This window comes from Leclercia sp. J807, from assembly GCF_009734465.1.
Taxonomy (GTDB): Bacteria; Pseudomonadota; Gammaproteobacteria; order Enterobacterales; family Enterobacteriaceae; genus Enterobacter.
In genome coordinates, this window is the sequence record NZ_CP046446.1 from 1 (window position 1) to 56,545 (window position 56,545).

General features: G+C 56.7%; 57 protein-coding genes (1 of these 57 cut by a window edge). 36 read left to right on the forward strand and 21 right to left on the reverse strand.

Going from position 1 to position 56,545, the window contains the following annotated elements:
* Window positions 1-265 precede the first annotated feature (265 nt).
* From dnaA to GNG26_RS00055, 11 genes are all read left to right on the forward strand, one after another.
* Window positions 266-1,666, forward strand: coding sequence for a chromosomal replication initiator protein DnaA (gene dnaA / locus GNG26_RS00005; RefSeq protein ID WP_103177629.1), 1,401 nt, complete (start codon window positions 266-268; stop codon window positions 1,664-1,666).
* 4 nt (window positions 1,667-1,670) lie between these two features.
* On the forward strand, window positions 1,671-2,774 hold the full coding sequence (gene dnaN, locus GNG26_RS00010) for a DNA polymerase III subunit beta (RefSeq protein WP_103177630.1): 1,104 nt from the start codon (window positions 1,671-1,673) through the stop codon (window positions 2,772-2,774).
* Complete coding sequence (gene recF, locus GNG26_RS00015; protein ID WP_114316318.1) at window positions 2,774-3,847, forward strand: DNA replication/repair protein RecF; 1,074 nt, start codon at window positions 2,774-2,776, stop codon at window positions 3,845-3,847. Before dnaN ends, recF begins: the two co-directional genes overlap by 1 nt.
* Window positions 3,848-3,875: 28 nt before the next feature.
* Window positions 3,876-6,287: a DNA topoisomerase (ATP-hydrolyzing) subunit B gene (gene gyrB / locus GNG26_RS00020; RefSeq protein ID WP_156237398.1), complete on the forward strand. Its 2,412-nt coding sequence runs from the start codon at window positions 3,876-3,878 to the stop codon at window positions 6,285-6,287.
* A 194-nt stretch (window positions 6,288-6,481) separates the two neighbouring features.
* Window positions 6,482-7,294 (forward strand): sugar-phosphatase, encoded by an 813-nt coding sequence (gene yidA, locus GNG26_RS00025; RefSeq protein WP_103824251.1) that lies wholly within the window; start codon window positions 6,482-6,484, stop codon window positions 7,292-7,294.
* Window positions 7,295-7,544: 250 nt separating this feature from the next.
* Complete coding sequence (dgoR, locus tag GNG26_RS00030; RefSeq protein WP_156237399.1) at window positions 7,545-8,234, forward strand: D-galactonate utilization transcriptional regulator DgoR; 690 nt, start codon at window positions 7,545-7,547, stop codon at window positions 8,232-8,234.
* Entirely contained in the window at window positions 8,231-9,109 is an 879-nt protein-coding gene (locus GNG26_RS00035) for a 2-dehydro-3-deoxygalactonokinase (protein ID WP_156237400.1), read from the forward strand. Before dgoR ends, GNG26_RS00035 begins: the two co-directional genes overlap by 4 nt.
* Complete coding sequence (locus GNG26_RS00040) at window positions 9,093-9,710, forward strand: 2-dehydro-3-deoxy-6-phosphogalactonate aldolase (protein WP_156237401.1); 618 nt, start codon at window positions 9,093-9,095, stop codon at window positions 9,708-9,710. The genes GNG26_RS00035 and GNG26_RS00040 overlap by 17 nt, the downstream gene beginning before the upstream one ends.
* Window positions 9,707-10,855, forward strand: a complete 1,149-nt coding sequence (dgoD, locus tag GNG26_RS00045) for a galactonate dehydratase (RefSeq protein WP_103177637.1) — start codon at window positions 9,707-9,709, stop codon at window positions 10,853-10,855. Before GNG26_RS00040 ends, dgoD begins: the two co-directional genes overlap by 4 nt.
* Window positions 10,856-11,035: 180 nt before the next feature.
* Window positions 11,036-12,373: an MFS transporter gene (locus GNG26_RS00050; protein WP_156237402.1), complete on the forward strand. Its 1,338-nt coding sequence runs from the start codon at window positions 11,036-11,038 to the stop codon at window positions 12,371-12,373.
* 51 nt (window positions 12,374-12,424) lie between these two features.
* Window positions 12,425-13,651, forward strand: a complete 1,227-nt coding sequence (locus GNG26_RS00055) for a DUF3748 domain-containing protein (protein WP_197080122.1) — start codon at window positions 12,425-12,427, stop codon at window positions 13,649-13,651.
* Here GNG26_RS00055 and GNG26_RS00060 read toward each other — a convergent pair whose 3' ends face one another.
* On the reverse strand, window positions 13,652-13,984 hold the full coding sequence (locus tag GNG26_RS00060) for a YceK/YidQ family lipoprotein (protein WP_114316313.1): 333 nt from the start codon (window positions 13,982-13,984) through the stop codon (window positions 13,652-13,654). It lies immediately after the preceding gene.
* 311 nt (window positions 13,985-14,295) lie between these two features.
* Between GNG26_RS00060 and ibpA the strand changes: the two genes are divergently transcribed.
* The 3 genes from ibpA to GNG26_RS00075 all read left to right on the forward strand — a co-directional run bounded on the left by ibpA (window position 14,296) and on the right by GNG26_RS00075 (window position 17,123).
* Window positions 14,296-14,706, forward strand: a complete 411-nt coding sequence (ibpA, locus tag GNG26_RS00065; protein ID WP_039032247.1) for a small heat shock chaperone IbpA — start codon at window positions 14,296-14,298, stop codon at window positions 14,704-14,706.
* A gap of 137 nt (window positions 14,707-14,843) precedes the next feature.
* Window positions 14,844-15,272: a small heat shock chaperone IbpB gene (gene ibpB, locus GNG26_RS00070; RefSeq protein WP_103824254.1), complete on the forward strand. Its 429-nt coding sequence runs from the start codon at window positions 14,844-14,846 to the stop codon at window positions 15,270-15,272.
* A gap of 189 nt (window positions 15,273-15,461) precedes the next feature.
* Window positions 15,462-17,123 (forward strand): putative transporter, encoded by a 1,662-nt coding sequence (locus GNG26_RS00075; RefSeq protein WP_156237404.1) that lies wholly within the window; start codon window positions 15,462-15,464, stop codon window positions 17,121-17,123.
* Here GNG26_RS00075 and GNG26_RS00080 read toward each other — a convergent pair.
* The 3 genes from GNG26_RS00080 to GNG26_RS00090 are packed head-to-tail and all read right to left on the reverse strand — an operon-like array spanning window position 17,120 to window position 20,291.
* Window positions 17,120-18,604 carry a sulfatase gene (locus GNG26_RS00080; protein ID WP_156237405.1) on the reverse strand — a complete coding sequence of 495 codons (1,485 nt, stop codon included), beginning with the start codon at window positions 18,602-18,604 and terminating at the stop codon, window positions 17,120-17,122. The genes GNG26_RS00075 and GNG26_RS00080 overlap by 4 nt on opposite strands.
* Before the next feature lie 9 nt (window positions 18,605-18,613).
* Window positions 18,614-18,937, reverse strand: a complete 324-nt coding sequence (locus tag GNG26_RS00085; protein WP_103824257.1) for a PTS sugar transporter subunit IIB — start codon at window positions 18,935-18,937, stop codon at window positions 18,614-18,616.
* Between the two features lie 28 nt (window positions 18,938-18,965).
* The gene (locus GNG26_RS00090; protein ID WP_156237406.1) at window positions 18,966-20,291 is read right to left on the reverse strand and encodes a PTS sugar transporter subunit IIC; all 1,326 of its coding nucleotides are present in this window, start codon (window positions 20,289-20,291) and stop codon (window positions 18,966-18,968) included.
* A gap of 477 nt (window positions 20,292-20,768) precedes the next feature.
* Between GNG26_RS00090 and GNG26_RS00095 the strand changes: the two genes are divergently transcribed.
* The 4 genes from GNG26_RS00095 (at window position 20,769) to GNG26_RS00110 (ending at window position 24,165) form a co-directional block, all read left to right on the forward strand.
* Complete coding sequence (locus GNG26_RS00095; protein WP_156237407.1) at window positions 20,769-22,184, forward strand: aryl-sulfate sulfotransferase; 1,416 nt, start codon at window positions 20,769-20,771, stop codon at window positions 22,182-22,184.
* Window positions 22,185-22,365: 181 nt separating this feature from the next.
* Window positions 22,366-22,713 (forward strand): YidH family protein, encoded by a 348-nt coding sequence (locus GNG26_RS00100; RefSeq protein WP_103177645.1) that lies wholly within the window; start codon window positions 22,366-22,368, stop codon window positions 22,711-22,713.
* Window positions 22,703-23,065 (forward strand): DUF202 domain-containing protein, encoded by a 363-nt coding sequence (locus GNG26_RS00105; protein WP_103824259.1) that lies wholly within the window; start codon window positions 22,703-22,705, stop codon window positions 23,063-23,065. Before GNG26_RS00100 ends, GNG26_RS00105 begins: the two co-directional genes overlap by 11 nt.
* Window positions 23,062-24,165, forward strand: a complete 1,104-nt coding sequence (locus GNG26_RS00110; RefSeq protein ID WP_197080123.1) for an anaerobic sulfatase maturase — start codon at window positions 23,062-23,064, stop codon at window positions 24,163-24,165. The genes GNG26_RS00105 and GNG26_RS00110 overlap by 4 nt, the downstream gene beginning before the upstream one ends.
* Window position 24,166: 1 nt before the next feature.
* On the opposite strand, the gene dsdA is transcribed toward GNG26_RS00110, so the two are convergent.
* The 4 genes from dsdA to tisB all read right to left on the reverse strand — a co-directional run bounded on the left by dsdA (window position 24,167) and on the right by tisB (window position 27,508).
* A complete protein-coding gene (dsdA, locus tag GNG26_RS00115; protein ID WP_156237409.1) occupies window positions 24,167-25,465 on the reverse strand; it encodes a D-serine ammonia-lyase in 1,299 nt (432 codons plus the stop codon).
* Between the two features lie 62 nt (window positions 25,466-25,527).
* Entirely contained in the window at window positions 25,528-26,712 is a 1,185-nt protein-coding gene (gene emrD, locus GNG26_RS00120) for a multidrug efflux MFS transporter EmrD (protein ID WP_156237410.1), read from the reverse strand.
* A gap of 186 nt (window positions 26,713-26,898) precedes the next feature.
* Window positions 26,899-27,345: a GNAT family N-acetyltransferase gene (locus GNG26_RS00125; RefSeq protein WP_103824262.1), complete on the reverse strand. Its 447-nt coding sequence runs from the start codon at window positions 27,343-27,345 to the stop codon at window positions 26,899-26,901.
* Between the two features lie 73 nt (window positions 27,346-27,418).
* Window positions 27,419-27,508: a type I toxin-antitoxin system toxin TisB gene (tisB, locus tag GNG26_RS00130; RefSeq protein ID WP_039032257.1), complete on the reverse strand. Its 90-nt coding sequence runs from the start codon at window positions 27,506-27,508 to the stop codon at window positions 27,419-27,421.
* Window positions 27,509-28,032: 524 nt separating this feature from the next.
* Here tisB and ivbL point away from each other — a divergent pair.
* The 10 genes from ivbL to nepI all read left to right on the forward strand — a co-directional run bounded on the left by ivbL (window position 28,033) and on the right by nepI (window position 38,448).
* On the forward strand, window positions 28,033-28,131 hold the full coding sequence (gene ivbL / locus GNG26_RS00135; protein WP_103824263.1) for an ilvB operon leader peptide IvbL: 99 nt from the start codon (window positions 28,033-28,035) through the stop codon (window positions 28,129-28,131).
* A 102-nt stretch (window positions 28,132-28,233) separates the two neighbouring features.
* Window positions 28,234-29,922 carry an acetolactate synthase large subunit gene (gene ilvB, locus GNG26_RS00140; RefSeq protein ID WP_156237411.1) on the forward strand — a complete coding sequence of 563 codons (1,689 nt, stop codon included), beginning with the start codon at window positions 28,234-28,236 and terminating at the stop codon, window positions 29,920-29,922.
* A gap of 3 nt (window positions 29,923-29,925) precedes the next feature.
* Window positions 29,926-30,213, forward strand: coding sequence for an acetolactate synthase small subunit (ilvN, locus tag GNG26_RS00145; RefSeq protein ID WP_039032259.1), 288 nt, complete (start codon window positions 29,926-29,928; stop codon window positions 30,211-30,213).
* Window positions 30,214-30,290: 77 nt separating this feature from the next.
* Window positions 30,291-30,881: a transcriptional regulator UhpA gene (gene uhpA / locus GNG26_RS00150; RefSeq protein ID WP_114316305.1), complete on the forward strand. Its 591-nt coding sequence runs from the start codon at window positions 30,291-30,293 to the stop codon at window positions 30,879-30,881.
* On the forward strand, window positions 30,881-32,386 hold the full coding sequence (gene uhpB / locus GNG26_RS00155) for a signal transduction histidine-protein kinase/phosphatase UhpB (RefSeq protein WP_156237412.1): 1,506 nt from the start codon (window positions 30,881-30,883) through the stop codon (window positions 32,384-32,386). The genes uhpA and uhpB overlap by 1 nt, the downstream gene beginning before the upstream one ends.
* Window positions 32,379-33,698 carry an MFS transporter gene (locus tag GNG26_RS00160; RefSeq protein WP_156237413.1) on the forward strand — a complete coding sequence of 440 codons (1,320 nt, stop codon included), beginning with the start codon at window positions 32,379-32,381 and terminating at the stop codon, window positions 33,696-33,698. Before uhpB ends, GNG26_RS00160 begins: the two co-directional genes overlap by 8 nt.
* A 132-nt stretch (window positions 33,699-33,830) precedes the next feature.
* Window positions 33,831-35,222 (forward strand): hexose-6-phosphate:phosphate antiporter, encoded by a 1,392-nt coding sequence (gene uhpT / locus GNG26_RS00165; protein WP_103177659.1) that lies wholly within the window; start codon window positions 33,831-33,833, stop codon window positions 35,220-35,222.
* Window positions 35,223-35,384: 162 nt separating this feature from the next.
* Window positions 35,385-36,389: an alpha/beta fold hydrolase gene (locus tag GNG26_RS00170; RefSeq protein ID WP_156237414.1), complete on the forward strand. Its 1,005-nt coding sequence runs from the start codon at window positions 35,385-35,387 to the stop codon at window positions 36,387-36,389.
* 129 nt (window positions 36,390-36,518) lie between these two features.
* The gene (locus GNG26_RS00175; RefSeq protein ID WP_156237415.1) at window positions 36,519-36,971 is read left to right on the forward strand and encodes a DUF1198 domain-containing protein; all 453 of its coding nucleotides are present in this window, start codon (window positions 36,519-36,521) and stop codon (window positions 36,969-36,971) included.
* A gap of 286 nt (window positions 36,972-37,257) precedes the next feature.
* Complete coding sequence (gene nepI, locus GNG26_RS00180) at window positions 37,258-38,448, forward strand: purine ribonucleoside efflux pump NepI (protein ID WP_156237416.1); 1,191 nt, start codon at window positions 37,258-37,260, stop codon at window positions 38,446-38,448.
* A 37-nt stretch (window positions 38,449-38,485) separates the two neighbouring features.
* Here the strand turns inward: nepI and GNG26_RS00185 are convergent, their stop codons facing one another.
* The 6 genes from GNG26_RS00185 to GNG26_RS00210 all read right to left on the reverse strand — a co-directional run bounded on the left by GNG26_RS00185 (window position 38,486) and on the right by GNG26_RS00210 (window position 44,433).
* The gene (locus GNG26_RS00185) at window positions 38,486-39,391 is read right to left on the reverse strand and encodes an EamA family transporter (RefSeq protein ID WP_156237417.1); all 906 of its coding nucleotides are present in this window, start codon (window positions 39,389-39,391) and stop codon (window positions 38,486-38,488) included.
* Between the two features lie 131 nt (window positions 39,392-39,522).
* Complete coding sequence (locus GNG26_RS00190) at window positions 39,523-40,902, reverse strand: carbohydrate porin (RefSeq protein WP_156237418.1); 1,380 nt, start codon at window positions 40,900-40,902, stop codon at window positions 39,523-39,525.
* Between the two features lie 161 nt (window positions 40,903-41,063).
* Entirely contained in the window at window positions 41,064-41,366 is a 303-nt protein-coding gene (locus tag GNG26_RS00195; RefSeq protein WP_072250852.1) for a PTS lactose/cellobiose transporter subunit IIA, read from the reverse strand.
* A gap of 11 nt (window positions 41,367-41,377) precedes the next feature.
* Window positions 41,378-42,763 carry a glycoside hydrolase family 1 protein gene (locus GNG26_RS00200; protein WP_114316298.1) on the reverse strand — a complete coding sequence of 462 codons (1,386 nt, stop codon included), beginning with the start codon at window positions 42,761-42,763 and terminating at the stop codon, window positions 41,378-41,380.
* A gap of 17 nt (window positions 42,764-42,780) precedes the next feature.
* Window positions 42,781-44,106: a PTS sugar transporter subunit IIC gene (locus GNG26_RS00205; protein WP_156237419.1), complete on the reverse strand. Its 1,326-nt coding sequence runs from the start codon at window positions 44,104-44,106 to the stop codon at window positions 42,781-42,783.
* 12 nt (window positions 44,107-44,118) lie between these two features.
* Window positions 44,119-44,433 (reverse strand): PTS sugar transporter subunit IIB, encoded by a 315-nt coding sequence (locus GNG26_RS00210; protein ID WP_103824276.1) that lies wholly within the window; start codon window positions 44,431-44,433, stop codon window positions 44,119-44,121.
* A gap of 294 nt (window positions 44,434-44,727) precedes the next feature.
* Between GNG26_RS00210 and GNG26_RS00215 the strand changes: the two genes are divergently transcribed.
* Window positions 44,728-45,675, forward strand: coding sequence for a LacI family DNA-binding transcriptional regulator (locus GNG26_RS00215; RefSeq protein WP_156237420.1), 948 nt, complete (start codon window positions 44,728-44,730; stop codon window positions 45,673-45,675).
* 36 nt (window positions 45,676-45,711) lie between these two features.
* Here GNG26_RS00215 and GNG26_RS00220 read toward each other — a convergent pair whose 3' ends face one another.
* Window positions 45,712-46,008: a YicS family protein gene (locus GNG26_RS00220; RefSeq protein ID WP_156237421.1), complete on the reverse strand. Its 297-nt coding sequence runs from the start codon at window positions 46,006-46,008 to the stop codon at window positions 45,712-45,714.
* Window positions 46,009-46,328: 320 nt separating this feature from the next.
* Between GNG26_RS00220 and GNG26_RS00225 the strand changes: the two genes are divergently transcribed.
* Window positions 46,329-46,748 (forward strand): GNAT family N-acetyltransferase, encoded by a 420-nt coding sequence (locus GNG26_RS00225; protein WP_103824278.1) that lies wholly within the window; start codon window positions 46,329-46,331, stop codon window positions 46,746-46,748.
* Here GNG26_RS00225 and GNG26_RS00230 read toward each other — a convergent pair.
* Window positions 46,745-47,404 (reverse strand): TetR/AcrR family transcriptional regulator, encoded by a 660-nt coding sequence (locus GNG26_RS00230; protein ID WP_103824279.1) that lies wholly within the window; start codon window positions 47,402-47,404, stop codon window positions 46,745-46,747. The genes GNG26_RS00225 and GNG26_RS00230 overlap by 4 nt on opposite strands.
* 77 nt (window positions 47,405-47,481) lie before the next feature.
* On the opposite strand from GNG26_RS00230, the gene GNG26_RS00235 reads away from it, so the two are divergent.
* The 3 genes from GNG26_RS00235 to GNG26_RS00245 all read left to right on the forward strand — a co-directional run bounded on the left by GNG26_RS00235 (window position 47,482) and on the right by GNG26_RS00245 (window position 49,760).
* A complete protein-coding gene (locus tag GNG26_RS00235) occupies window positions 47,482-48,981 on the forward strand; it encodes an MDR family MFS transporter (protein ID WP_156237422.1) in 1,500 nt (499 codons plus the stop codon).
* A 117-nt stretch (window positions 48,982-49,098) separates the two neighbouring features.
* Window positions 49,099-49,365, forward strand: coding sequence for an antitoxin (locus GNG26_RS00240; protein ID WP_156237423.1), 267 nt, complete (start codon window positions 49,099-49,101; stop codon window positions 49,363-49,365).
* Window positions 49,362-49,760, forward strand: a complete 399-nt coding sequence (locus GNG26_RS00245; protein ID WP_156237424.1) for a type II toxin-antitoxin system VapC family toxin — start codon at window positions 49,362-49,364, stop codon at window positions 49,758-49,760. Before GNG26_RS00240 ends, GNG26_RS00245 begins: the two co-directional genes overlap by 4 nt.
* A gap of 260 nt (window positions 49,761-50,020) precedes the next feature.
* Here the strand turns inward: GNG26_RS00245 and GNG26_RS00250 are convergent, their stop codons facing one another.
* Window positions 50,021-50,527 carry a hypothetical protein gene (locus GNG26_RS00250; protein ID WP_156237425.1) on the reverse strand — a complete coding sequence of 169 codons (507 nt, stop codon included), beginning with the start codon at window positions 50,525-50,527 and terminating at the stop codon, window positions 50,021-50,023.
* A 324-nt stretch (window positions 50,528-50,851) separates the two neighbouring features.
* Here GNG26_RS00250 and nlpA point away from each other — a divergent pair, with 324 nt between their 5' ends.
* The 3 genes from nlpA (at window position 50,852) to GNG26_RS00265 (ending at window position 53,550) form a co-directional block, all read left to right on the forward strand.
* Entirely contained in the window at window positions 50,852-51,655 is an 804-nt protein-coding gene (nlpA, locus tag GNG26_RS00255) for a lipoprotein NlpA (protein WP_103824283.1), read from the forward strand.
* A 127-nt stretch (window positions 51,656-51,782) separates the two neighbouring features.
* Window positions 51,783-52,562 (forward strand): MBL fold metallo-hydrolase, encoded by a 780-nt coding sequence (locus GNG26_RS00260; RefSeq protein WP_156237426.1) that lies wholly within the window; start codon window positions 51,783-51,785, stop codon window positions 52,560-52,562.
* A 25-nt stretch (window positions 52,563-52,587) separates the two neighbouring features.
* A complete protein-coding gene (locus GNG26_RS00265; protein ID WP_156237427.1) occupies window positions 52,588-53,550 on the forward strand; it encodes a GlxA family transcriptional regulator in 963 nt (320 codons plus the stop codon).
* A 19-nt stretch (window positions 53,551-53,569) separates the two neighbouring features.
* On the opposite strand, the gene GNG26_RS00270 is transcribed toward GNG26_RS00265, so the two are convergent.
* The 4 genes from GNG26_RS00270 to GNG26_RS00285 form a co-directional block, all read right to left on the reverse strand.
* On the reverse strand, window positions 53,570-54,658 hold the full coding sequence (locus GNG26_RS00270; protein ID WP_156237428.1) for an AAA family ATPase: 1,089 nt from the start codon (window positions 54,656-54,658) through the stop codon (window positions 53,570-53,572).
* A gap of 142 nt (window positions 54,659-54,800) precedes the next feature.
* Window positions 54,801-55,760, reverse strand: coding sequence for a DUF523 and DUF1722 domain-containing protein (locus GNG26_RS00275; protein ID WP_156237429.1), 960 nt, complete (start codon window positions 55,758-55,760; stop codon window positions 54,801-54,803).
* Between the two features lie 102 nt (window positions 55,761-55,862).
* On the reverse strand, window positions 55,863-56,273 hold the full coding sequence (gene uraH, locus GNG26_RS00280) for a hydroxyisourate hydrolase (RefSeq protein ID WP_114385495.1): 411 nt from the start codon (window positions 56,271-56,273) through the stop codon (window positions 55,863-55,865).
* Between the two features lie 96 nt (window positions 56,274-56,369).
* Window positions 56,370-56,545, reverse strand: partial view of a MerR family transcriptional regulator gene (locus GNG26_RS00285; RefSeq protein WP_156237430.1) — the 3' portion only. It continues 553 nt past the right edge of the window; the window shows 176 of its 729 coding nt (coding positions 554-729); the start codon falls outside the window, past its right edge — the gene reads right to left on this strand; its stop codon occupies window positions 56,370-56,372.

Below are 56,545 nucleotides of genomic sequence, written 5' to 3' on the forward strand. Positions count from 1 at the left end.
CGGGGTCGCTTCGCCAGGATCGTTTACACTTACCCCGTTTCGATCCTCCTGTGGATAAATCGGGAAGAAACTGTGAGAAACAGAAGATCTCTGGCTCAGTTTAGGCTATGATCCGCGGTCCTGATCGCGATCCCAGGATCCAGAGCAGGTAAAAAAAACCGCAGATAGCGGTTCGCACGTCCCCCTAAACGCCGGGTTCTTTCGACGTGTGTCAACAATCACGACTATTCAATAGCTTTCTTTTTATGTTCGAGTGGAGTCCGCCGTGTCACTTTCGCTTTGGCAGCAGTGTCTTGCCCGATTGCAGGATGAGTTACCAGCCACAGAATTCAGTATGTGGATCCGCCCGTTGCAGGCGGAACTGAGCGATAACACGCTGGCTTTGTATGCGCCAAACCGTTTTGTGCTCGATTGGGTCAGGGACAAATACCTCAATAACATCAACGGACTGCTAAACGAATTTTGCGGTGCCGATGCCCCACAGCTGCGTTTTGAAGTGGGCACTAAACCGGTCACCCAAACCCTTAAAGAGACCGTTAACGTCGCCGCTGCGCCCGCGCAGACCGCGCAGGTTCAGATGCCGCGCGTCGCCCCTGCGCCGCGTGCGGGCTGGGATAACGTCCCGGCACCGGCAGAGCCGACCTACCGCTCTAACGTTAACGTCAAACACACCTTTGATAACTTCGTCGAAGGTAAATCGAACCAGCTGGCCCGCGCGGCGGCGCGCCAGGTGGCGGATAACCCGGGCGGCGCCTATAACCCGCTGTTCCTTTATGGCGGTACCGGCCTGGGTAAAACGCACCTGCTGCATGCGGTAGGCAATGGCATCATGGCGCGTAAGCCCAATGCCAAAGTGGTGTATATGCACTCCGAGCGCTTCGTTCAGGACATGGTAAAAGCCCTGCAAAACAACGCGATCGAAGAGTTTAAACGCTACTACCGTTCCGTTGATGCGCTGCTGATCGATGACATCCAGTTCTTTGCCAATAAAGAACGATCCCAGGAAGAGTTTTTCCACACCTTCAATGCGCTGCTGGAAGGCAATCAGCAGATCATTTTGACCTCGGATCGCTATCCAAAAGAGATCAACGGGGTTGAAGATCGTCTGAAATCGCGCTTCGGCTGGGGCCTGACCGTGGCGATCGAGCCGCCTGAGCTGGAAACCCGCGTGGCGATCCTGATGAAAAAGGCCGACGAGAACGACATTCGTCTGCCGGGCGAGGTGGCGTTCTTTATCGCCAAGCGTCTGCGTTCTAACGTTCGTGAGCTGGAAGGCGCACTGAACCGCGTGATCGCTAACGCCAACTTTACCGGACGGGCGATCACCATCGATTTCGTGCGTGAGGCGCTGCGCGATCTGCTGGCGCTGCAGGAAAAACTGGTCACCATCGACAATATTCAGAAGACGGTGGCGGAGTACTACAAAATTAAAGTGGCAGATTTGCTGTCTAAACGTCGTTCCCGCTCGGTGGCGAGACCGCGTCAGATGGCGATGGCGCTGGCAAAGGAATTAACCAACCACAGTCTGCCGGAGATCGGCGATGCGTTTGGTGGCCGTGACCATACCACCGTGCTGCACGCCTGCCGTAAGATCGAGCAGCTGCGTGAAGAAAGCCACGACATAAAAGAAGACTTCTCCAATTTAATCAGAACATTATCATCGTGATGCTATGAAATTTACCGTTGAACGTGAACATTTATTAAAACCGCTGCAACAGGTGAGTGGCCCATTAGGCGGCCGCCCGACGCTGCCTATTCTTGGTAACCTGCTGCTGCAGGTGGCAGACGGCACGCTGTCGCTGACCGGGACCGATCTCGAGATGGAAATGGTCGCACGTGTGACGCTTTCTCAGCCTCACGAAGCGGGCGCAACCACCGTTCCGGCGCGTAAGTTCTTTGATATCTGCCGCGGACTGCCTGAAGGGGCAGAGATTGCCGTGCAGCTGGAAGGCGACCGTATGCTGGTGCGCTCTGGCCGCAGCCGTTTCTCGCTCTCTACGCTGCCTGCTGCTGACTTCCCGAATCTGGACGACTGGCAGAGTGAAGTCGAATTCACCCTGCCACAGGCCACCATGAAGCGCCTGATTGAAGCCACCCAGTTCTCTATGGCGCATCAGGACGTTCGCTACTACTTAAACGGCATGCTGTTCGAAACCGAAGGGGAAGAGCTGCGTACCGTTGCCACCGACGGCCACCGCCTGGCGGTCTGCTCCATGCCGGTTGGCGTGACGCTGCCGAACCATTCGGTGATCGTACCGCGTAAAGGCGTGATTGAGCTGATGCGTATGCTCGACGGCGGCGAAACCCCGCTGCGCGTGCAGATTGGCAGCAACAACATCCGCGCCCACGTGGGCGACTTCATCTTTACCTCCAAGCTGGTGGATGGCCGCTTCCCGGATTATCGCCGCGTATTGCCGAAGAACCCGGACAAAACGCTGGAAGCGGGCTGCGATATCCTCAAGCAGGCCTTTGCCCGCGCGGCAATCCTCTCCAACGAGAAATTCCGCGGCGTGCGTCTGTACGTGAGCGAAAACCAGCTGAAGATCACGGCCAACAACCCGGAACAGGAAGAGGCCGAAGAGATTCTGGATGTCACCTATGCCGCAGGCACCGAGATGGAAATCGGCTTTAACGTCAGTTACGTGCTGGATGTGCTGAACGCGCTGAAGTGCGAGAACGTGCGTATTCTGCTGACCGACTCCGTGTCGAGCGTACAAATTGAAGATGCCGCATCACAGTCGGCTGCTTATGTTGTCATGCCAATGAGACTGTAATGTCGCTCACCCGCCTGTTGATCCGCGACTTTCGCAATATCGAAAGCGCGGATCTTGCTTTATCCCCCGGCTTTAACTTCCTGGTTGGCGCCAACGGCAGCGGCAAAACCAGCGTGCTGGAAGCCATCTATACGCTCGGCCATGGCCGGGCGTTTCGCAGTTTGCAGATTGGCCGCGTCATTCGCCACGAGCAGGAAGCGTTTGTGCTTCATGGCCGTTTACGGGGCGAAGAACACGAGACCGCCATCGGCCTGACCAAAGACAAGCACGGTGACAGCAAGGTACGCATCGACGGCACCGACGGGCACAAAGTGGCTGAGCTGGCGCTGCTGATGCCCATGCAGCTAATCACCCCCGAGGGGTTTACTTTACTCAATGGCGGCCCCAAATACAGAAGAGCCTTCCTCGACTGGGGATGCTTCCATAACGAAGCGGGCTTCTTTACCGCCTGGAGCAACCTCAAGCGGCTGCTGAAACAGCGCAATGCCGCGCTGCGCCAGGTGACCCGCTACGCCCAACTGCGGGCGTGGGATAAAGAGCTGATCCCGCTGGCGGAGCAGATTAGCCGCTGGCGTGCGGAGTACAGCGCCGGGATCGCGGAAGACATGGCGGACACTTGCCAGCAGTTTTTACCCGAGTTCTCCCTGAGCTTCTCCTTCCAGCGTGGCTGGGAGAAAGAGACAGATTATGCCGAGGTGCTGGAGCGAAGCTTCGAGCGCGATCGCATGCTGACCTACACCGCGCATGGCCCGCACAAGGCGGATTTCCGCATTCGTGCCGATGGCGCGCCGGTGGAAGACACCTTATCACGCGGGCAGCTTAAACTTCTGATGTGCGCCCTGCGCCTGGCGCAGGGCGAGTACTTAACCCGTGAGAGCGGGCGACGCTGTCTGTATCTGATTGATGATTTTGCCTCGGAACTTGACGACGCGCGGCGCGGGCTGCTTGCCAGCCGCTTAAAAGCCACACAGTCGCAGGTTTTCGTCAGTGCGATTAGCGCTGAACACGTAATAGACATGTCGGACGAAAATTCGAAGATGTTTAACGTGGAAAAGGGTAAAATAACGGATTAACCCAAGAATAAATGAGCGAGAAACGTTGATGTCGAATTCTTATGACTCCTCCAGTATCAAAGTCCTGAAAGGGCTGGATGCGGTGCGTAAGCGCCCGGGTATGTATATCGGCGACACGGATGACGGCACCGGTCTGCACCACATGGTATTCGAGGTGGTAGATAACGCTATCGACGAAGCGCTCGCGGGTCACTGTAAAGACATTATTGTCACCATCCACGCCGATAACTCTGTTTCCGTACAGGATGACGGACGCGGCATCCCAACCGGCATCCACCCGGAAGAGGGCGTCTCTGCGGCGGAAGTGATCATGACCGTTCTGCACGCGGGCGGTAAGTTCGATGATAACTCCTATAAAGTGTCCGGCGGTCTGCACGGCGTGGGCGTCTCTGTAGTTAACGCCCTGTCGCAGAAGCTGGAGCTGGTGATCAACCGCGAAGGTAAAATTCACCGTCAGGTCTATACCCACGGCGTGCCGCAGGCACCGCTGGCGGTAACGGGCGATACGGAGAAAACCGGTACCACGGTCCGTTTCTGGCCGAGCCTCGAAACCTTCTCCAACGTGACCGAGTTCGAATATGACATCCTGGCGAAGCGTCTGCGCGAGCTGTCATTCCTGAACTCCGGCGTCTCGATTCGCCTGCGCGACAAGCGCGACGGCAAAGAAGACCACTTCCATTACGAAGGCGGTATCAAGGCGTTCGTTGAGTATCTGAACAAGAACAAAACGCCAATTCACCCGAATATCTTCTATTTCTCCACCGAAAAAGATGGTATCGGCGTGGAAGTAGCGCTGCAGTGGAACGACGGTTTCCAGGAAAACATCTACTGCTTCACCAATAACATTCCGCAGCGCGACGGCGGTACGCACCTGGTCGGCTTCCGTACGGCGATGACCCGTACCCTGAACGCCTACATGGACAAAGAAGGCTACAGCAAAAAAGCGAAAGTCAGCGCCACCGGTGACGATGCCCGTGAAGGCCTGATCGCCGTTGTCTCCGTAAAAGTGCCGGATCCGAAGTTCTCCTCCCAGACTAAAGACAAGCTGGTCTCCTCTGAGGTGAAATCGGCGGTTGAACAGCAGATGAACGAGCTGCTGAGCGACTACCTGCAGGAAAACCCGTCCGACGCTAAAATCGTCGTCGGTAAAATCATCGATGCGGCGCGTGCCCGTGAAGCGGCGCGTAAAGCCCGTGAAATGACCCGTCGTAAAGGCGCGCTGGATTTAGCAGGCCTGCCAGGCAAACTGGCGGACTGCCAGGAACGCGACCCGGCGCTGTCTGAACTCTACCTCGTGGAAGGGGACTCCGCGGGCGGTTCTGCGAAGCAGGGCCGTAACCGTAAGAACCAGGCGATCCTGCCGCTGAAGGGTAAAATCCTCAACGTTGAGAAGGCGCGCTTCGACAAGATGCTCTCCTCTCAGGAAGTGGCAACCCTGATCACCGCCCTGGGCTGCGGCATTGGCCGCGACGAGTACAACCCGGACAAGCTGCGCTATCACAGCATCATCATCATGACCGATGCGGACGTCGACGGCTCGCACATTCGTACCCTGCTGCTGACCTTCTTCTACCGTCAGATGCCGGAGATCGTTGAGCGTGGCCACGTCTACATTGCCCAGCCGCCGCTCTACAAGGTGAAAAAAGGCAAGCAGGAGCAGTACATTAAAGATGACGAGGCGATGGATCAGTACCAGATCGCTATCGCTCTTGATGGCGCCACCCTGCACGCCAACTCAAGCGCCCCGGCGCTGGCGGGCGAGCCGCTGGAGCGTCTGGTCTCTGAGTACAACGCCACCCAGAAGATGATTGGCCGCATGGAGCGCCGTTATCCAAAAGCGCTGCTGAAGGCGTTGGTTTACCAGCCGACTCTGAACGAAGCCGATCTCGATAACGAGCAGGCGGTGACCCGCTGGGTCAATACCCTGGTCAGCGAGCTGAACGAGAACGAACAGCACGGTAGCCAGTGGAAGTTCGATATTCAGCAGAACGCCGCTCAGCAGTTCGAGCCGGTGATCCGTGTGCGTACCCACGGCGTGGATACCGACTATCCGCTGGAGCACGAGTTCGTGACCGGCGCGGAATACCGTCGTATCTGCACCCTCGGCGAAAAGCTGCGTGGCCTGATCGAAGACGACGCCTTCATCGAGCGTGGCGAACGCCGTCAGCCGGTTGCCAGCTTCGAGCAGGCGCTGGAGTGGCTGGTGAAAGAGTCCCGTCGTGGCCTCTCCATTCAGCGCTATAAAGGTCTGGGCGAAATGAACCCGGATCAGCTGTGGGAAACGACCATGGATCCGGAAAGCCGCCGCATGCTGCGCGTTACCGTTAAGGACGCGATTGCTGCCGATCAGCTGTTCACTACCCTGATGGGCGATGCGGTTGAACCCCGTCGCGCCTTCATCGAAGAGAACGCCCTCAAAGCGGCGAATATCGACATCTAAGCCGTTTGTTCCCCTGGTGGCGCTGCGCTTACCGGGGCTACAGGTTTCGTGGGCCCGGTACGCGTCAGCGCTACCGGGCTTTTCTTCAGATGCAAAAGAGGAATTTCCTCTCCAGACCCCATCCCCTTTCTTACCGTGTTTTTTGAGCGGAATCGCGTTAGCATGAAGCCAGACTCATTCCAACCGGGGATCCCATGGCTATCAAACTCATTGCAATCGATATGGACGGCACGCTGCTGCTGCCAGATCACACCATCTCTCCTGCCGTTAAAAATGCGATTGCCGCAGCCCGTGAGAAGGGCGTGAACGTGGTACTGTGCACCGGTCGCCCGTATGCGGGGGTACATAACTACCTGAAAGAACTGCACATGAATGAGCCGGGGGATTACTGCATTACCTACAACGGTGCGCTGGTGCAGAAAGCGGCCGATGGCAGCACGGTGGCGCAGACGGCGCTGAGCTATGACGATTATCGCTATCTGGAACAACTTTCCCGCGAGGTAGGCTCGCACTTCCACGCCCTCGACCGCACCACGCTGTACACCGCGAACCGCGATATCAGCTACTACACCGTGCATGAATCCTACGTCGCCACCATCCCGCTGGTGTTCTGCGAAGCGGAAAAAATGGATCCCGAAACCCAGTTCCTGAAGGTTATGATGATCGATGAACCCGCCATTCTCGACCAGGCCATCGCCCGCATTCCGGATGAAGTAAAAGAGAAGTACACCGTGCTGAAAAGTGCGCCGTACTTCCTCGAAATCCTCGATAAACGCGTCAATAAAGGCACCGGTGTGAAATCGCTGGCCGAAACGCTGGGGATCAAGCCGGAAGAGATCATGACGCTCGGCGATCAGGAAAACGACATTGCGATGCTGGAATATGCTGGCTTAGGCGTGGCGATGGAGAACGCGATCCCGTCGGTGAAAGAGGTGGCTAACTTCGTCACTAAATCTAACCTCGAAGACGGCGTGGCCTACGCGATTGAGAAGTTTGTGCTGAATTAAAGCCTGGCAAAACACGCGCTCCCGAACCCGCACTCGTTGCGGGTTTTTTTATCCCCTCAAGAACCTTTCTTTAACATTCCTTTCACTGATTGCTCTTTTTGTGATCTGGATTGTAGTACAACACAATGTGATTGTACTACATTACGACCACAGCAATGACGAATGGCATCACGTTTGTACTGCAAAATTGAGGCGAAATTCAGCGGTCGCGGTAAAGTAGGGGCGGACCTACAGAGCACAAGGACTCTCCATGACTCTCAATAAAACCGATCGCATCGTCATCACGCTGGGCACCCAAATCGTGGGTGGCAAGTACGTTCCTGGGTCACCGCTGCCCGCCGAGGCAGAGCTGTGTGAGGAGTTTGAAACCTCGCGCAACATCATCCGGGAAGTGTTCCGCTCGCTGATGGCGAAGCGGCTGATTGAAATGAAGCGTTATCGTGGCGCCTTTGTCGCTCCGCGTAACCAGTGGAACTACCTCGATACCGAGGTTCTGCAGTGGGTGCTGGAAAACGACTACGACCCACGACTGATTGGCGCGATGAGCGAGGTGCGAAACCTGGTGGAGCCGGCCATTGCCCGCTGGGCAGCGGAACGCGCAACTTCCGGTGACCTGGCGCAGATTGAGTCGGCCCTGAACGACATGATCGCCAACAACCAGAACCGGGACGCCTTTAACGAGGCGGACATTCGCTACCACGAGGCGGTGCTGCAGTCGGTACATAACCCGGTGCTACAGCAGCTTAGCGTGGCGATCAGCTCGCTACAGCGAGCAGTATTTGAACGAACCTGGATGGGTGATGAGGCCAACATGCCGAAGACGCTCCAGGAACATAAAGCGCTGTTCGATGCGATACGCCATCAGGACAGCGATGCGGCAGAGCAGGCGGCGCTCACCATGATCGCCAGCTCAACACGAAGGTTGAAGGAAATCACATGACATCACGCTACATCGCAATTGACTGGGGATCGACCAATCTGCGCGCCTGGCTCTACCAGGGCGAGCAGTGCCTGGAGAGCAGGCAATCAGAAGCAGGCGTCACGCGCCTGAACGGTAAATCTCCTGAAGCGGTGTTAGCAGAGGTGACACAAAACTGGCGCGACGGCGCCACGCCGGTGGTGATGGCGGGCATGGTTGGCAGCAACGTGGGCTGGAAGGTTGCACCATACCTGCCGGTTCCTGCCTTTTTCTCCGCTATTGGCGAACAGTTAACGTCCGTTGGCGAAAATATCTGGATCATTCCAGGGTTATGCGTCTCCCGCGACGATAATCACAACGTGATGCGCGGTGAAGAAACTCAACTCCTCGGCGCGCGCACGCTCTCTCCTTCTTCTGTCTATGTCATGCCCGGTACGCACTGCAAATGGGTGCAGACTGATGCTCAGCAGATCGCTGATTTTCGCACCGTGATGACCGGCGAATTACACCATTTGCTGCTGAAGCATTCGCTGGTGGGGGCGGGTCTGCCGGAGCAGACAGCCTCGCCGGAAGCATTTGCCGCCGGGCTTGAGCGCGGGATCGCTTCCCCCGCCGTTTTGCCGCAGCTTTTTGAGGTTCGCGCCTCGCACGTGCTGGGAACCCTTCCCCGCGAGCAGGTGAGCGAATTTTTATCGGGCCTGCTGATTGGCGCAGAAGTCGCCACCCTGAGCGAACAGTTCGCCGGGCAGCAGTCCATCACCCTCGTCGCGGGTTCATCGCTGACCGCGCGTTACCGCCAGGCGTTCCACGCTATCGGGCGTGACGTGGCGGCGGTGGAGGGCGACACGGCATTTCAGGCTGGAATAAGGAGCATCGCTCATGCAGTGGCAAACTAATCTTCCCCTTATCGCGATCCTGCGCGGCATCACCCCCGACGAGGCCATTGCCCACGTTGGCGCGGTGATCGACGCCGGATTCGACGCGGTGGAAATCCCGCTCAACTCCCCGGAGTGGGAAAAAAGCATTCCGGCAGTCGTGGATGCGTTTGGTGACAAAGCGCTGATCGGCGCGGGGACCGTGTTACAGCCGGAGCAGGTGGACCGCCTGGCGAAGATGGGCTGCAAGCTCATTGTGACGCCCAATATCAACCCTGAGGTGATCCGCCGCGCGGTGGGCTACGGCATGACGGTTTGTCCCGGATGCGCCACGGCGACAGAAGCCTTTACCGCTCTCGATGCGGGCGCACAGTCACTCAAAATTTTCCCGTCGTCGGCCTTTGGCCCGGATTACATCAAAGCGCTGAAAGCGGTGTTACCCGCCAGTGTACCGGTCTTTGCCGTGGGCGGCGTCACGCCAGAAAACCTGGCCCAGTGGATGAACGCGGGCTGTGTAGGGGCGGGTCTGGGTAGCGATCTCTATCGCGCCGGGCAGTCCGTTGAGCGTACCGCACAGCAGGCGGCAGCATTTGTAAAAGCGTATCGAGAGGCAATGCAATGAAAATAACCAAACTCACCACCTACCGTTTACCGCCGCGTTGGATGTTCCTGAAAATCGAAACCGACGAAGGGGTGGTTGGCTGGGGCGAGCCGGTGATTGAAGGCCGTGCGCGCACCGTTGAAGCGGCGGTGCATGAGCTGGGCGAATATCTGATTGGTCAGGATCCGGCGCGTATTAACGACCTGTGGCAGGTGATGTACCGTGCGGGCTTCTACCGCGGCGGCCCAATCCTGATGAGCGCCATCGCCGGTATCGACCAGGCACTGTGGGATATCAAAGGCAAAGTGCTGAACGCCCCGGTCTGGCAGCTGATGGGTGGCCTGGTACGCGACAAAATCAAAGCCTACAGCTGGGTGGGCGGTGACCGTCCGGCGGAAGTGATCGACGGCATTAGCAAGCTGCGCAGCATCGGTTTCGACACCTTCAAACTTAACGGCTGCGAAGAGATGGGCGTTATTGATAATTCGCGGGCGGTGGATCGCGCGGTAAATACCGTGGCGCAAATCCGCGAAGCCTTCGGCAACGAGATTGAGTTTGGTCTCGATTTCCACGGCCGCGTCAGCGCGCCGATGGCGAAACTGCTGATCAAAGAGCTGGAGCCGTACCGTCCGCTGTTTATCGAGGAGCCGGTGCTGGCCGAGCAGGCCGAGTACTACCCGAAACTGGCGGAGCAGACGCACATTCCGATCGCGGCGGGCGAACGCATGTTCTCGCGCTTCGAGTTTAAACGCGTGCTGGAAGCGGGCGGGATTGCGATCCTGCAACCGGACCTCTCCCACGCGGGCGGCATCACCGAATGCTACAAAATTGCCGGGATGGCAGAAGCCTATGACGTGGCCCTGGCGCCGCACTGCCCACTGGGCCCGATTGCGCTGGCAGCCTGTCTGCACGTGGACTTTGTCTCGCGCAATGCGGTATTCCAGGAGCAGAGCATGGGCATTCACTATAACAAGGGCGCAGAACTGCTCGATTTTGTGAAGAACAAAGAAGACTTCAGCATGGAAGGCGGTTTCTTCAAACCGTTAACGAAGCCGGGCCTTGGCGTGGAGATCGACGAAGCCAAAGTCATTGAGCTGAGTAAAAATGCGCCGGACTGGCGTAATCCACTGTGGCGTCATGAAGACGGCTCCGTAGCCGAGTGGTAAATGCGCGTCATACTTCGCGCTGGTGATGCGTTGGCTGCGTTTTCTTACCCCGGTCACATACTTTTGTATGCTCCCGGGGATGCGAAAACTTGCCGCCTTCCCCCAGCACGAATTATTTAGCGCATTGCGTTTACGTTTTTAATTAAAAAAACCAAATACACCCTCTGTAAATTACAGGGCATGGTGAGCGGCCTCGCTATGCCCAAAATCTGGAGACAGATTGCGATGGATATTCCAGTTACTGCTACCAAAACCGGGCGTCGCCGCTACCTGACGCTGATGATGATCTTTATTACCGTGGTCATCTGTTATGTCGACCGCGCCAACCTTGCTGTGGCTTCGGCCCATATTCAGGAGGAGTTTGGCATTACCAAAGCGGAGATGGGCTACGTCTTCTCGGCGTTCGCCTGGCTCTATACGCTGTGCCAGATCCCGGGCGGCTGGTTCCTCGACCGCGTCGGCTCGCGTCTGACCTACTTTATCGCTATTTTCGGCTGGTCCGTGGCGACCCTGTTCCAGGGTTTTGCTACCGGCTTAATGTCGCTGATTGGCCTGCGCGCCATCACCGGTATTTTCGAAGCGCCAGCGTTCCCGACCAATAACCGCATGGTCACCAGCTGGTTCCCGGAACATGAGCGCGCCTCTGCCGTCGGGTTCTATACCTCCGGGCAGTTTGTTGGTCTGGCATTCCTGACGCCGCTGCTGATCTGGATCCAGGAGCTGCTGAGCTGGCACTGGGTGTTCATCGTCACCGGCGGGATCGGCATCATCTGGTCGTTTATCTGGATTAAGGTCTATCAACCGCCGCGCCTGACCAAAAGCATCAGCAAAGCCGAGCTGGATTACATCCGCGACGGCGGCGGCCTGGTGGATGGCGATGCGCCAGTGAAAAAAGAGGCGCGCCAGCCGCTGACCAAAGCTGACTGGAAGCTGGTCTTCCACCGTAAGCTGGTGGGCGTGTACCTTGGCCAGTTTGCGGTGACCTCCACGCTGTGGTTCTTCCTGACCTGGTTCCCGAACTACCTGACCCAGGAGAAAGGCATCACCGCGCTGAAGGCAGGCTTTATGACCACCGTGCCGTTCCTGGCGGCCTTCTTTGGCGTGCTACTCTCCGGCTGGCTGGCGGATAAGCTGGTGAAAAAAGGATTCTCCCTCGGCGTGGCGCGTAAAACGCCGATCATCTGCGGGCTGCTGATCTCCACCTGCATCATGGGCGCCAACTACACCAACGATCCGGTATGGATTATGACCCTGATGGCGGTGGCGTTCTTTGGGAATGGCTTTGCCTCCATCACCTGGTCGCTGGTGTCGTCGCTGGCCCCGATGCGTCTGATTGGTCTGACCGGCGGGGTGTTTAACTTCGTTGGCGGCCTGGGCGGGATCACCGTTCCACTGGTGATTGGCTACCTGGCGCAGGACTACGGTTTTGGCCCGGCGCTGGTCTATATCTCCGCGGTGGCCCTGATTGGCGCGCTCTCCTACATCCTGCTGGTGGGCGACGTTAAACGGGTAGGCTAATCTCCTGCAATGCTATACCCTGATGCGACATCCGCGCATCAGGGTATCCTCATGAAACAAATCACTTTCGCTTCCCGTAACCATCAGCTCACCAACACCCGTACCTGGACCGCAGACAGCCAGTGGCTGGCCTTTGACGTCCGGCCTTCCGGGGCGTCGTTTACCGGCGAAACCATTGAAAGAGTGAATGTTAAAACCGGCGACGTCGAAGTGATCTATCGCGCAAGCAACGGCGCGCACGTAGGGGTGGTGACCGTTCATCCTGCGGAAACTAAATACGTCTTTATCCACGGCCCGCAACATCCCGATGCTCACTGGCAGTACGACTTCCATCACCGTCAGGGGGTGGTTGCAGAGCGCGGGCAGGTGAGCAATCTTGATGCGATGGATATCACCCCGCCTTTCACTCCCGGCGCGCTGCGCGGCGGCAGTCATGTTCATGTGTATAGTCCGGACGGGCAGTTCGTCAGCTTTACCTATAACGACCATGTGTTGCACACGCTCGATCCGACGCTGGATTTACGCAACGTGGGCGTGGCCGCGCCTTATGGCCCGGTGACGCCTGCGGGTCAACATCCGCGGGAGTATGCCGGTACGCACTGGAGCGTGCTGGTCAGCCGTACCACTCCCACGCCGCAGCCGGGCAGCGATGAGATCAACCGCGCCTACGAAGAGGGCTGGGTCGGTAATCACCAACTGGCTTTTATCGGCGATACCCTTTCCGCCAGCGGCGAGAAGGTGCCGGAGCTGTTTATCGTTGACCTGCCAAAAGATGAACAGGGCTGGAAACAGGCGGGCGATCTACCGCTTCAGGGCACGGCAGATCGCATGCCCGCCCCGCCTGCCGGGGTCATGCAGCGCCGGTTAACCTTTACCCACGGCAACCGCTATCCGGGGCTGGTGAACGTGCCGCGCCACTGGGTGCGCAGCAACCCCCAGGCGACACAAATCGCGTTCCTGATGCGGGATGATAACGGCGTGGTGCAGCTGTGGCTGATCGCCCCGGAAGGGGGAGAACCCCGTCAGCTCACCCATAATCAAAGCGATATTCAGTCGGCCTTTAACTGGCATCCGGCGGGCCATTCACTGGGATTTGTGCTGGAGGATCGCATTGCGACCTGTGATGCGGTGTCTGGTGCTGTGACGTTTTTGACGTCCGATCATGGCAATCCGCCGTCGGGCGATGCGGTGATTTACTCTCCGGATGGACACACCATTGCCTGGATGGAGGAGGTCGGTGGCTTCCGTCAGATCTGGGTAACAGAAACGGGGCGCTGATCAGCGAGAGGGCATCTGAGCGGGCGGGATGACGGCGTTAGTTGCCAGCGTCTTCTCCTCGCTTTGCTCCACGCGGGAGCGTACGGATTTATCGGTGCGGAAGAGATCCCACGGCAGCAGCAGCGTATCCACAACAGCAGTAAACGGCATATCCAGCACCACCAGGGATTTGGTGCCCCAGTTAGTGTCGTCATCCGCCAGCATATTCGCGCTGGCGCGTGTTCCGGGATAGGTTCCTTCTTTACCGCCGGTGTGAGACATCACGCTCGAACACCCGCAAAGCACAACCACCGCGCTGAATATCGTCAGCTTTATCAGAACATTTTTCATTATCAGTCAGTCATCATCAATGGCACGGCGCAGACCCGTAACCGGGTTTATAACGGGCCATTCTTAAAATGAATAGTTGAAAAGTACCGCTCTGTGGCACCTATCGCATTTTAACCTTACGTGCTGTAGTCCCAGTCTATGCCAGTACCCGCAAAGTGCAAAAAATTCTCGCTGCGCTGCTCTTGAAAAGATCGCAAACGGACCCATTTTAAGGATGTATCGATGAACAAACGTGCCTGAGGGGCGTTTGGGATACCCCAGCCTGTCCACGGTGGAAGGCGACAATTCTTGCTGATTTCAGGAGTTTTAACTGTATGCGTAACTTTGATCTTTCTCCGCTTTATCGTTCAGCCATTGGCTTCGATCGTCTGTTCAGCCATTTAGAAAACAACCAAAGCCAGAGCAATGGCTACCCTCCATACAATGTTGAACTGGTTGACGAAAACCACTATCGCATTGCGATTGCCGTGGCCGGTTTCGCTGAAAGCGAACTGGAGATCACCGCTCAGGATAACCTGCTGGTGGTGAAAGGCGCTCATGCAGGCGAGCAGAAAGAACGTACCTACCTTTATCAGGGCATCGCGGAACGTAACTTTGAACGTAAGTTCCAGTTAGCTGAGAACATCCACGTTCACGGCGCGAACCTGGTTAACGGCCTGCTCTATATCGATCTGGAACGTGTTATTCCGGAAGCGAAAAAACCGCGCCGTATCGAAATTAATTAATTGTCCGGGTCGCTTGCGCGGCCCAAATATGAATGCTTGCCGATATCGGGAGCATATGTGAATCCATAAGGATTTACAGGAATAACTGCGCACAAAATTCACCTGTGCCGAACTCGCTTCTCAGAAGGAGATTTACTATGCGTAATTACGATTTATCCCCGCTGCTGCGTCAGTGGATCGGTTTTGACAAACTGGCCTCCGCGCTGCAAAGCACCACCGAAAGCCAGACCTTCCCGCCGTATAACATCGAAAAGAGCGACGATAACCACTATCGCATTACGCTCGCGGTGGCCGGCTTCAGCCAGCAGAACCTCGATATTCAGCTGGAAGGCACGCGCCTGACGGTAAAAGGCACCCCGGAAAAACCGGCAGCTGAAACCAAATGGCTGCACCAGGGGCTGGTGACCCAGCCGTTCAGCCTGAGCTTTACCCTGGCTGAACATATGGAGGTGACAGGCGCCACCTTCACCAACGGGCTGCTGCATATCGACATAACCCGCAACGTGCCGGAGGCGATTGCTCCGCAGCGGATCGCCATCAGCGAACGCCCGGCGTTGAACAGTTAATCCAGCTGTGTCGGGTGGCGCTACGCTCACCCGACCTACAAGACCCGCAGGCCCGCGCAAGCGAAGCGCCGCCGGGCAAAATCAAAGCCCCGCCCCGGCGGGGCTTTTTTGTGCGCCATCGCCCATACAATCCGCCCGCGCTCTGCGAAAATCCCTGTTAATAATAATGTTATTCACAGGGATGCCGTCATGAGTGATATAGCGTTAACGGTCAGTATTCTGGCATTGGTTGCGGTGGTCGGGCTATGGATAGGCAATGTCAAAATCCGCGGCGTCGGGTTCGGCATTGGCGGCGTGCTCTTTGGCGGGATTTTTGTCGGCCATTTTGCCGACCAGCTTGGCATTACGCTCAGCGCGGAAATGCTGCACTTCATTCAGGAATTTGGCCTGATCCTCTTCGTTTACACTATCGGCATCCAGGTCGGGCCCGGTTTTTTCGCCTCGCTGCGCGTCTCTGGCCTGCGCCTTAATCTTTTTGCGATGGGGATTGTGGTGATGGGTGGGCTGGTCACCGCTCTGCTGCATAAACTCTTCGCCATTCCGCTGCCGGTGGTGCTGGGCATTTTCTCCGGTGCGGTAACCAATACTCCCGCGCTGGGTGCCGGGCAGCAAATCCTGCGCGATCTGGGCATCGCGCCCGACATCGTCGATCAGATGGGGATGAGCTACGCCATGGCCTACCCGTTCGGCATCTGTGGCATCCTGCTCACCATGTGGCTGATGCGTATCCTGTTTCGCGTTAACGTTGAACAGGAAGCCCGGGAGCATGAATCTACCCTTACGCAGGGACAGGCGCTGATTAAAACCATCAACATCCGCGTCGACAACCCCAATCTGAACAATCTGCCAATTCAGGACGTGCCGATCCTTAACAGCGCCAATATTATCTGTTCCCGTCTGAAGCGCGAGCAGACCTTGATGGTGCCGCTGCCCGGTACGGTGATCCAGATAGGCGACCTGCTGCATCTGGTGGGGCAACCGGCGGACCTGCATAATGCCCAACTGGTGATCGGCCAGGAGGTCGACACATCGCTCTCCACCCGCGGCACCGATATGCGCGTCGAGCGCGTGGTGGTGACCAACGAGAAGGTTTTAGGCAAGAAAATCCGCGAACTGCAGGTAAAAGAGCGCTACGACGTGGTGATCTCCCGCCTGAACCGCGCCGGGATCGAGCTGGTGGCCAGCCCGGACGCCAGCCTGCAATTTGGCGACATCCTCAACCTCGTCGGGCGCCCGGCCTCCATCGACGCCGTCGCCAATATGGTGGGCAACGCACAACAAAAACTGCAGCAGGTGCAGATGCTGCCGGTGTTTATCGGTATCGGGCTCGGCGTACTGCTCGGCTCTATTCCGCTGTATGTGCCGGGGTTCCCGGTGGCGCTCAAGCTGGGGCTGGCAGGCGGGCCGTTGATTATGGCGCTGATCCTTGGTCGTATCGGCTGTGTCGGTAAGCTCTACTGGTTTATGCCCCCGAGCGCTAACCTTGCCCTGCGCGAGCTGGGGATCGTGCTGTTTCTGGCGGTGGTGGGGCTGAAATCTGGCGGGGACTTCGTCGAGACGCTCGCCCGCGGCGACGGCGTGAGCTGGATTGGTTACGGCATCCTGATTACTGCCGTCCCGCTGATCACTATGGGCATTCTGGCGCGGCTTCTGGCGAAGATGAACTACCTGACCCTCTGCGGCATGTTGGCCGGTTCGATGACCGATCCCCCGGCGCTGGCCTTCGCCAACAACCTGCACCCCACCAGCGGGGCGGCGGCGCTCTCCTACGCCACGGTCTATCCGCTGGTGATGTTTATGCGCATTATCACACCGCAACTGCTGGCGGTGCTGTTCTGGGGGATAGGTTAAACCTCTAACCCTAACCTGGCGAACTGCTCTGCCGGGGCGTCGCTCTCACGCAGGAGACGCACCAGCAGGGCAATCATCCGCGCTTCGATGGCTTTATCTTCAATCGGGCATTGCTGGTGCGGGTCGGTGTGTAAATCGAACAGCAGATGACCGACGCGATTCACTCCTGGGTATTTTTCCTGAGCCGGAATACGCAGCGTTTTAACCCCTTTGGTAAAGCGGAAGGGGGGCGCCAGCGCGATCGCCTCCAGCTCCTCCGGAGTAAAACGGGTATTCATCTTGATGGGCATCAGGGTGTAGTTAGCGATGTCATTCTCACGCCCGGGCAGTGCGGCGCGCATATAGACATAGCGCCCGTCCGTGACGTTAACATGGCCGCTGAAGACCCCAAACAGCGCCGCGTCACGCACCGGGGTATCATCTTCAAGAATGCGGGCTAACGGACGGCCCTGAACGTCAGGTGGGATGGGCTGGTTGAAGAACTCCAGTAGCGTCGGCGCCCAGTCAATCATCTGCACCAGCGCATCTCGCTGCACCCCCTGATGGCCGCTGCGCGGATCCCAGATAAACAGCGGGTTATTCGCCACTTCGTTGTAATAGGGCATCTGGTTTTTCGCCCACCAGCCATGCTCTCCGAGCAAAAAGCCGTGATCGGTGCCGACGATGAGCATCGTATCGCGCCACAGATCGTGGCGGTCCATCAGGTCCAGAATGCGCCCCAGGTTGCGATCGCACATGGAGACCAGGGCGCGATAGCGGCAGCGAATATGCTCTACCGCCTCGGGGCTCTCTTCCACTTTGCCGCGGGGCCAGTCGTAGTGCGGGCCGTCCCAGGGATCCTGGTACAACGAGAGATACGCCTCGGTGGTATAAAACGGCTCGTGGGGGTCGAAGGTTTCCACCTGCAACAGCCAGCTATCCTGCTGATGGTTCTTGTCGATAAACTCGCACCCGGCGTTAAAGACCTGGGTTTGCGGGAAGTCCGCCTCCTGCTGAATGTAGTCGCGGTTGACCCAGTCGTGTCGCCAGAGCCCGGAGACGCCGCCCCCTGTTTGCTTCTGGGGCACGCGCAGCACCTGCGGGATGGCCGGGTCGGCGACGCTGGCCTTCCAGTGATCCCCCTCCTGTCCACGGATAATTTCCCATGAGCTGTAGCGGTTATGATAATTACCGCCGCCATCCTCCCAGTAATGCAGATGGTCGCTGATCAGGTGGGTATAGATGCCCGCTTTTTTCAGTAGCTCCGGCATGGAGTCGTCGAACGGCTCCAGCGGCCCCCATTCCCGGTGCAGAAAGTTATACCGGCCGGTGTGCAGCTCCCGGCGGGCGGGCATGCAGGGCATACTGCCAACATAGCTGTTGTTGAATGTGGCGCAGCGGGCCGCCAGACGCTGGAAATTTGGCGCCTGGGTGATCATATCCCCATAAGGCGGCAGATAGTGCTTATTCAGGCTGTCGAAGAGCAGAATGATCGCTTTCATCGTCGCTCCTTAACGGGCCTTTACCAGATGCGGGAAATGCTCTTCAACCACGGCGTAGATTTGCTTCCCGATGGTCTCTCCATCCATAATATTTTCGATGGGGATCAGATACTGCCCGTGCCGCGGATCGAGGCTTACTACATCAATCAGCTTTTTCGAAATGGCATAAATATCGGCCCATTCGGTAAATCCGCCGACTTCGCCGGCGGCGGTGTGCTCCATGGCGAAATTAATGTCATATTTGGCTAACGCTTTTTTTACCACCGTCTGCAACATCACGCTGCTGCCGACACCGTAGCCGCAAACAAACAGAATATTAATTTTGTCTTTCATAACGATATCCTTTTCACAATGAGATGAGTTAGCCCGCATAAGGGCCGAGGTGGAACGTTGAGGCAATAAACTTAAGCACTTCGCAAATCGCTGGCCATAAAGTCGCCCAGTCGAAAATACCGGTCCAGCCCACCCCTTCGGCGGCGAGGCCGGTTAAGGGAATGGCCCATACGGTGCCGAAGGTTTGAATAATCCCCAGCAGGAAAGTACAAATAATAACGGCGCGATAACCGCCCAGCCGGTTGGCTAATACGCCGATCGGGCCGCCTGCGAAAAATAGCGGCACAAAACCAGGCAATACCATAATCGGACTATGGGTCAGCAGCAGGATCCCCATCGAGAAAATCGTGCCGAAGGTACAGAAAATAAAACCAAGGGTGGCGGCATTTGGGGAGAAGGGAAGTAATGCTGCAACATCGACAGCGGGAATCGCGTCGGGAATTAAACGATCCTGCCAGCCTTTAAACGAGGCGTTAATTTCCCCGACCATCATACGAACGCCCTGGAGCAGGATCACCATATACATGGAGAACTGCAGGCCGAGGTTAATAATATAGATATACCAGGGCTTACCTTTTGCCATGACCTGAACGTTATCAATGCCGGTGGTCAACAGGAACCCGCCGACGAACACGGTCATGACAATAGCGATGGAGGTGACGTTATGGTTAAAAATCGCCAGCCAGCCGGGTAGCTTCATATTTTCAGCATCCTGCTTCTCGGCGTCGCCAAACAGGTGGGCGAATTTCGAGAAAAACCAGATCCCCAGCATCTGGTTATGGGCAATGGTAAAGCCGGCATTATTGGTGATTTTCGCAACCGGTTTGGCTATCAGGGTGGTGGCAAACGCCCAGAATACACCGGTTAAAATCCCGGCGATAATAATCGACGGTACCCAGCCAAAGTCCAGCCAGAAGACGATCAACCACAGCACTGCCTGAGAGTGAGACACCCCGGTATTGCCGGTAAGAAAAATGCCTTTCACCTTTGTGTAGCGGCCAAGTAAGACCAGCACCAGGTTGGTAAAAAAGGCCAGCACAAACACATACCCTACAAAACCGAAATTATCGCCAAGTGCAATCTGGGTTGCTGCTTTCATGGCATAGGAATCCATTAAATAACCATGAATGCCATAAGATTTACTGACCGCATCGGCAACGGGTTTAAATGTGGCTGAGAACTGAAATCCGCCAAAGAGCACCATCATTAATCCCACCATGGCGCTAACCATACCGGTAATAATTTTGATCGGCGATTTCTTATCGAGGGCATAACCCAGTCCCACCAGCAACCCGATTAAAATAGCGGGTTCGGTTAAAAAAGATTGTATTATTGAAATGAAGTCTGAAAACATAATGCAGTCAACCTCCGTGATATTCGCTTCCAGATTAATAAAATCCACATTTTTGTTGCTTCTTATTTAATAACGGAACGACTAGTAGTGATTAAGGCAAACATGTTTGGCAGCAAATGCACTGTAATAATCATATTTAGTCATTGGAAGATTAATTTTGATTTTTTGTGATTCTATTTGCAAAATTACTGATGTATTACTTTCAATTATTCAAATGCTTATTTGATAAGGCTTTTATATATAAAATCGCTTTGTGAATGATCGTGGATACGATTATTGGATGATTCAATATATAAATGGTCAATATTTTAATCTTAATTATTGAGGTGGGAACTGTTTTGAAAATATATTTAGTAAAATAACGGCGATGGTTTTATTTTGCGGGATCAGCCACAAAATTATATTAAACCGAAGTATAAGTTAGCTTTCGCACGGCTGAGCAATTTTTCAATCATTATTAAACAAAGGAATGAAAAAATGAACGCAACCTATACTGTTAAGCTGAATCCCTACGATAAAAACAAACTGTGCGCATTAATTTCTATTCATAGTACCGAGGCGGTACGCTTTGACTACACCGTCAAGGGTAAAACGGCGAACACCAGTTTTCATTACGGCACCGATCAATACAGCGTTAATCCAGAGATTGTCGTGGTGGGGTTGTATGCCAATTATTTAAATACCGTTACGTTGAATCTTTACACCGCTGACAATGCCGCAGAAACTCTCCTTATATCGATATCAACAGAGGGACAGGACTATGGCGAAGTGCCCCTGTCGCTGGCAATCAATGTTGCTGACGGCACGATGGCAGAGAATACCTTAGGGCAGGGTTGGTTTGTCACCAGTGCGTGGAATGGCTATGACATCAATGGCGATTTGCGTATTACCGGCCTGTTCCCCTGGATGTACGGCAACTTAAAAATTATTGAAAACTCGCTCTGGTCAGCCGAAGCCAGTGAAACCTGGGATCCCGACAAGCATGCTTTTGCGCCGACACTGTACCGCTTTAACCTTGCCGGTAAGGTCACGCAAACCTACTCTGCTCCAGCGGGTTACGGTTTTCATCACGACATCACTACTGACGGGCAAGGCAATCTCTGGGTGTTAGGCTCGCTGCTGGAGGGGTGGAGTGACGAGCAAAAACTGGAGTGCATCCTCTATAAATACGACATCAACAGCGGGGCGTTGCTCTGGCAGCGTGATTATTCCCGGGAATTCATGGGTGCCACGGTGCTGGATAATACCGACACCAACGATGTGCATTTCAATAGTCTGGAATATGTCGCAGAGACCGGGCAGCTTATGATTAATTCCCGCTCCAGCTGTACTGTGCTGGGCCTTAATAGTGCCTCTGGGGATCCGGAATGGATTATTGATAACCCAGCTTTTCCCGTGCTGAATAGCGCCCTGAATTTGCAGGTGATGGACGCGGATAACTTCAGCTATCCCAACGGCGAGCATGCTGTCTTTATCACACACAACAGCCGGTACCAGGCGTGGCGGGGTGAAAATAAGTTTGTTGTTTCCCTGTTCAATAACAACTCCTGCGCAGATGAACAGGGCAATGAACTGGTCCGGACAATTGAATCGGACCCGGTTACTTATACCGCTGCCGAACTGGATTCCTTACCTACCATTCTTGCCATTGATTTAACCGCCTCGACGGTTCAGCGCCTGGATCAGTTTCATTTCCCAGGCCAGCGCAGCGAACTCACGTCATCGGTATTTGATGTCGGGAACGAATATTACAATGTTTATTTTGGTGCCGAACAATCTTTCTTCGTTTTTGATACCGATAATAATATTGGTGTGTCGGTTTATAATATTGATACCGGCTTAGGCTATCGCGGCAGAATATTTACTTACGATGAGCTGCGTTCATTAATCTAAAATTAACCTCAGCGGCAAGATAAGGCCTCGTGTTACTTGCCGCTTTTACACCATCTGTAACCCGTTCCCCTGGCTGTGGTTATACGGCTGTTACCACCGGATCCTGCGGGTGGGAATGACTTCTCTGTATACGTTACTATTGCCTGAGTTTTATTCGATGAGCAGCCAGACAGGAGTAGTTATGAAAATTTCCCGCCTCGGCGAAGCGCCGGATTATCGCTTCTCGCTGGCAAACGAGCGCACCTTTCTGGCGTGGATCCGTACCGCGCTGGGCTTTCTGGCTGCGGGCGTCGGCCTCGACCAGCTGGCGCCCGATTTTGCCACGCCGGTGATCCGCCAGCTGCTGGCGCTGCTGCTGTGCCTCTTTTCCGGCGGGCTGGCGATCTACGGTTACCTGCGCTGGCTGCGTAATGAAAAGGCGATGCGCCTGAAAGAAGACCTGCCCTATACCCACAGCCTGCTGATTATCAGCCTGATCCTGATGGTGGTGGCGGTGATTGTCATGGGACTGGTGCTCTATGGCGGATAACCGCAAAGCCCGCCGCCTGGCCGATCCGGGACTGCAGCCGGAGCGGACCTCGCTCGCCTGGCTGCGCACCCTGCTGGGCTACGGCGCATTGATGGCGCTGGCGGTTAAACACAACTGGCAGCAGGCAGGGCCGCTGTTCTGGGTGGCGCTGGGCGTACTGGCAATCGCGGCGCTGATCCTCTGGTATTACACCCGCAGCCGGGCGCAAATGGATGTTTCTCTGTATGATTTTTCATCATCCCGACCGGTGCATATTAAATTTTTGATCGCCCTCGCAGTGTTATCCCTCGCATTACTGTTTGCTGCTAGTCATGTCCACCATCTCATTACTTTCATCAGGGGTATTACATGACAGGATGTCAGGTTATGGCCAAGCCAGCCAGCTCACGATGCAACCTGAATTGCCGCTACTGTTTTTATATCGATAAGCCTCAACAGGCGATCATGGATGACGCCACCCTGGAAACCTTTATTCAACAGCATATCGCCGCCCAGCCCGGGCCAGAGGTGCAGTTCGCCTGGCAGGGCGGGGAACCGACCCTGTGCGGGCTGGATTTTTTTCGTCGCGTCGTGGAACTGCAACAGCGGCATGGCGCAGGAAAACGTATCCACAACGCTTTTCAGACCAACGGCATCCTGCTCAATGACGCCTGGTGTATCTTTTTTCGCGAACAGGGCTGGCTGGTGGGTATCTCTCTCGATGGGCCTGCGACGCTGCATGATGCTTATCGCGTCAGCCGCAGCGGCAACCCTACCCATCATAAGGTGCTGGCGGCGATAGAGAAGCTGCGAGCGCATCAGGTGTCGTTTAATCTTCTGACGGTCATCAACCGGCAGAACAGCTGCCAGCCGGAGCGCATGTATCGCTATTTGCGCGCGCTAGGCACGCCGTATCTGCAGTTTCTTCCCCTGCAGGAGCACGACAACCCGGAATCGGTCAGCGATGCGCAGTGGGGAGCGTTCCTGTCGTCGGTGTTTGATATCTGGGTGCGGGAGGATATTGGTCGCATCTTTGTGCAGCTTTTCGACTCGACGTTAGGGGTCTGGTGCGGCTATCCGTCGCAGATCTGTTCCCTCGCCGTCACCTGCGGCCACGCCTTCGCGCTGGAGGCGCAGGGCGATCTCTATCAATGCGATCACTATGTCTACCCCGAGTACCGGCTGGGTAACATCCACCAGACGCCACTGGCAGAGCTTAATAACAGTGAGGCGGCCATCGCCTTTGGCCTGCGTAAAAAAACCACTTTATCCGGTGAGTGCCAGGCCTGCCCGGCGCTTCACCTGTGTAACGGCGACTGCCCAAAACACCGGGTGGAGGGCAAAAGCGCGCTGTGCGCGGGGTATCTGGCGTTCTTTCGCCATTGTGCACCGCATATGCGGGTGATGCGCGATCTTATCCGCCATCACCGTTCGCCCATCGAGTTAATGACCCTGTTACGCCAGAGCCAGTAAGTTATCGCCCTTTCGCCAGGTACTTCGCCATCTCCTCGTCCGGCACCATGCCGCCGCCGGTGGCCCACACCAGGTGGGTGGCGTTGTCCAGCGCATAGTGCCCGGCAGTGGCGAGACGTACCGGCCCGGCCATGCCCGCCAGCGCGGAGGGCTCAAGAAGAATCTGCTCCTCCTGCGCCAGCCAGCCCAGCATGTCATACATGCTCTGATCGGAGAGGGTATAGAACCCGTCGAGCAGGCGCTCCATGGCGCGGCCAACAAAACCGGACGCGCGGCCTACCGCCAGGCCATCAGCCGCAGTGAGGTTATCGATCCCCAGATCCTGCACCGCAATCTGGTCATGCAGCCCGGTATAAACCCCCAGCAGCATGCACGGCGAATGAGTAGGTTCGGCAAAGAAGCAGTGCACATGGTCGCCAAAGGCCAGCTTCAGCCCAAACGCCACGCCGCCAGGGCCGCCGCCGACACCGCATGGCAGGTAGACAAACAGGGGATGATCCCTGTCCACCACCCGGCCCTGTTCAGCAAACTGCGCTTTCAGTCGTGCGCCTGCCACGGCATAGCCTAAAAACAGGGTGCGGGAGTTTTCATCGTCGATAAAGAAGCAGTTTGGATCGCTTTCGGCCGCTTTGCGCCCTTGCTCCACCGCCACGCCGTAATCCTGCTCATATTCCACCACCGTCACGCCGTGGCTGCGCAGTTTCGCTTTTTTCCACTCACGGGCGTCGGCGGACATATGGACCGTCACCTTAAAGCCAATGCGGGCGCTCATGATGCCGATGGACATTCCCAGGTTGCCGGTCGAACCCACGGCGATGCTGTACTGGCTGAAGAAATCTTTAAAGCGCGGCTCCAGCAGGATGCTGTAATCCTCTTCCGGCGTTAACAGGCCCGCGGCGAGGGCCAGTTTTTCCGCGTGGGTCAGCACTTCATAGATGCCGCCGCGGGCTTTGATAGAGCCGGAGATCGGCAGATGGCTGTCTTTTTTCAACAGCAACGTTCCGGGAAGGGTGATATCGAACGCCGTCTCCAGCCGCTTATGCATCGCCGGTATGGCGACCAGATCCGATTCGATAATCCCGTTTGTAGCCGCCGTCTCCGGGAACGCTTTTGCCAGGTACGGCGCAAAGCGCGCCAGGCGCGCGTGGGCATCATCCACGTCGGCCTGGGTCAGGCCGACCCAGGGCAGCCCGTCGGCCAGCGTGGTGGCTTTGGGGTTAAGCCAGGTGGTCTCTTTCAGGGCGATCAGCGCATTGAGCAGGGGATATTGCGCGATTAATGTCTGGGTCTGTGGCGTCATAGGTTCCTCGCAGGCGTTATCCCCTTAAGAAAACAGGAAACGGACGCGAGGGCAAGTGAGCGCTACACCGCCTGCTGGTGATGCGAGGCGCGGGAGGCCAGCGGCAGCCAGCACAGCACAATCAGCAGCCCCATTAAGGTCATCAGCAGACCGAGGCTGGCCTGTCCGTTTTGCGGCATCATCGCCGAGAGCCAGGCCAGCGCGCCGGAGCCGATATTCTGCAACCCTCCTACCAGCGCCCCGGCGGTGCCCGCGAGGAACGGGAAGGGCTCCATCGCGCCGCTGGTCGCCAGCGGGAAGAGCATCCCCGCGCCAAAGAAGAAGAGCGCAGCCGGGATCAGCAGAGTCCAGACATTCATCACCCCGAACAACCCCGGGATCCACATCATCAGCCCCGCCAGCAGGCAGCTTGCGACCGACTGCCACATCAGGGTGGTAAAGCGTTTATTCGCGCGTCCGGCAAACCAGGCGCCGAAGAACGCTGCCGGGATCGGCAGAATAAACAGAATACTCACCACCATACTGCTGAGGCCCAGCCCGGCGCCCAACAGCACGCCCGAACTGGCTTCGAACACCGCAATCCCCGCCAGGCCGCCAATCAGCATCAGCACGTAGCAATTAAACGCCCCATTGCCGAAAAGGATTTTGTAGCTGGTGAGCAGTCTGGTGCGAGGCGCCTCAGTAGGCCGGGTTTCCGGCATCCAGCGCGCCATGCTGAAGGTGACGATGGCGCACAGCACCAGCAGGAAGCCATAGCAGGCCCGCCATGACCAGACGGTATCCAGCAGGCCGCCAATCAGCGGCGCCAGCAGCGGGCTCACCAGGATGCCCATGTTCAGCAGGCTGTTGGCGTGGCGCAGCTGGGTGCCCTGATACATATCCCGCGGCAGCGTGCGCGCCATCACCCCGCCGACGCCGGTGCCGACGCCCTGCAACGCGCTGGCGGCAATCAGCACGCTCAGGTTGTGGGTGGACATGGCGATGACCGTCGCGATCATAAAAATCGTCATGCCGACCAGGATCACCGGACGGCGACCCACGCGGTCCGAGAGTGGGCCGTAGAATAACTGCGATACGCCATAGGTCAGCAGATAGGCGCCCATCACGCTCTGGATTGCCCCTTCGCGTACCTGGAGTTCCTTCGCCATGTCCGCAATGGCCGGGATATAGATGGTTTGCGCCATCTGACCGACGGCGACCAGCAAGATCAACATCAAGAGTAAATTAACGTTCCGCTGTTTTTTCATGTCGCTGAATACTTTTGCCAAAAGTGAGAAATAAAGAATAAGTAACTACGCATTCCCATAAATGCGCGAGGAATCTACCACAGGAAAATGACAAGTTAAGTACCCGGCTGAAGAACGGAAAGGGGCAAGAAGGCAGGATTTTTAAACGACAGCGGCAACGAATGTTGCCAGCGTTAATTCATTTGCTTAAACCGCGCAAAAAAGCCGGTGCGTCACGCGCGGTTCATCGGCGACCAGCGTAAAGCCTGACCGCTGGTAGAAGGCCCAGGCGGTCTTCGGCGCATGGGTATTGAGAAAATCGAACCAGATGCTGGCATCGGCCATCACCACACCGAGCAATTGCCTGCCGATACCCTGCCCGCGACACTTTTCGCTGATATAAAGATGGCGAATGCGCCCGGCCCGCGGCTGCTGGCTGAACGGATCGCGGTTTAGTCCGCAGATTCCTACCAGCTTGCCATTGAGAAACGCACCCAGCAGCTTTTCGCCGGGGGCATTGAAGCGGTTTTCGCCGCGCTGCCAGTTCTCTTCCAGCCTGCGCAGCATGTTGAAATTGCGCGCAATGCTCTCGGCCTTAAGCGCGATATACCCCGGTTCGTCCGGCGTAACGGGTTCAATTAGCAAACGCGACATAGCATTCCCTCGTTATTATCGTTGTTAAAGAGGGGCGGTTTCCCGCCCCTCTTCGGTGCGACTTGAACCTGAATTACTTCACATACTTCAGGACAGCATCAAGCAGTTGCAGTGCTGCAACAATGAGTTTGAGGATAAGTACAACCATATCCACTACGCTCATACGCGTCTCCTCTGGTTAAGGAGCACGATGCTGGCGTACCTTTCCGCCGCCTGTGACCAGCACCTTTGTTGACGTAACACAGTGTGCTCAGTTGGGGAGTGGAGGCGCTGACGGCACCACCCGTTTCAGCCAGGACTTCGTTGCGCCGGTGTACTACGAGCGGCTCCCCTCACACCCTGTGAACACAACCAGTATAGATAAATACTGTATATATGAACAGTAATTTATGGACAAAACGTGAAGGGCGATCCATACTCAAATGCGTCAAAATCCGTGCCCAAAATTGCGCGTTCCTGTGCGATCGCGTATACTTCGGGCGTTGACGTAACACAGTGTGCTCTGCGGTCACCAGCCGCAAACGCTGTAAAAAAAACCTCGCTCCGGCGGGGTTTTTTGTTTTCATCACTCGACAAACGAAACGTGATCGTTGACGCATTTTTATGCAGATGAAAATAATTCCGTTGTCACGCCTCTCAACCTGTGCTTGTATAAATCCACTTAATGATTCCAGAGACAGGTCCCCCATGACTGCATCCATGAACACCGCGACCCTACTAAAAACTGCGCACCCAGCCGCAGTGGTCGTCGTGCGTGTGGTGGTCGTCGTCGGCAATGCGCCGTAGGGACTGGATCAACACACGATTCCAAACCCCGCCGGCGCAAACCGGCGGGGTTTTTCGTTTAAAGCCCCCCGGAAAGTCGGCTCAGAATAAAAGGACTGGAGCATGGCAAGTTCGGGCACAACATCACACAAGACGCGTTTCACTGGCGCGCAGTTAATCGTTCATCTGCTGGAACGTCAGGGCATTACCACGGTTGCAGGTATCCCAGGCGGGACGGTACTCCCGCTGTATGACGCCTTAAGTCAGAGCACGCAGATCCGCCACGTGCTGGCGCGTCACGAGCAGGGCGCAGGCTTTATCGCCCAGGGCATGGCGCGTACTCAGGGCAAACCAGCGGTGTGCATGGCCTGTAGCGGGCCGGGGGCCACCAACCTGGTGACCGCCATCGCCGATGCGCGTCTCGACTCCATTCCGTTAGTCTGCATTACCGGCCAGGTGCCTGCCTCAATGATCGGCACCGATGCGTTTCAGGAAGTGGACACCTACGGCATCTCTATCCCCATCACCAAGCACAACTATTTAGTGCGCGATATCAGCGAATTACCGCAGGTTATCAGCGATGCGTTTCGCATTGCCCAGTCCGGTCGTCCGGGTCCGGTGTGGATAGACATTCCTAAGGATGTGCAGACCGCTGAAATTGAGATCGACGTGCTGCCAGAGCCAGGCACCCGCGCGCCATCGCCGGAATTTAGCGTCGAGAGCGTACGCGAGGCGGCGGCGATGATTAACGCCGCCCAGCGCCCGGTGCTCTATCTGGGCGGCGGGGTGATCGACGCGCCTGATGCAGTGCGTGCACTGGCAGAAAAAGCCAACCTGCCGACCACCATGACCCTGATGGCGCTGGGCATGCTGCCCAAAGCACACCCGCTGTCGCTGGGGATGCTCGGAATGCATGGCGCGCGCAGCACTAACTTTATTCTGCAGGAAGCTGACCTGCTGATCGTTCTCGGGGCACGTTTTGATGACCGGGCGATTGGCAAAACCGAGCAGTTCTGCCCGAACGCCAAAATTATTCACGTGGATATCGACCGCGCGGAGCTGGGCAAAATCAAGCAGCCGCACGTGGCGATTCAGGGCGACGTTAACGAAGTGCTGGCGCAGCTGCTGCCGCACATTGAGGCCACTCCACGCACCGCGTGGCGTGAGCAGGTTACCGGTTTGCAGCAGGAGTTCCCGGGCGCTATCCCGACCGGCGGCGATCCGCTGAGCCACTACGGGCTGATTAACGCCGTGGCCGCTTGCGTGGACGACAGCGCCATTATCACCACCGACGTGGGACAGCATCAGATGTGGACCGCCCAGGCCTATCCACTGAACCGACCGCGTCAGTGGCTGACCTCCGGCGGGCTGGGGACCATGGGCTTTGGCCTGCCTGCGGCAGTGGGCGCGGCGCTGGCGAATCCGGACCGCAAGGTGCTCTGCTTCTCCGGCGACGGCAGCCTGATGATGAACATTCAGGAGATGGCCACCGCGGCGGAAAATCAGCTGGATGTGAAAATCATCCTGATGAACAACGAAGCGCTGGGGCTGGTGCATCAGCAGCAGAGCCTGTTCTACAAGCAGGGCGTCTTTGCCGCCACCTATCCGGGGATGATTAACTTTATGCAGATTGCTGCCGGTTTTGGCCTGCACACCTGCGATCTGAATGCCGAAGAGGATGCGCAGGCCGCACTTCAGGCGGCGATTTCGCGCCCGGGCCCGGCACTGATCCACGTGCGTATCGATCCACAACAAAAAGTTTATCCGATGGTACCGCCGGGTGCGGCCAATACAGAAATGGTGGGGGAATAAGCCATGCAGAAGCAAAATGATAACGTCATTCTGGAACTCACCGTCCGCAACCACCCAGGCGTCATGACCCACGTCTGCGGGCTGTTTGCCCGCCGCGCGTTCAACGTGGAAGGCATCCTCTGTTTGCCAATCCAGGGCAGCGAGCACAGCCGCATCTGGTTACTGGTGAATGATGACCAGCGTCTGGAGCAGATGATGGCCCAGATCGACAAGCTGGAAGATGTGGTGAAAGTGGTGCGTAACCAGTCCGATCCGACCATGTTTAACAAAATTGCGGTGTTCTTCGAATAAATCGCTCATTGCTTGAACACCCGCGCGCTTATCGTTAAGGTAAGCGCGTTTTTTTATCCGCCCGCCAGGAACGCACCATGACCACCATCGCCCTTATCGACGATCACCTTATCGTCCGCTCCGGATTTGCCCAGCTGCTGAGCCTGGAGCCCGATTTTCAGGTGGTGGCCGAGTTCGGCTCCGGCCGCGAGGCGCTGGCCGGTCTGCCGGGACGTGGGGTGCAGGTCTGTATCTGCGATATCTCAATGCCGGACCTCTCCGGGCTGGAGCTGCTGAGCCAGCTGCCGAAGGGAATAACGACCATCATGCTCTCGGTTCACGACAGTCCGGCGTTGGTGGAGCAGGCGCTGAACGCGGGCGCGCGCGGCTTCCTCTCCAAACGCTGCAGTCCGGACGAGCTGATTGCCGCCGTGCGTACCGTCGCCACCGGCGGTTGTTACCTGACGCCAGATATCGCCCTCAAGCTGGCGGCCGGACGCCAGGACCCGCTTACCCGACGCGAACGCCAGGTGGCGGAAAAGCTGGCACAGGGGATGGCGGTGAAAGAGATCGCCCTTGAGCTCGGCCTGTCGCCAAAAACCGTACACGTTCACCGCGCCAACCTGATGGAAAAACTGGGCGTCAGCAATGACGTTGAGCTGGCGCGCCGCATGTTTGACGGCTGGTAATGCACGCCTTTTTCTCCCGGCTGGTGGCGGTGGTAGCCAGCTTCTTTATCTTCTCCGCCGCCTGGTTCTGCCTGTGGAGCATCAGCCTGCACCTGGTAGAACGCCCGGAGCTGGCGGTGCTGCTGTTTCCCTTTGGCCTGCGGCTGGGGCTGATGCTGCAATGCCCGCGCGGCTACTGGCCCGTTTTGCTCGGTGCTGAATGGCTGATGCTGGTCTGGCTGGCGCAGGAAGTTGCCCTCGCGCATCTGCCCTTATTGATGACCGGAAGCGTGCTGACGCTTATTCCCGTGGCGCTGATCTCCCGCTACCGCCACCAGCGCGACTGGCGCACCCTGCTGCGCCAGGGGGCCGCGCTGATCGCCGCCGCGCTGTTGCAGTCCCTGCCGTGGGTGGGCGAGAAGGAGATGCTTAACGCCCTGCTGCTGACTCTGACCGGCGGCCTGACCCTGGCCCCGACCTGCCTCGTTATCTGGCACTACCTCACCAGCACCGTCTGGCAGCCCCTTGGCCCGGCGCTGGTTTCGCAACCGGTGAACTGGCGCGCCCGGCATCTCATCTGGTATCTGCTGCTGTTTGTGGTGAGCCTGTGGTTGCAGCTTGGCCTGCCCGCAGAGCTATCGCGCTTTACGCCGTTTTGTCTGGCGCTGCCGATCATTGCTCTCGCCTGGCATTACGGCTGGCAGGGGGCGCTGATCGCCACGCTGATGAACGCCATCGCGCTGATTGCCAGCCAGACCTGGCACGATCACCCGGTCGATTTACTGCTCTCTCTGCTGGCGCAGAGCCTGACCGGGCTGCTGCTCGGCGCGGGCATTCAGCGTCTGCGTGAGCTGAACCAGTCCTTGCAAACCGAGCTGTCGCGCAATCGCCGCCTGGCAGAACGCCTGCTGGAGACCGAAGAGAGCGTGCGGCAGGAGGTGGCGCGCGAACTGCACGACGACATCGGCCAGACCATTACCGCCATTCGTACCCAGGCGGGTATCGTCCAGCGTCTGGCGGCGGACAACGCCGGGGTGAAGCAGGGCGGGGCGCATATCGAACAGCTCTCGCTGGGCGTATATGACTCGGTGCGTCGCCTGCTGGGCAGGCTGCGTCCGCGCCAGCTCGACGACCTGACCCTGGAACAGGCGGTGCGCTCCCTGATGCGCGAGATGGAGCTGGAGAGCCGCGGCATCGTCAGCCATCTCGACTGGGGCATTGACGAGACAACGCTGAGCGAAGGCCAGCGCGTCACCCTGTTCCGCGTCTGTCAGGAAGGGCTGAATAATATCGTTAAACACGCCAGCGCCAGCGCGGTCACGATACAGGGCTGGCAGCAGGACGAGCGCCTGATGCTGGTGATTGAAGATGACGGCTGCGGCCTGCCGCCGGGCTCCGGGCAACAGGGCTTTGGCCTGGCGGGGATGCGCGAGCGGGTGAAGGCGCTGGGCGGCACGCTGAACCTCTCCTGCACCCACGGGACGCGCGTCAGCGTCAGTTTACCGCTTCGGAGTCACCATGTTTAAACCCCCTGTCGATGCAGTCCCGATAAGCGATAAGGCGGAAATCGACGCCCGCTACCGCTACTGGCGACGCCATATTCTGATCACCCTCTGGCTCGGCTACGCGTTGTTCTACTTCACCCGCAAAAGCTTCAACGCCGCCGCGCCGGAGATCCTCGCCAGCGGGGTGATGGCCCGCACCGATATCGGCCTGCTGGCGACGCTGTTCTACATCACCTACGGCCTGTCGAAGTTCTTCTCCGGCATCGTCAGCGACCGCTCCAATGCCCGCTACTTTATGGGCGTCGGGCTGATCGCCACCGGGGTGGTGAATATTCTGTTTGGCTTCTCCACCTCGCTCTGGGCCTTTGCCCTGCTGTGGGCGCTGAACGCCTTTTTCCAGGGCTGGGGCGCACCGGTCTGCGCCCGTCTGCTCACCGCCTGGTACTCGCGCAACGAGCGCGGCGGCTGGTGGGCGATCTGGAACACCGCCCATAACGTCGGCGGGGCGCTGATCCCGATGGTGGTCGGCGCGGCGGCGCTGCACTACGGCTGGCGCGCCGGGATGATGATTGCCGGTAGCCTGGCGATTGTCGCCGGGCTGTTCCTCTGCTGGCGTCTGCGCGACAGGCCACAAACCGTAGGCCTTCCGGCGGTGGGCGACTGGCGGCACGATGAGATGGAGATTGCCCAGCAGCAGGAGGGGGCGGGGCTGTCCCGCCAGGCGATCCTCACCCGATATGTGCTGAAAAACCCCTATATCTGGCTGCTGTCGCTCTGCTACGTGCTGGTCTACGTGGTGCGCGCGGCGATCAACGACTGGGGCAACCTGTATATGTCCGAGACGCTGGGTGTGGATCTGGTCACCGCCAACTCGGCGGTGACGATGTTTGAGCTGGGCGGGTTTATCGGCGCGCTGGTGGCGGGCTGGGGCTCGGATAAGCTCTTCAACGGCAACCGTGGCCCAATGAACCTCATCTTCGCCGCCGGGATTTTGCTCTCGGTCGGCTCGCTGTGGCTGATGCCGTTTGCCAGTTACGTGATGCAGGCGGCGTGCTTCTTCACCATCGGTTTCTTTGTGTTTGGTCCGCAGATGCTGATCGGCATGGCGGCGGCGGAGTGCTCCCACAAAGACGCGGCAGGGGCGGCGACCGGTTTTGTCGGGCTCTTCGCCTATCTCGGGGCATCGCTCTCCGGCTGGCCGCTGGCCCGGGTGATCGATACCTGGCACTGGAGCGGGTTCTTCGCGGTGATCGCCATCGCGGCGGGGATTTCGGCCCTGCTGCTGCTGCCATTTTTGAACGCGCAGGCACCGCGCGAGGCTAGCGAAGCGTGATGCGCCTCACCTTTTCACCGCGAGTGGGGCAAAACTAAGAAATTTTCCCGGTTCCGCCTGGACGCTATCTCAGGCTTTACGCCCGGCTGATTTTTACAATGCGGCAAAAATCAGCTCGGGAGACATTGATACATGCTGGCCTTCTTAAATCAGGTGCGCAAGCCGACCCTGGATCTGCCGCTCGATGTGCGGCGCAAAATGTGGTTCAAACCCTTCATGCAGTCCTACCTGGTGGTCTTTATCGGCTACCTGACCATGTACCTGATCCGCAAAAACTTTAACATCGCCCAGAACGACATGATCTCGACCTACGGGCTGAGCATGACCCAGCTGGGGATGATTGGCCTCGGCTTCTCCATCACCTACGGGGTGGGGAAAACCGTTGTCTCTTACTATGCGGACGGCAAAAACACCAAGCAGTTCCTGCCGTTTATGCTGATCCTCTCCGCCATCTGTATGCTCGGCTTCAGCGCCAGCATGGGCGCGGGCTCCGTCAGCCTGTTCCTGATGATCGCCTTCTACGCCCTGAGCGGTTTCTTCCAGAGTACCGGCGGGTCGTGCAGCTATTCCACCATCACCAAATGGACCCCGCGCCGCAAGCGTGGCTCCTACCTCGGCATGTGGAACATCTCCCACAACCTCGGCGGGGCCGGTGCGGCAGGGGTGGCGCTGTTCGGTGCTAACTATTTGTTCGACGGCCATGTCATCGGCATGTTTATCTTCCCGTCCATTATCGCCCTGATCGTCGGCTTTATCGGCCTGCGCTTCGGCAGCGACTCCCCGGAATCATACGGTCTGGGTAAAGCCGAAGAGCTGTTTAACGAAGAGATCAGCGAAGAGGACAAAGAGACCGAAGAGAACGAGATGACCAAATGGCAGATCTTTGTTGAGTACGTGCTAAAAAACAAAGTGATCTGGCTGCTCTGCTTCTCCAATATCTTCCTCTACGTGGTGCGCATCGGTATCGACCAGTGGTCAACCGTGTATGCCTTCCAGGAGCTAAAGCTCTCCAAAGAGGTAGCGATCCAGGGCTTCACCCTGTTTGAAGTGGGCGCGCTGGTTGGCACCCTGCTGTGGGGCTGGCTCTCGGATCTCGCCAACGGGCGTCGTGCGCTGGTGGCCTGCGTCGCGCTGGCGCTGATTATCGCCACGCTGGGCATTTATCAGCATGCCAGCAACCAGTACGTCTATCTCGCCTCCCTGTTCGCGCTCGGCTTCCTGGTGTTTGGCCCGCAGCTGTTGATCGGCGTGGCGGCGGTCGGCTTCGTGCCGAAAAAAGCGATCGGCGCTGCCGATGGGATTAAGGGCACCTTCGCCTACCTGATCGGCGACAGCTTCGCCAAGCTGGGTCTGGGGATGATTGCCGACGGCACGCCGATCTTCGGCCTTACCGGCTGGGCAGGCACCTTTGCGGCGCTGGATGCGGCAGCCATCGGCTGTATCGTCCTGATGGCGATGGTCGCGGTGCTGGAAGAGCGCAAGATCCGCCGTGAAAAACGCGTGCAACGTTTGAAAGCAGCCTGAGTGTGCAGGTAACTTTTTGCCCGGCGTGATGCCGGGCTTTTTTACATTCTCACCCCGATTACCTTACCCCGCTTTACACACCCGCTCCGCCCTATGCTCTACAGTTTTAGTTTGCTGCCGCCTTTCGCGCAGCCTTAGCCCCTTTGCTAACGGAGAGCTTGCATGTTGACCCGACGATTATCCTGCCTTGCGCTGCTGGTGGCGCTGGCCTCACCCGCGATGGCGGCCGATACCCCCACCTACGGCGAAAAACTGGAAGGTTTTGACTACGCCTGGCCGGTAAAACACTTCACCTTCACCTCGCAAAATCAGGCGCTTGATATGGCTTATCTGGACGTAAAGCCGGAAAAAGCCAACGGCCGCACCGTGGTGCTGATGCACGGTAAAAACTTCTGCGCGGGCACCTGGGACGGCACCATCCGCGCCCTCACTGCCAGCGGCTACCGCGTGGTAGCTCCCGATCAGGTCGGTTTCTGCAAATCCACCAAGCCGGAGCGCTATCAATACACCTTCCAGCAGCTGGCGGATAACACCCATGCGCTGCTGAAAGCACTGGGGATCGATCGCGTTACCGTTATTGGACACTCCACCGGCGGCATGCTGGCGACCCGCTACGCGCTGATGTGGCCCCAGGAGGTGGAACAGCTGGTGATGGTCAACCCGATTGGTCTGGAGGACTGGAAAGCGCGCGGCGTGCCGCATATTACGGTCGATCAGTGGTATCAGCGCGAGCTGAAAACCAGCGCCGACGGCATCCGTCAGTACGAGAAAAACACCTACTACGCCGGGGAGTGGAAGCCCGAATACGAGCGCTGGGTCACCATGCTCGCCGGGCTGAATAACGGGCCGGGCAAAGAGCGTGTCGCCTGGAACTCGGCGCTGCTCTACGACATGATCTACACCCAGCCGGTGATGTATGAATTCAGCGAGCTGAAGATGCCGGTATTATTGATGATCGGTACGAAGGACAATACCGCCATCGGCAAAGATCTTGCCCCGCCGGAAATACGTAAGACGCTGGGCAACTACGCGGTGCTGGGTAAGGAGACGGCGAAGCGTATCCCTCACGCCACGCTTGTGGAGTTTGACGATATGGGTCATGCCCCGCAGATGCAGGATCCCGAACGTTTCCATGAGGCGCTGTTGAAGGGGTTACAGACGCAGTAACGCTTCATGCGGCAGGTAGCGGTTTTCCCCGGCCCGATCCACTGTTTGTTGCTTTATTAATACGACGTTACCTGCTGTTGACGCGCCACGTTTCCCGATATCATGCATGGCTAACCGTAAGGAGAGTGCATGGTCTGGATAATGCTGGCTACGCTGGCCGTGGTATTTGTGGTGGGCTTTCGCGTCATGACGTCGGGTTCCCGGCGCGCCATTCGTCGTCTCAGTGAACGGCTGGGGATCACCCCTGTGCCGCTGGAGTCGATGATCGACCAGTTTGGCAAAAGCGCCGGCAACGAGTTTATCCGCTACCTTGAACGTCCCGACGAGGCGCATCTGCTCAATGCCGCGCAGGTGCTGTTGATCTGGCAGGTGTGCATCGTCGACAGCAGTGAAAACAACCTGCAGAGCTGGTATCGCCTGCTGCGCAAGGCGCGTCTCGCCGCGCCGATCACCGATGCGCAGGTTCGCCTGGCGCTCGGTTTTATGCGCGACATGGAGCCCGATCCCTACGAGCTTAACGCCTTCCAGCTGCGCTATAACCAGCTCTTCCTGCCGGAAGAGGGCGTTTTCTTCCTGCACTGATCGAACATCGCCCGGTGGCGCTACGCTTACCGGGCCTACAAGACCCGTAAGCCGGTGCAAGCGCAGCGCCGCGCGGCAAAAAAGCCGCAGGAATATTGCTCTGATATCACACCTCTAAACCTTCGCCCGGTGGCGCTACGCTTACCGGGCCTGGAAAACCCGTAGGCCGGTGCAAGCGCAGCGCCGCCCGGCAAAAAGTGCCAAAAGTTGTCAAAACGTTAAATGGATCACATTTAAACTGTTAAACTGCGCGGCTTTCCCGCTCGTTTTCTCTTCAGGTGATGCCATGACAGAACAGATCCAATCCGCCCCTTCGCCCCATGCCGACGCGGTTTCTCGCCCGAACTGGTCGGCGGTTTTTTCCGTGGCGTTTTGCGTCGCCTGCCTGATTACCGTGGAGTTTTTGCCAGTCAGCCTGCTGACGCCGATGGCGCAGGATCTGGGCATCTCTGAAGGGCTGGCGGGCCAGTCGGTTACCGTTACCGCGTTTGTGGCGATGTTTGCCAGCCTGTTTATTACCCAGGCGATTGGCACCATTGACCGTCGTAAGGTGGTGATCCTGTTCAGCGTGCTGCTGACCCTCTCCTGCCTGCTGGTCTCCTTCGCTGAAAGTTTCACCCTGCTGCTGTTAGGGCGCGCCTGCCTCGGGCTGGGGCTCGGCGGGTTCTGGGCGATGTCCGCTTCGCTCACCATGCGGCTGGTGCCGGCGCGTACCGTGCCGAAAGCGCTCTCGGTGATCTTCGGGGCGGTCTCTATCGCGCTGGTGATTGCCGCGCCGCTGGGCAGCTTCCTCGGGGGGATCATTGGCTGGCGCAACGTCTTTAACGGTGCTGCGGTGATGGGCGTGCTCTGTATTCTGTGGGTCTGGAAGGCGCTGCCGTCGCTGCCGGGCGAAGCCGCGCACCACAAGCAGAACATGTTCAGCCTGCTGAAACGCCCGGGCGTGCTGGCGGGGATGACCGCCATCTTTATGGCCTTCGCCGGACAGTTTGCCTTCTTTACCTATATCCGCCCGGTGTTTATGACCATGGCCGGGTTTGACGTCGATGGCCTGACGCTGGTGCTTTTAAGCTTCGGTATCGCCAGCTTTGTCGGCACCTCGCTGTCGGCGCAGTTCCTGAAACGCTCCCTGAAGGTGGCGCTGGCGGGGGCGCCGCTGGTGCTGGCGGTCAGCGCGCTTGTACTGATTCTGTGGGGCAGCGACAAGTGGGTCGCCTCGACGATTGCGATTATCTGGGGCTTTGCCTTTGCGCTGATCCCGGTGGGCTGGTCGACCTGGATCACCCGCTCGCTGGCCGATCAGGCGGAAAAAGCCGGGTCCATTCAGGTGGCGGTGATCCAGCTGGCGAATACCTGCGGTGCGGCGTTGGGTGGCCTGGCGCTGGATAATTTAGGGCTCACCTCACCGGTGGTGATTTCCGGCACCCTGATGCTACTGACGGCGCTGCTGGTGGCGGGGAAAGTGAAGGCGCAGTAAGTTTTTGGCCCTCTCCCCGCCGGGAGAGGGCATCAGGCTACGACGATGTCTGAGCCCTTCTTCTCGAATCCATCGAAATCAGCACCACCGACGACACAATCAGCAGCGTGCCCAGCCAGTCCGGCAGGGTAAACGCCACTCTCAGTAAAATCACCGACAGCAGGGCGCTGCTCAGCGGCTCGGCGCAGCTCAGAATGCTCGCCTTTGGTCCGCCAATCATCTGCGCGCCTTTCAGATAGAGGCTGAAAGTCACCGACGTGCCAATCACCACCAGGTAGAAGAAGGCCAGCAGCAGGCTGCCGTCGATAACGAAGGTAGTGCCACGCCCGGCATAGAACGGCGTCAGCATTAACCCGGCCAGCAGCATACTCCAGCCGACGATCGGCAGAGTGCCGTAGCGGGCAATCAGCGCCGAGGGGTAGGTGGTATAGAACGCCGCGGCGAAGGCGGAGGCGATGCCCCAGCAGAGCGCAGCAGGGGAGATGGTCAGCGAAGTCGGATCCCCGTGAGTGACCAGTAAAAAGGTGCCGATGAGCGAGGTCATGATCGCCGCCAGCACGAAAATCCCCGGACGCTTTTTACGCGCCAGCGCGAACCACGCCACGATAATGGTCGGGGAGAGGAACTGCAGCACGGTGGCGGTGGCGGCGTTGGATTTTTCAATCGTCACCAGGAAGGTGAGCTGGACGATCAGCGCCCCGAAGAGAGAGAAAATCAGCAGGCTGAGGGCATCTTTGCGATTTTTGATGACCGAGAAAATCTTGTCGCCGTGGACGAATGAGAGTGTCAGCAGGATCACGCCGGCAAACAGCAGGCGAACCATGGTGAGGTAAGGCGAGGAAATATGACTTTTCTCCATGATGTACTGCGCGCAAACCCCTGAGCTACCCCATAAAATGGCGGCGATCAGGACGTTCAGCATCCCTTTACGTGTGGAACCCATGTTCTCCCCTGCGATATTGGCTTTCAAAGGCCAGCAGCATAACACGGGGCCTGCCGGGTGGCGCTACGCTTACCCGGCCTACAAAACTTTGTAGGCCCGTGCAAGCGCAGCGCCGCCGGGCGCAGCTGGGGTTAGAACCAGGCTTCCCACATCGCGCCGACGTTGAAGTCGTCGAGCGTTTCGTCTTTGGTGTTGTTCACGCGGGCAGTGCGTTCGTTATCCACCTTGCCGCCGGTGACGTAGAAGCGCAGCATCGGACGGAATTCCGGGCCCATAGCGATAGACATGTTCTGCGACAGGGTCAGCTTCCAGCCTTTGTTATCGCCGCCGTTGTCGTAATCAACATGCTGCCAGCCCGCTTCCAGCCAGGTGGAGTGAACGTCGTTCCACCAGTGCATTGGACGCACGATGGCGTTGTAGTTCTTACGGTTGTCGGTGTTGTCACGGCTGTTGTCATAGTCGTGGAAGGCCAGGATGTACTCCACCTGGGTCGCCGGGGTGAACTTGTGCAGCCCTTCGAAGCTGGCGTACACCGTGGTCAGATCCTCGGTTTTGTTGAACACGCTGTTGTCAGAGTTATCAGAGTAACGGGCGATCACTTTGTTCACGCCGCTGTCGTTGGTGTGGCTCAGCACCACGCCACCCTGCCAGGCGTTGGTGCGCTCTTCGGTGTCGATGGCTTTGGAGTCAAAGCCGTAGTTGGCGTACAGCTCCAGATCGATCGGGCCGAGCTTCATGCCATGAATTTTAGAGGTGGCCGCGTAGTTGCCCTTGTCGCCGGTGCCGGAGCCGCCGGTACAGGTGATGCGCGACGGGTTGGCTTCATCGTCCATCACTTCCGGGCTACAGGATTCCACTGCCGCCACGGTGGCTACGTCAAACTGCACGCCGCCGATGTCGAAGTTCTTCACCCCGGCACCCTGGCCATCGTGGTTCATCCAGAAGTAGTCGTTGATGCCCTGTTGCGGACGCTGGTGGAAGTCACGACCGGCCCAGATATAGGCGTTCGGGTTGGATGCCAGGATATTGGTCACCCCGGCGTAGGCTTTTTTCAGGTTAACTTCGTCGCCCCAGTGGTCAATCATCACGTTGACGTCCCAGATGACGCCGTTCTCGCCCTTGAAGGCTTTGGAAAGCTGGAACTCGCCGCCGTTACCTTCGTTACCCAGACGACCAATCGCCGAGGCGCCGTTATAGGAGCCATCTACGGCAACGTATTTCTGATCGGCGGCCTGGAAGTGGGCGCCGTAGCGGGCATAACCGGTAAATTTAATGCCGAACGGGATCGCCATATCTGGAGACTGGGCGGCGCTTTGCGGTTCGTTGATGACGTCGGCTTTTTTCGCTACCGCGGCATCCATTTTTGCCTGGCGTTCTGCCAGGGCTTTATCCACCGCTTTGGCCACAATGGCGTCGATTTGCTCCTGCGTAAATTCTTGTGCGAGTACAGAAATTGGGCAAAGCGCGGCGATAACCGCCATTGTTAATGGAAGTTTTTTAATCATATTCATGGTTATCTCAATATATATTTAAATTTTATTCAGACAATAACCATCCCGTTCCGCATTGACAAAATATGTCGCTATCATCAGAACAAGTTGATTTTATTTTTTCGGGCACAGAGGGTTTACACTATTATCGTAAAGCTATCTCCATCACTGATATTTAAATATTAGCGCTGGTATAAATGAATAATCTCTTCGGATAATTCACGGGCCAGCAGCGAGTTCATTAAATGATCCTGAGCATGCACCATAATTAAGGTCATCGGCTGACGGGCTTCGCCTGCGTCCTGTTCGATGAGTTTGGTCTGCATATGGTGCGCCTGGCGCGCGTAGCCATCGGCTTCGCGCAGCAGGCTTTTCGCTTCGTCAAAGTTGCCCTGCCGCGCAGCATGCAGTGCTTCAAAGCACAGGCTGCGCGACTGACCAGCATTGACGATGATTTCCATTACTGCTTCTTCTAAGGCAATCATCATCTTCCACTCTATTTATCGAAACTATTATTCAGAGAGGTTTCGGCAAACCATTCTCCGCTCTTTTTAATGGTGCGTTGCTGCGTTTCTAAATCGAGCTGGACAAAGCCATATCGGTTTTTATACGCATTACACCACGACCAGTTATCAATAAATGTCCACATATGGTAGCCAAGGCAATTACAGCCTTCGCTAATACCTTTATGCAGCCATTTAAGATGTTCAGAAATAAATTCGATACGATATTGGTCGTTAATTTGACCGTTCTCAATAAAACGCTGCTCGTTTTCAACGCCCATACCATTTTCAGAAATAAAACAGCGTGGGTTGCCGTAATTATCGCGCAGGTTAATAAGAATATCGTAAATACCTGGCTCGTAGATTTCCCAGCCGCGATGCGGGTTCATTTTGCGGCCCGGCATCTCGTAGCTGTCGAAGAACCACTCTGGCATAAACGGCGCGTTGGGATTGATGGCCGTATCACGGCACTTCACCCGACGCGGCTGGTAGTAGTTAATGCCCAGCAGGTCGATTTTACCGTCGGCAATCAGCGCGCTGTCCTCTGGCAGACAGGCTGGCAGCTGATCGTGCGCTTTCAGCATCGCCACCAGATCCGCCGGGTATTCACCACACAGCACCGGGTCGAGGAAGCTGCGGTTAAACAGCAGATCGCAGTGGTGCGCGGCTTTCACGTCCGCCGGGTTCTGCGAACGCGGATAGGACGGCGTCAGGTTCAGTACGATACCAATCTCACCGGCATAATGCCCGGCGCGGAAGGCGCGAACCGCCTGCGCATGAGCCAGCACGGTGTGATAAGCCACGGTGGCGGCGCGACGGAAATCGACCACGTTCGGGTAGTGGAAGTCATACAGATACCCGCCCTCTACCGGCACAATCGGCTCGTTAAAGGTAAACCAGTGCATTACCCGATCACCAAAAAGCTCAAAGCAGGTTTCTGCGTAGCGGGCATAGGCTGCGACCACATCGCGGTTTTCCCAGCCGCCAATCTCCTGCATCGCCATCGGCATGTCGAAGTGGAACAGGGTGATGAATGGCGTAATGCCCTGGGCGATCAGTTCGTCGATCACCTGGTTGTAAAACGCCACCGCTTCCTGGTTCACTTCACCGATACCTTCCGGGATCAGGCGCGCCCAGCTTATCGAGGTGCGAAAGCTATTGTGGTTCAGCTGCTTTAACAGCTGAATGTCAGCTTTCCAGTTCTGATAAAACGTGGAGGTATTCTGCGGCCCCACCCCGTTGTGAAAGCGATTTGGCTGTGTGGCGAACCAGTGATCCCAGGTGGTTAATCCCTTGCCGCCGCCCTGGCTTTCCCCTTCGGTTTGCAGTGCAGAACAGGCGCTACCCCACCAGAAGTTTTCGGGAAATGCATATTTCATAAAACGTCCTCTTTGACTTAATTGCCGGCGGTCTCTGCTGCACCTACAGACGCCTGCGCTTTCTGCTCTTCGGTTTTCACCAGGGAGCGCTCATAAGCACGCAGGAACGGTAAATACATCAGCGCCGACATCACCATACAAATGACGCACATCACCACCGGACTCAGGGCCCAGTTTGCCGCCCAGGAGGCGCCAATCGGAGCCGGCGTCGTCCACGGCGTCAGCGACACAACCTGTGCCAGCCAGCCGAGTTTGGTGGCGGTATACGCCAGACAAGCGTTGATCATCGGAACGAACACGAACGGAATAAACAGCATCGGGTTCATGATGATCGGCGCACCGAACAGAATCGGTTCGTTGATATTAAAGAAGCTTGGCACGATGCCCATTTTGCCGATAGTGCGCAGGTGCGTTGCACGGCTACGTAGCAGCAGGAAGGCCAGCGGCAGGGTAGAGCCCACGCCGCCAATCAGCAGGTAGTGATCCCAGAAGCCCTGCAGATAGACGTGCGGCAGCGCAGCGCCGGCAGCCAGTGCGGCCTGGTTGGCAGAAAGGTTAGCCATCCAGAACGGGTTCATGATGCCGGTTACGATCAGCGCACCGTGGATGCCGGCAAACCAGAAGATCTGGCACAGCAGTACGGAGAGCAGAATGGCAGGCAGGGAGTCAGAGGCGGAAACCAGCGGCTCCAGCAGGTGCATAATCGCCTGCGGGATAATCATCCCGGTTTGCGCTTCGATAAACAGGTTCAGCGGGTGCAGCGTACCGATTATCACCACCACCGGGATCAGGATCTCAAACGAGCGCGCCACGCCGGTTGGCACTTCCTTCGGCAGGCGGATCGTGACGTTATGATCTTTCAGCCAGGCGTAGACGCGGGTGGCATAAATAGAGGTGATCAGCGCGGTGAAGATCCCCTGGCCCGACAGATACTGGGTGGAGATTTTACCGTCGGCATAGGGCGCGGCGACCAGCAGGAATGCCATAAAGGCCAGCAGGCCGGACATTACCGGATCGAGATTAAACTGGCGGCCCAGACTGGCGCCAATCCCTACCGCGATGAAGAAGGTCATCACGCCCATGCTGAGGTTAAATGGCAACATCAGCTGGTCGCGGTAGGTTTCAGAGAAATCGAGCCAGCCGCGGGCAAAGCTGTTGGTGGTGTCCGCGGAGAACGGTGGGAAGATGAACACCAGCATAAACGAGCCGATGATCATAAACGGCAGCGCGGCGGTAAAGCCGTCGCGGATGGCAATCACGTACTTCTGCTGGCCCAGCTTGCCTGCCAGCGGCGCGATGGACTGCTCAATGACGGCAACCATAGATTGATATAACGAACTCATGAGAACACCTTCTTAGTGTGCCGCTTCGATGAGCGACAGAGCATAGTCCAGCACTTTATCGCCACGTTGCATACCGTAATCCATTGTATCGATGGACTGAACGGGTATGCCCTGGGTGGCAGCCTTGTCTGAGAGCGTTTTTAGCATGTATTTGACTTGCGGTCCGAGAAGCACGACCTGATATTGCGGAAACTGTGTATCAAATTCTGAAACACCGTACGCATCGATTTTGACGGGGATTCCGCGTTCTTCCGCGGCTTCGACCATTTTCCGTACCAGCAGACTGGTAGACATCCCGGCAGAACAGCACAGCATAATCTTGAACATCGACAACCATCCTCAAAATGTAAATAGTTATTGCGGAGATGATTGGATAACACATGGAAACCGGTTTCCATGCATATAAGACAGAAGTGTGACAGCCATCAAGATCCATTACTTATAGGGGCTGTTTATCGGATTTGGGTCACATATTTTGGCTGCTTTTGCATCACTTAGAGTGGAAACGGAAAATCGGTTTCCATAGAAAACGGAAACAGATATACTCCTGAGTGGCTATAATATGAGCCGAAGTGGAATCAGGAATTACAGGGGCCTGGAGAGACCTGTCAGGGGATAAAGATGTCTACAATCAACGATGTATCACGTCTGGCCGGGGTGTCCAAAGCCACGGTATCACGGGTGTTGAGCGGGTCGCGCGGCGTGAAGGAAGCCAGCCGTCAGGCCGTACTGAAAGCAGTTGAAGAGCTGAACTACCGGCCAAACGTGATTGCCCAATCGCTGCTGAGCCAGACAACCGGTTGTATCGGCGTCATTTGTGCGCAGGACAACATTAACCAGACTACGGGTTACCTTTACGCGCTGGAAAAACACCTCAGCCAGCACCAGAAGCACCTGCTGCTTCGCTTCGCCAATACCAAAGCCGAAGTCATGAGCGCGCTGGATGAACTCTCCTGCGGGCTATGCGATGACATTCTGATTATTGGCGCCCGTTTCCCGTTGCAGATCGATCAGGAGAACGTCATCCTGGTGGATTGCATGGAAACCAATAACGTCAACAGTATCCAGTATGACCACGCTTTTGCCGCGGAAACCGCCTGTAATTTCCTCGCCAGCCAGGGGCGACGCCAGATTGCGCTGATCCACCCGTACGGCAGTGGTTTTGCCGATCAGGTGCTGCTGGGCTACAAGCATGGGCTGGAAAAGAACTTCCTGCCGTTTAATCGCAACCTGGTCTTTATGGAAGCCACCTCATCCTCCGTGGCCCTGCAGGAGCTGCTCAACAACGCCTCCACGCTCAATTTCAACGCCTTGCTGGTGGCCGACGAGCAGGAAGCGCAGCGGGTGATCCCCCAGCTCCAGGCGTTCAACCGATCGGTGCCGGGCGACATCATGGTCTTCAGTCTGGCGGGTTCACTGCATCTGCCGGGCATTCCGAACATTCCAGCGATTGAGTACTCAATGGATGCCATGGCGGCACGGATCGTCAGCTGGCTGAATGAGAAGACCCAGATGCTGGGTTCGTATGTGCTGCGCGGGGATTTAATTATTCCGGATGTGCGTCGCTAAAATATTAAGGGGGCTGTATGGCCCCTTTATGCGTAATCAGTAATCCTCCATGCAGTCCACCTGACTGACAGCATCCCAGTAACCCTCCTGGTTGTTCCGCTCCATCGCCACCACCGCGTTTTTGACCAGCATCTGATTCGCCTCAGACGCCATAATCATCGCCTGCCATTCTTTATCGGTTTGCTTGCGTTGTGGGGCACAGGCTTTCTTCACATCCTTTAAAACCGCCTGTTTCATCTGTTCTAATTTAACCGGGTCGTTCAGTTCCTGAGCATGAACGAAGGCGGCAAAAAGCAGGCAGACGATGAGGCAAAACAGGTGCGCTGACTTCATGGAAACCTCCGAAAAAAACACACACGTTTATGAAATATATCGTTACATCCGCCTTTGCGACCCAAGCCGAAAGTATTAATTTTGCCAATAGTTGCGCAGGGGTACGACTAAGCGTAGCCGCAGAATTTGCCGGAGAGGGAAGCGCAGAAAAAAATTGTGTGACGGCTGGCGGGTGACAGGTAATAAAGGGTGATACGACTCGCAAAGGTACTTTTCCGTTGATTGCACTTACATTTTTAACCCGCACGGAGCCAGAATTTGGCGTTTGTATCCCGGGCGGAGTATGCGATAGTCGATCTGCAACGTAACGGGGGATTGATATGCAACTGAGTATTACCGACACCATTACTGAACACGAACAGGAAGAGTTACTTCAGCTACTGCGGATCTATAACAGCCAGTTTATTGATTTTTCCCGCGTGGGGAGCGATCTCGCCGTCTATGCCCGCGATGACAGCGGCAACATGCGCGGCGGACTCATCGGCAACCGCCAGGGCGAGTGGCTGAACATCAAGTACCTGTGGGTATCCGATGAATTGCGTGGTAGCGGGCTTGGCAGCCAGCTGATGCAAGCCGCCGAAGCCGAGGCCCGGAAGCAGGGGTGCCGGCATGCGCTGGTGGACACTTTCAGTTTCCAGGCGCGTCCGTTTTATGAAAAGCAGGGCTATAAGCTGGAAATGACGCTCAACGATTTCCCCTATCCGGGAATACAACGACACTACCTGTCGAAGGCGCTTTAAGCGCCAATACCGCCGCCCATCACCGCCAGAGCATGGCGCACAATACGTTCCGGCGAGAGGGCGCTTAACCTCTCGTCATTGCGCATACGCGAAAAGGGCACCAGCACCAGACTCAACAGGGTGGTGAATAAAAGCTCCGGCGCCAGATCGCGGTTCAGTTTACCTTCCTGCTGCCAGCGGGCGACGGTATCCAGCGTCCCCTGATATTTCTCATCGCCAAAGCGGGCCTGCAGATGCGCACGCAGCACCGGCATTTCCCCAATCACCTCCTGCATCCATAGCGGCGCGAACCAGTGATGCTCTCCGGCCAGTTCGGCCAGCTTTTCCACCATCAACGTCAGGGCGGTGACCGGATCGTCCGGGTGAGCGCTGAAAAGCGTCGCGATGGCGCTGCGAAGCGGTAGAAAACGCTCTTCGATCATCGCATCAAGCAGCTGCTCCCGGGAGTTGAAGTAGTAGTGCAGCATCGCTGGCGTCACGCCTGCTTCTTTGGCAATGGCGTTAAGGGAGGTCCGGGCAATCCCCTGGCGCGCAAAGAGATCGAGGGCGATATCCAGCAGCTGCTCCCGGCTGGTGGCGGTGGGTTTGCTTCCGCGTGGGCGTCCGGGGCGGCGAGCCTGTGGCGTAGGGTCGGAATTATCTTTATGTGCTGACATGCGCGGGGGATCCCTTGACCTGATTCATAACTTAGATAAATATTAATTATACGATTAATTAATTTCAAGCGGTGTTTATGGTCTCCGATTCAACAACGCAAACCAAAAACGCGCCCCCGGTGCGGCTGCTCTTCAGCGCGCTCCTGCTGGTGATGCTGCTCTCGGCTCTCGATCAGACCATCGTCTCCACGGCGCTGCCCACCATTGTGGGCGAGCTGGGCGGCCTGGATAAACTCTCCTGGGTCGTGACGGCCTATATCCTGAGCTCCACGATTGTGGTGCCGCTGTACGGTAAGTTTGGCGATCTTTTTGGCCGCAAAATCGTCCTGCAAATCGCGATTGTCCTGTTTCTGGTGGGCTCCGCCCTGTGCGGGCTGGCGCAGAACATGACCCAGCTGGTGCTGATGCGCGCCCTGCAGGGGCTGGGCGGCGGGGGGCTGATGGTGATCAGCATGGCGGCGGTGGCCGACGTTATCCCCCCTGCGGAACGTGGTCGCTATCAGGGCTTATTCGGCGGGGTCTTTGGGCTCGCGACGGTGATCGGTCCGCTGGTCGGTGGCTTTCTGGTGCAGCACGCCTCCTGGCGCTGGATTTTCTACATCAACCTGCCGCTGGGGCTGTTTGCCCTGCTGGTCATCGGCGCGGTCTTCCGCGGCAGCACGAAGCGCAACAAACATGAGATCGACTATCTGGGGGCGATTTACCTCAGCATGGCGCTGCTGTGCATCATCCTGTTTACCAGCGAAGGGGGCACGGTACGTGAGTGGAGCGATCCGCAGCTGTGGTGCATTCTGGCCTTTGGCCTGACGGGCATCGCCGGGTTTATCTACGAGGAGCGTCTGGCGTGGGAGCCGATTATTCCCCTGTCGCTCTTCCGGGATCGCAGCTTTCTGCTGTGTAGTCTGATTGGCTTTATTATCGGCATGTCGCTGTTTGGCTCGGTCACCTTCCTGCCGCTCTATCTGCAGATTGTCAAAGAGGCGACCCCGACCCAGGCCGGTTTACAGCTGATCCCGCTGATGGGCGGACTGCTACTGACCTCGATTATTAGCGGTCGCATTATCAGCCGCACCGGGAAATATCGCCTATTCCCAATCCTCGGCACCCTGCTGGGTGTGGTCGGCATGGGCCTGCTCACGCGGATCACCATCGAATCACCGGTCTGGCAGCTTTATCTGTTTACCGGCGTGCTGGGGGCGGGGCTGGGTCTGGTGATGCAGGTGCTGGTGCTGGCAGTACAGAACAGCGTCTCATCCAGCCAGTACGGTGTGGCCACTTCGGGCGTGACCCTGTTCCGCTCCATCGGCGGGGCCATTGGCGTGGCGCTGTTTGGCGCGGTCTTCACCCACGTATTGCAGTCGGGCCTGATGGCGCGGATCCCCGAGGGGACCGAACTGCCGCGGGAGATGAACCCCACCGCCATTCATCACCTGCCGGATGCCCTGCGCCTGGACTACCTGGACGCCTTTGGTTCGGCCATTCATGCAGTGTTTTTGATGGCTGCCGGGATCATGGTGCTGGCCTTTGTGCTGTCGTGGTTCCTGCGCGAGGCGCCGCTGCGCAAGCGGGAGGCGTAAGGTTAGTGGGTCTGCTATTTGTTGCGAGTCGCTTTCCGAATTTTGACGCTCTGACTTGTCATTCCCGACGGTGCTGGCGCATGCTTTGGCCTGGTCAATAAACCAGCAGAGGTTGCGATGGAACGTAAAGCAAAACTGTTCAAAAAAGGGCTAAACCAGGCGGTGTTACTGCCTGCTGAGTTCGCGTTTGATGCGGAGAGTGTCTTGATCCGGCGGGATGAAGAGGGGAATGTGGTTTTGGCTGCAAAACCTGCCAAGGAAAAAAGCTGGGATGAATTTTTCAGGATGTTGGAAAACACCACCGTACCGGATTCATTTTTAAGTCCGGAGGAAAGAAATCAGAGTATTACAAAGAGGGATCCGCTGGATGGAGTTCAGGTATGAAACATATGCTGGATACGAATATTGTGAGCCATTTATTTAAAAGGCATCCCGGTGTTGTAAATAGAATGGCTAACCTGAAGCCAGCGGACGTATGTATCTCAAGTATCACAGAAGCGGAGCTGCTTTATGGGGCGGATAAAAAACAAAGCACCAGGTTAAAAGAGACCATAAAGACGTTTCTGAGCACTATCACTATCTATGACTGGGACAGTGACGCCGCAGCCGCTTACGGCAAACTCCGTGCTGAGATGGAAACTCGAGGTAAAGTGATGGCAGATCTTGATCAGTTGATCGCAGCCCATGCCATCAGCCGGGGCACAACGATTGTGACTAACGATCATGCTTTCGGAATGGTACAGGAGTTGACTATCGAGGACTGGACTACAGCGGCGTGAGCCCCAACGCCCGGTGGCGCGACGCTTACCGAGCCTGTGACACCGGTGCTGGCCTATGTACTGTCATGGTTTTTGCGCGAGGCACCGCTGCAGAAGGGGGAGGAATGAAAGTGCATAGAGAGTCGCATCAGATTTTTAAAACCCATTAAGATATCTGAGAAAACAACACTCTTTAGTATTACTAAAGTCATAACATTAGAGTGTTGTCAGAAAATGAAGAGTATGTCTCTCAGATTTTTATATAGTACTGCCTTCTTAACTTACGATTCACCTCTGGCTTCGATTCTGACTTCACCGATAGTAAATATAATTTCTGCAGGAGATACTCTCATCGATTTTTCATCTGCTATAGCGCGTGCTTTAGTTATTGCTTTATCACCGCCGATAACTGGAATGCCTTCACACCATGTCAACCTGAGTTGGCCTCTTTTGGGATTGTTTGATGGTGTTGTAATACTGTAACCCTGTTCGCCGTTTGAAACGACTTTTAATCGCCAGGTTGTCCCATCGTCCGTGAAGCCAATATCAACACGGTCGCCTTTTTTGAATCGTGCCTTGGACATAATATCTTCAGGGATCCTGATCGTCATATGCCGAACTAATTGTTTGTTATTATTACGACAAATCTGGGTAATGCTAAGAGTGTTTGTTACAGGAAGGCGCCCGGCTTTACCACCTCTGTTTTTAATCACTTCACTGACTGATATAAACTCAATTGGTTTATAGTCTTTCATTCCAGTTTCCTTAAGCCAGTTTAATTGTTCCATAGAGGAATACCTAACAGTTATCTCATGGAAAAAGATTAGTGTTATAAGATTTTAAATTATTGAGTTACATCAAATAAATTACCATGGACTGAGGTTTTTATTTGTGTGATTTGATTTTCAATAATGCTCTAAAATATGCGTTCTTTATTATATTAATGAGATTTATTATTTGATGTTGTGTTTTGAGTGTTTCCAGTTTTTGCTGTGTTTTAGCCTTCGTTTGCGTTATATAACTTATTATTCTAATTGATTCCTTTTCGTTTTTTAACCTGCCGCTGGGTTGCCGATATAGTCGATAAAACAGTTATCAAAAGGATATGACCGGTGAAACTTCGATTGGGTGCGCTTCTTCTTGCTGGCCTGCTGCTGGCGGGCTGTGACCAAAGCGGCAGCGATGCTAAACACATTAAAGTCGGCGTGATCAACGGCGCCGAGCAGGACGTGGCGGAAGTCGCCAAAAAAGTGGCGAAAGAGAAGTTCGGCCTCGACGTTGAGCTGGTGGGCTTTAGCGGCTCGCTGCTGCCAAACGATGCCACTGACCACGGCGAGCTGGACGCCAATGTCTTCCAGCATCGCCCATTCCTGGCGGAAGATAACAAAGCGCACGGCTACAAGCTGGTGGCGGTGGGCAACACCTTTGTCTTCCCGATGGCGGGTTATTCCCGCAAGATCAAATCGGTCTCTGAACTCAAAGATGGCGCAACCATCGCCATCCCGAACGACCCCACCAACCTGGGCCGTGCCCTGTTGCTGCTGCAAAACGAAAAGCTGATCGCCCTGAAACCGGACGTCGGTTTGCTGCCGACGGCGCTGGATATCACCGCCAACCCAAAAAACCTGAAAATCATGGAGCTGGAGGGGGCGCAACTGCCGCGTGTGCTGGACGATCCGAAAGTGGATGTGGCGATTATCAGCACCACCTATCTCCAGCAAACCGGGCTGTCGCCGGTGCATGACAGCGTCTTTATCGAAGATAAAAACTCGCCTTACGTGAACATTGTGGTCACGCGAGAAGATAATAAAGATGCGCAGAAGGTGAAGGAGTTTATCCAGGCCTACCAGTCACCAGAGGTCGCGAAAGCAGCAGAGACCATCTTTAACGGCGGGGCAGTGCCGGGCTGGGAATAAAACTTCATGCCGCTCACTGCGGCATGAAAATAAGTTGGCCCAATCCCATCGTTGAATGCCCTTTAGCCCACATTCTGCCGCTCCTCCTCCGGCTATCCTTTCTGCAATACAGACCGGAGGAGAGCTCATGAACATCACCCACATTCGTAACGCGACACAGCTTATCACCTATGCCGGAAAGCGCTTTCTGGTTGACCCGATGCTGGCACCTAAAGAGGCCTACCCCGGCTTTCCGGGCACCGCCCGGGAGGCGATCCGCAACCCGATGGTGGAACTGCCCTTTCCGATTGAAACCCTGCTGGATGTCGATGCCGTTATCGTAACCCATACCCACCCCGATCACTGGGATCAGTACGCCATCGAGCGGATCGCCAAAGACAAACCGATCTTCGTGCAGAACGAAGATGACGCGCAGCTGCTGCGCAGCCAGGGCTTCACCCATCTTAACGTGCTGACGGACAACAGCCCGTTTGGCGATATCCAGCTAAGTAAAACCGACGGCGGCCAGCACGGTACCGATCGTGCCTATGCGGTGCCGGAGCTGGCGGAGCGGCTGGGCGAAGCCTGCGGCGTGGTGTTTCGTCATCCTGATGAAAAGACGCTCTGCATTGTTGGGGATACGATCTGGCGCGAGGCGGTAGCAACCGACCTGCAAAAACATCAGCCGGATGTGGTGGTCATCAACGCCGGTTATGCCCACGTGATCGGGTTTGGGCCGATCATCATGGGCCAGGAGGATGTGCTGAATATCCACTTCCTGCTACCGCAGGCGAAAATTGTGGCGGTCCATATGGAGGCCATCAACCACTGCCTGCTGACCCGCAGCGCGTTGCGCCAGTATGCAGAGGATAATCAGGTCAGCGACGTGCTGAGCATTCCTCAGGATGGTGAATCCGTTATATTCTGAGGCAATCAGGGGAAAGGAGAGATCAATGCCGCTTACTCACGTTGCCATTGTCGCCGTGGACGGGTTTAGCCCGTTCCACTACTCCGTTCCCTGCATTCTTTTTGGCGATACCGTTTCCGGTAAAAAGCGTTTTAATGTGACGATCTGCGCCGAAAATCCAGGGTTACTCACCTCCCGTGACGGCTTTGCGCTCAATGCCACCCACGATTTTTCGGCCATCACAGAGGCCGATATCGTCGTGGTGCCCTACTGGGCACATGTGCTTGAACGCCCACCGCAGGCGCTGCTCGACAGCTTGGTGCAGGCCAAAGACCGCGGGGCGGAGATCGTCGGGTTGTGCCTGGGGTCGTTTGTTCTCGGCTATGCTGGCATTCTCGACGGCAAACGCGCGGCAACGCACTGGGAGTTCGAACGCCAGTTTCAGACGCTCTTCCCGAACGTGCAGCTCGATATCAACGCGCTGTACGTTGATGACGACCGCATCATCACCTCTGCCGGTACCGCCGCCGCGCTGGACTGCTGCCTGTACATTATCCGTCAGCGCTTTGGCAGTGAGGTCGCCAACCAGATTGCCCGACGGATGATCGTGCCGCCGCACCGCGAGGGCGGGCAGGCGCAGTTTATCGCCCAGCCGGTGCCGGAAACCACCCGCGATGCGCGAATCAATAATCTGATCGATTATCTCCAGCGTAATATCAGCCAGCCGCTCAACCTGGATACGCTGGCAGAGAGCGTGGCGATGAGTCGCCGCACCCTGACCCGCCATTTTATGAAAGCCACCGGGATGAGTGTGGTCTCGTGGATCACCGCCGAACGCCTGCGGCGTAGCCAACTGTTGCTGGAGAGCAGCAATCTGCCGATCGAGGCGGTGGCAGAGCAAGTGGGCTATCTCTCAGCCGTGACCTGGCGCCAGCAGTTTAAGGCCCGCTTTGGCGTCAGCCCGGCGGAATGGCGCAAAACCTTCCGCACGCAGGCCCAGGCCGGATAAGCGTAGCGCCATCCGGCATTTACCCCAGCCGCGCCATTCTCGTCTCGCCTTCCACCATCGACAGCTGATACAGCGAAAACGATCGATGCTTCTCAATCAGGTTCGCCAGCTCCGGCGAGTGGCTGGTGAGCCAGATCTGCGAATAGCGGCTGGCCTCGGCAATCAGGCTCGCCAGGGCAGGCAGCATCTGCGGATGCAGGCTGTTTTCCGGTTCGTTGAGGGCGATAAAGGCGGGCGGACGCGGGCTGAGCAGGGCCACCGCCAGACAGAGAAAACGCAGCGTGCCGTCGGAAAACTCTGCGGGCTCCAGCGGCCGGCTTAAGCCTTCGCGCTGCATCATCATCCGGAAACGTCCGCCCGTATTGTCGCTGTAAAACACGCAGCCCGGGAAAGCCTGGTCGAGAATACGCATCAGCAGCATTTCGTCGCCAATCTCGACGATGGTCTGAAACGCGGCCGCCAGGTTTGCGCCGTCGCTGGCCAGCATCGGCGAACGGAACCCCACCTGCGGGGCGCGCATCGCCGAACCGGATGAGACAGAAAACTCATGATAAAAACGCCAGTTACGCAGGGATTCGCGCATCTGCGACACCTCGGGGTAGAGGTGCGGCTCGCCGAGCTGGCCGAAGACAGATTCGTTCTCATACAGGGTGCCGCTGTGGGTCACCTTTTCGTGGTGAACGTTATTCAGAAATACGGTCTGGTTTTTGCGCTGCATCAGGCGTGCGGAGGGGCGCCGCTGATGGCCGCTCAGCCAGATGGACTCCTCTTTGATGACCGGATCGAGCTGAAACTGCGAGGGATAAGGCAGCTTTTCAACAAAGCCCACCTGCAGTTCATACTCGTAGGTTTCGGTTTCCACCGCCAGATTCATCCGCCGCAGCTGGTCGCTGCGGGTTTTGCCTGCCCAGAACACCTTCAGAATGCCGCCTTCATTTGCCAGCGCCTGGGAAAACTGCCCCTGCGCCGCGCTGTGCATCAGGTGGATGGCCTTGTAAATATTGGATTTACCGGTGCCGTTCGGGCCGAAAACGATATTGAGCTGCTGTAGATCCAGCGACAGCTCGCGAATCGAGCGGTAGTTTTGAATGTGCAGGGTGTTGATCATCGGCGGACCCATTTTGCGGACTAGACCTGTACAGAGTTACAGTGTTTCACGCAAAGTGCAAAAAAAAGACGACAGTGAGGTGTCGTCTAAGCGGGGTACTACTTCGGGCCTTTCAGGGTCAATGGGGCCTCGCATTTGATAGTCAGATCACGGCCAGACGCAAACCCAAATCATCCGGATAGGGATCAAAATAGTTTTGCGTCATCAGATACCGGTCGGGATATTCGGCCAGATAGTGCTTCAGCAGCGTGAGCGGGGCGAGAATAGGCAGTAATCCGTCACGGTAATGCAGGATCACGTCGCGCAATTCACCGCGCTGGCGGCTGTTCAGCTGGTTACGGAAATAGCCCTGGATATGCATCAGGACGTTGGTGTGGTTTTTCCGCGAAGCGGGTTTTTTGAGGATCGTCATCAGCTTTTCGCGGTACGCCTCGAAGAAGGCTTCCAGGTCTTCCCACTCGTGCAGCGAAGCGACAAAGGGACCAATTTCACGGTAGCCCGCCTGATGGTGCGCCAGCAGCTGAAGTTTGTAGCGGCTGTGGAAATCGAGCAGCGCACGGCGCGTCAGGCCATTGGCGCGCAGGGTGTTCAGTTCGTGAAGGGCAAAGACGCGCTCAACAAAATTCTCCCGCAGTACCGGATCGTGCAGGCGTCCATCTTCCTCCACCGGTAGCCACGGCCAGGTTTCAAGGAGCGCAGCGGTGAACAGCCCGACACCCTCCTTGCGGCCCCGGTTGCCGTTTTCATCATAAAGCCGCACGCGTTCCATGCCGCAGCTAGGGGATTTTGCACAGACGATAAAGCCAGCAAGATCGCCGATTTTTGGCAGATAACCCGCCGCAAAATCGGCCATCTTCTGCGTAACGTCTTCGTGAGGCGCTTTGCTGAACCGCATCTGCGTCTCACCGCTGTCGGTCAGGACCAGACGCAGCGCCGGACGAGGCGTCGGCAGACCAATAGCCATTTCCGGACAGACGGGCCTGAAGTTGACCCACTGGGCCAGCTCATCCATGACAAAGCCCATACGCTTATGCCCGCCGTCGAAGCGAACGGCGGAACCGGTTAAACATCCGCTAATACCCAGCACAGGTTTTGTTGTCATGGTGTGTACCTCCAGAGCCTATATCTAAAAGTTACACAACTTGACTATTTTGTCCAAGTATTGGCGAAACTATTTTTTAATATCTATAAATATCAATAGTTTTTAGCTGCCCTTGTAGGTCGAGTAACCGTACTGGCTGAGCAGCAGAGGGATGTGCAGCTTCTCGTTGGTGCGGGTCACGGTAAACAGCACCGGGATCTCCGGGAAGAATGACTGCAGCTTATTCGCCTGGAAGTACTCTGCGGTTTTAAACGTCACTTTATAGACGCCAGGCTGCATATCCTGATCGTCTGGATAGAGCGACTTGATGCGGCCATCCTGGTCGGTTTTGCCGCTGGCAACAGGGGTCCATTTGTCCTGCTGCTGTTTTTCCAGCGTAACGCTGACGCCCGGCGGTGGCGTACCGGTTTGCTGGTCAAGGATATGCACACTCAGCGTACCGACAGGGGCGCTAAAGGCGACAGGAGCAAAGGCCATAGAGGCCAGGATCAGCAGAGGGGCACTTTTTTTCATTGGGTTTTCCTGTGGAGTAGTAAGTCACAGGAAAACGTTAGCATTTGCCGCGCGGGAAAATATTCAACTTTTCGTGACAATTCCCGCAGGAGAAAATCATCGGAGGATAATCACCTCAAGGGAAACCTGCTGCTGCCACTGCTCAACCTGGCTTTTGCGCGCGGCATTGAGCTTACCGCTGGTGACCAACAGCCACTTGCGGTCCGGGAAGATCTCCGGTGCCAGTGCGGCAGGCGGAATAGGCAGGATGGTGATCCGATGGCCCTGGCCGG

Coding starts and splice junctions, on each gene's coding strand:
- dnaN (WP_103177630.1), top strand. CDS start 1,671: ATGAAATTTACCGTTGAACGTGAACATTTATTAAAACCGCTGCAACAG.
- recF (WP_114316318.1), top strand. CDS start 2,774: ATGTCGCTCACCCGCCTGTTGATCCGCGACTTTCGCAATATCGAAAGC.
- gyrB (WP_156237398.1), top strand. CDS start 3,876: ATGTCGAATTCTTATGACTCCTCCAGTATCAAAGTCCTGAAAGGGCTG.
- yidA (WP_103824251.1), top strand. CDS start 6,482: ATGGCTATCAAACTCATTGCAATCGATATGGACGGCACGCTGCTGCTG.
- dgoR (WP_156237399.1), top strand. CDS start 7,545: ATGACTCTCAATAAAACCGATCGCATCGTCATCACGCTGGGCACCCAA.
- GNG26_RS00035 (WP_156237400.1), top strand. CDS start 8,231: ATGACATCACGCTACATCGCAATTGACTGGGGATCGACCAATCTGCGC.
- GNG26_RS00040 (WP_156237401.1), top strand. CDS start 9,093: ATGCAGTGGCAAACTAATCTTCCCCTTATCGCGATCCTGCGCGGCATC.
- dgoD (WP_103177637.1), top strand. CDS start 9,707: ATGAAAATAACCAAACTCACCACCTACCGTTTACCGCCGCGTTGGATG.
- GNG26_RS00050 (WP_156237402.1), top strand. CDS start 11,036: ATGGTGAGCGGCCTCGCTATGCCCAAAATCTGGAGACAGATTGCGATG.
- GNG26_RS00055 (WP_197080122.1), top strand. CDS start 12,425: ATGAAACAAATCACTTTCGCTTCCCGTAACCATCAGCTCACCAACACC.
- ibpA (WP_039032247.1), top strand. CDS start 14,296: ATGCGTAACTTTGATCTTTCTCCGCTTTATCGTTCAGCCATTGGCTTC.
- ibpB (WP_103824254.1), top strand. CDS start 14,844: ATGCGTAATTACGATTTATCCCCGCTGCTGCGTCAGTGGATCGGTTTT.
- GNG26_RS00075 (WP_156237404.1), top strand. CDS start 15,462: ATGAGTGATATAGCGTTAACGGTCAGTATTCTGGCATTGGTTGCGGTG.
- GNG26_RS00080 (WP_156237405.1), bottom strand. CDS start 18,604: ATGAAAGCGATCATTCTGCTCTTCGACAGCCTGAATAAGCACTATCTG.
- GNG26_RS00085 (WP_103824257.1), bottom strand. CDS start 18,937: ATGAAAGACAAAATTAATATTCTGTTTGTTTGCGGCTACGGTGTCGGC.
- GNG26_RS00090 (WP_156237406.1), bottom strand. CDS start 20,291: ATGTTTTCAGACTTCATTTCAATAATACAATCTTTTTTAACCGAACCC.
- GNG26_RS00095 (WP_156237407.1), top strand. CDS start 20,769: ATGAACGCAACCTATACTGTTAAGCTGAATCCCTACGATAAAAACAAA.
- GNG26_RS00100 (WP_103177645.1), top strand. CDS start 22,366: ATGAAAATTTCCCGCCTCGGCGAAGCGCCGGATTATCGCTTCTCGCTG.
- GNG26_RS00105 (WP_103824259.1), top strand. CDS start 22,703: ATGGCGGATAACCGCAAAGCCCGCCGCCTGGCCGATCCGGGACTGCAG.
- GNG26_RS00110 (WP_197080123.1), top strand. CDS start 23,062: ATGACAGGATGTCAGGTTATGGCCAAGCCAGCCAGCTCACGATGCAAC.
- dsdA (WP_156237409.1), bottom strand. CDS start 25,465: ATGACGCCACAGACCCAGACATTAATCGCGCAATATCCCCTGCTCAAT.
- emrD (WP_156237410.1), bottom strand. CDS start 26,712: ATGAAAAAACAGCGGAACGTTAATTTACTCTTGATGTTGATCTTGCTG.
- GNG26_RS00125 (WP_103824262.1), bottom strand. CDS start 27,345: ATGTCGCGTTTGCTAATTGAACCCGTTACGCCGGACGAACCGGGGTAT.
- tisB (WP_039032257.1), bottom strand. CDS start 27,508: ATGAGCGTAGTGGATATGGTTGTACTTATCCTCAAACTCATTGTTGCA.
- ivbL (WP_103824263.1), top strand. CDS start 28,033: ATGACTGCATCCATGAACACCGCGACCCTACTAAAAACTGCGCACCCA.
- ilvB (WP_156237411.1), top strand. CDS start 28,234: ATGGCAAGTTCGGGCACAACATCACACAAGACGCGTTTCACTGGCGCG.
- ilvN (WP_039032259.1), top strand. CDS start 29,926: ATGCAGAAGCAAAATGATAACGTCATTCTGGAACTCACCGTCCGCAAC.
- uhpA (WP_114316305.1), top strand. CDS start 30,291: ATGACCACCATCGCCCTTATCGACGATCACCTTATCGTCCGCTCCGGA.
- uhpB (WP_156237412.1), top strand. CDS start 30,881: ATGCACGCCTTTTTCTCCCGGCTGGTGGCGGTGGTAGCCAGCTTCTTT.
- GNG26_RS00160 (WP_156237413.1), top strand. CDS start 32,379: ATGTTTAAACCCCCTGTCGATGCAGTCCCGATAAGCGATAAGGCGGAA.
- uhpT (WP_103177659.1), top strand. CDS start 33,831: ATGCTGGCCTTCTTAAATCAGGTGCGCAAGCCGACCCTGGATCTGCCG.
- GNG26_RS00170 (WP_156237414.1), top strand. CDS start 35,385: ATGTTGACCCGACGATTATCCTGCCTTGCGCTGCTGGTGGCGCTGGCC.
- GNG26_RS00175 (WP_156237415.1), top strand. CDS start 36,519: ATGGTCTGGATAATGCTGGCTACGCTGGCCGTGGTATTTGTGGTGGGC.
- nepI (WP_156237416.1), top strand. CDS start 37,258: ATGACAGAACAGATCCAATCCGCCCCTTCGCCCCATGCCGACGCGGTT.
- GNG26_RS00185 (WP_156237417.1), bottom strand. CDS start 39,391: ATGGGTTCCACACGTAAAGGGATGCTGAACGTCCTGATCGCCGCCATT.
- GNG26_RS00190 (WP_156237418.1), bottom strand. CDS start 40,902: ATGAATATGATTAAAAAACTTCCATTAACAATGGCGGTTATCGCCGCG.
- GNG26_RS00195 (WP_072250852.1), bottom strand. CDS start 41,366: ATGATTGCCTTAGAAGAAGCAGTAATGGAAATCATCGTCAATGCTGGT.
- GNG26_RS00200 (WP_114316298.1), bottom strand. CDS start 42,763: ATGAAATATGCATTTCCCGAAAACTTCTGGTGGGGTAGCGCCTGTTCT.
- GNG26_RS00205 (WP_156237419.1), bottom strand. CDS start 44,106: ATGAGTTCGTTATATCAATCTATGGTTGCCGTCATTGAGCAGTCCATC.
- GNG26_RS00210 (WP_103824276.1), bottom strand. CDS start 44,433: ATGTTCAAGATTATGCTGTGCTGTTCTGCCGGGATGTCTACCAGTCTG.
- GNG26_RS00215 (WP_156237420.1), top strand. CDS start 44,728: ATGTCTACAATCAACGATGTATCACGTCTGGCCGGGGTGTCCAAAGCC.
- GNG26_RS00220 (WP_156237421.1), bottom strand. CDS start 46,008: ATGAAGTCAGCGCACCTGTTTTGCCTCATCGTCTGCCTGCTTTTTGCC.
- GNG26_RS00225 (WP_103824278.1), top strand. CDS start 46,329: ATGCAACTGAGTATTACCGACACCATTACTGAACACGAACAGGAAGAG.
- GNG26_RS00230 (WP_103824279.1), bottom strand. CDS start 47,404: ATGTCAGCACATAAAGATAATTCCGACCCTACGCCACAGGCTCGCCGC.
- GNG26_RS00235 (WP_156237422.1), top strand. CDS start 47,482: ATGGTCTCCGATTCAACAACGCAAACCAAAAACGCGCCCCCGGTGCGG.
- GNG26_RS00240 (WP_156237423.1), top strand. CDS start 49,099: ATGGAACGTAAAGCAAAACTGTTCAAAAAAGGGCTAAACCAGGCGGTG.
- GNG26_RS00245 (WP_156237424.1), top strand. CDS start 49,362: ATGAAACATATGCTGGATACGAATATTGTGAGCCATTTATTTAAAAGG.
- GNG26_RS00250 (WP_156237425.1), bottom strand. CDS start 50,527: ATGGAACAATTAAACTGGCTTAAGGAAACTGGAATGAAAGACTATAAA.
- GNG26_RS00260 (WP_156237426.1), top strand. CDS start 51,783: ATGAACATCACCCACATTCGTAACGCGACACAGCTTATCACCTATGCC.
- GNG26_RS00265 (WP_156237427.1), top strand. CDS start 52,588: ATGCCGCTTACTCACGTTGCCATTGTCGCCGTGGACGGGTTTAGCCCG.
- GNG26_RS00270 (WP_156237428.1), bottom strand. CDS start 54,658: ATGATCAACACCCTGCACATTCAAAACTACCGCTCGATTCGCGAGCTG.
- GNG26_RS00275 (WP_156237429.1), bottom strand. CDS start 55,760: ATGACAACAAAACCTGTGCTGGGTATTAGCGGATGTTTAACCGGTTCC.
- uraH (WP_114385495.1), bottom strand. CDS start 56,273: ATGAAAAAAAGTGCCCCTCTGCTGATCCTGGCCTCTATGGCCTTTGCT.